The organism is Streptomyces sp. NPDC107500 (genome assembly GCF_055582785.1).
Map to the genome: position 1 here is coordinate 455,704 of NZ_JBVJPF010000007.1, position 55,240 is coordinate 510,943.

Here is a 55,240-nt window from a genome sequence, read left to right on the forward strand (position 1 = left end):
ACGGCCGACTCCACCAAGCAGGTCGCCGAGCTGAAGGAGGCTCTCGCCGAGGGCCTCACCGCCCGTCCGGTCCTGGTCGGCCCCGTCACGTACCTGCTGCTCGCCAAGCCCGCTCCCGGCGTGCCCGCGGACTTCGAGCCGCTCACGCTCCTGGACCGGCTGCTTCCCGTGTACGCCGAGGTCCTCGCCGACCTGCGTGCGGCCGGCGCCGAATGGGTCCAGCTCGACGAACCCGCCCTGGTGCAGGACCGCACCCCGGCCGAGCTGAACGCGGCGGAGCGCGCCTACCGTGATCTCGGCGCCCTGTCCGACCGTCCGAAGCTGCTGGTCGCCTCGTACTTCGACCGGCTCGGCGACGCCCTGCCGATGCTGGCCAAGGCACCGGTGGACGGGCTGGCGCTGGACTTCACCGAGGCCGCCGCCGCCAACCTCGACGCGCTCGCCGCCGTCGGTGGACTGCCCGGCAAGCGCCTGGTCGCCGGTGTGGTCAACGGCCGCAACATCTGGATCAACGATCTGCAGAAGTCCCTGACCACACTCGGCACCCTTCTCGGGCTCGCCGACCGTGTCGACGTCTCCGCCTCCTGCTCCCTGCTGCACGTCCCGCTGGACGCGTCCCTCGAGCGGGACATCGACCCGCAGATCCTGCGCTGGCTCGCGTTCGCCCGGCAGAAGACCTCCGAGATCGCCACGCTCGCCAGGGGCCTCGCCCAGGGCACCGACAGCATCACCGGCGAACTCGCCGCCAACCGTGCCGACCTCGCCTCCCGGGCCACCTCACCCATCACCCGCGACCCTGCCGTCCGCTCCCGTGCGGAGGCCGTGACCAGCGCCGACACCCGCCGTTCCCAGCCGTACGCCGAACGGGCCGCGGCGCAGCGCGCCCACCTCGGGCTGCCCCTGCTGCCGACCACCACCATCGGCTCGTTCCCGCAGACCACCGAGCTGCGCACCGCGCGCGCCGACCTGCGCGCCGGGCGCCTGGACGCGGCCGGTTACGAGGAGCGCATCCGGTCGGAGATCCAGGAGGTCATCTCCTTCCAGGAGAAGACCGGTATCGACGTCCTGGTGCACGGCGAGCCCGAGCGCAACGACATGGTCCAGTACTTCGCCGAGCAGCTGACCGGCTACCTCGCCACCCAGCACGGCTGGGTCCAGTCGTACGGCACCCGCTACGTCCGTCCGCCGGTCCTGGCCGGTGACATCTCCCGCCCGCAGCCGATGACGGTGCGCTGGACGAACTACGCCCAGTCCCTGAGCGATCGCCCGGTCAAGGGCATGCTCACCGGGCCCGTCACCATGCTCGCCTGGTCCTTCGTCCGCGACGACCAGCCGCTCGGCGACACCGCCCGCCAGGTCGCCCTCGCCCTGCGCGACGAGGTGAACGACCTCCAGGCCGCCGGCACCTCGGTCATCCAGGTGGACGAGCCCGCGCTGCGCGAGACCCTGCCCCTGAGGGCCGCCGACCACGCCGCCTATCTGGCGTGGGCGACCGAGGCGTTCCGGCTCAGCACGAGCGGGGTGCGTCCGGACACCCAGATCCACACCCACATGTGCTACGCGGAGTTCGGCGACATCGTCCAGGCCATCGACGACCTCGACGCCGACGTCATCAGTCTGGAGGCAGCCCGCAGCCACATGCAGGTCGCCCGCGAACTGGCCGCCCACGGCTACCCGCGGGAGGCCGGACCCGGCGTCTACGACATCCACTCCCCGCGTGTCCCGAGCGCCGACGAGGCCGCCGACCTCCTGCGCACGGGCCTGAAGGCCATCCCGGCCGAGCGGCTCTGGGTCAACCCCGACTGCGGACTGAAGACCCGCGGCTGGCCCGAGACGCGTGCGTCGTTGGAGAACCTGGTCGCCGCCGCCCGCACGGTCCGCGGTGAGCTGCCCGCCTCCTGACCGGAGCGGGCAGGCGCCGGGCCGGGACACCGCACGTGTCCCGGCCCGGCGCTCGCCCCGTCACGTCAGCCGGCGCGCCCGGTCGGCGTCAGGGTGAGTGTCTGCTCGCCGGGGCCGCGCCGGCCGCCCACCCGGTCGCCGGTGCCGTCGGTCCAGGAGCGGACGGGCGTGGTCTCGGCGCGCCGGTGGGGGTCGCCGGAGACGCCGATCACCAGGCCGCTGTAGCGGTTGACCAGCCGGTGCGTGCCGTTGGCCGTGCCGTCGGCGGAGGTGCCGGGGATGACGAACCACTGCTGTCCGACGGAGGGTCCGCCGTCGCCGGGGCGGGTGACGGTGGGCTTGGTGCCCCAGGCCCGGCCGGTCGTCGCGGTGGAGTCGACGCCGAGCAGCCTGCCGGTCGCGGCGTTGGCGATGCGGTAGGAGCCGTCGCCGTTGCCGGTGAAGACCCACTCCGCCAGTCCGGACGGCTTCGCACCGCGCACCGACGTGGTGGCGGAGCCGTGCGCGGTCCTCTGGGCGAGGGCCCGGCCGTCCGCCCCGGTGATCCGGTACGTCCGGTCCACGTCGACCGGTGCCGCCGGGTCGGAGGTGCCGATGCTGATGTCGACGTACTCGGCGTCCTTGCCGTCCGAGCAGCCGAAGGAGCAGTACGAGCGGAACGACCTGCCGACGATGCCGGAGCCGGTCCGGTTCACACCGTCGAGGAACCAGCGGTACCAGGACGCGTTGGTGTGGTCGCCGGTGTCGCCGATCCGGAACCACTTCTGCGTGGCGAGGTCGTCGGTGGCGTAGAACTGCTGCGGGGCGTCGCCGCTCTGGTCGACCGCCTGGGGTTCACCCACGTACAGGCCCAGGTGGGCGTTGTAGGTGATGTCCATGACGAACAGGGGCGAGGTCGGGGGCATCTCGCCCGCGGCCACCTGCTCGTCGACCTTGCCGGGAGTAGCCGGGTCGTACTCGTCCGCCACGGGCGTGTAGCCGGTCTCCCCGGAGCCGCCGACCGGCACCATGTTGCTCTCGCGGCCCCCGACGCCGGGCTCGGACCAGGCGCCGCCGTACCACTTCTGCCAGGTGCCGGGCGCCATCTTGCCGGACATCGGCGCGCGGGCCACGTGGGCGTGGAACGCCTTCCAGCTGCCGCCCTTGTCCACGATCCGCGAGCCGTAGTAGACGTAGAAGTACCCGGAGGCGGCGTCGGCGAACAGGCGGGGGTCGCCGTCGCCGTAGTGGTAGGTCTGCTGCCCGAACGCCTCGGTGTCACCGCGCTTCGTGCTGTACGGCGAGGTGATGACGTGGTCCTCGACGGACCAGGTCCGGCCCTGGTCGCGGGAGACCGCGTAGTCGATGCCGTCGTAGTGGAGGCCGTCGGCGAAGGGCTGCGGGGTGAACTCGTTGTGCACCAGGCCGTACCAGTCGCCGGTGTCCGGGTCCACCCACACACCGGCCAGGTCGCAGTAGTTCTTCTGCGCGTAGTGCGAGCCGGCGGGCGGGAAGGTGGACTCCTTGCCGGTCGGGCTGTTGTTGCACCGCCAGGTGGTGTCGTCGTTGCGGTCCCTGGGCTCGTCGGGGTCGGCCGCGTCGCTGATCGCGTCGGACCGTTCGGCGGTGTCGAAGTCCGTGCCGGTGTAGAAGCTCCAGGCACGGCTGTCGTCGGCGCCGTACAGCGCGTGGGCCTGCTGGTAGTAGAAGGTGCCGTCCTTGTCGATGTAGGTGGCGGCCGGGGTGTCGTCGGGCCGGGTCCAGGAGCCCTTGTCCCCGACGGTGACGGTGTAGGTGGTGCCGGAGCCGGACGCCGACGCGGGCGGGGACCCGAGGGACGCGCCGCCGGCGAGGGCGAGCGCGGTGGCGACGGCCGCGAGGGCGAGTCTGCTCCGGGGAGCGGTCAACCGTGACACGGGTACTCCTCAACTCGTGTTGCTACCAGTGGGGGTTGGTGAACGGAGTGCGGTGTGCGGGCCGGTGAGCGGGGGCGGGGGTGCGGTCAGTCGAACGTCTCGACGTACTCCTCGGCCGGTCCGAGGTCGGGGCGGTCCACGAGGGCGACCTGGTCGCCGAGGCGTTCCAGCTCCAGGACGGTGAGGGTGTTGGGGCCCGGGCGGAGGAGGGGGCGGGGCAGGTACAGCGTGGTCTGGGGGCCGGCCTCCCAGTAGCGTCCGAGCAGCATGTCGCCGACCCAGACGAAGCCCTTGGCGAATCCGGGCAGGGTGAGGAAGGTGTCGGCGGGTTCGGGGACGTCCAGCACGGCGGTGGCGAACCCGGCCGTGCCGCCCGGCGGGGCCACCGACGTGGCGCGGGCGATGTCGTGCGGCGACCACTCGTCCAGCGGGAGCGGGTGCATGGTCCAGCCGTGCACGAGCCGGCGCTCCACCCGTACGCCGCCGAGGATGCCCTTGCCCTGGCCGAGGAGCGGCCCGTAGTTGATCCGCCCCTGGTTCTCCACCAGCAGCTCCAGCCGGACGCGGGCGCCGGTGCCGGTCAGGGGGAAGGCGGCGGTCTCGCGGTCGAGTACGGCGACGGGCACGCCGTCGGCGAAGACCTGGGCCCGGTCGTGCAGGCCGGTCACGGTCACCTCGTGCCGGCCGGCGGGCAGCAGGGGGTGGGCCGTGTAGAGCACGAGGCCCGCGGACTGGCCGAGTTCGTCGAAGCCGAGCGGCACGGGCGCGTGCACGGGCTCGGCGGCGGCGCGCACTCCGTCGAGCAGGGCCGCTCGCCGGGTCACGGGCAGCGTCGCGGGCGGCAGCAGGGGCGGGTCCGCGGGCAGGGGCCGCGGGCGCGCCCGGACGCCGGGCACGGTGGCGAACCTCTCGCGCAGGGCGTGGAACTTGGGGGTGAGCGCGCCGTGTTCGGCCACCGGGGCGTCCGAGTCGTAGCTGGTGACCGTGGGTTGCAGGGACTTCCCGTCGTGGTTGGCGCCCGCCCACAGGCCGAAGTTGGTACCGCCGTGCGCCATGTAGAGGCTGACGGAGCCGCCCGCGTCGAGGATGTCCCCGACGTCCCGGGCGGCGCTGTCCGGGGACCGCACGTGGTGCTTCTCGCCCCAGTGGTCGAACCAGCCGTTCCAGAACTCGGCGCAGAAGAAGGGTTCACCGGGCCGGCGTGCGCGCAGGAGTGCCGCCGCCTCCGCGGGCCGGGAGCCGAAGGTGGCGGCCGCCAGTTCGCCGGGGACACTGCCGCCGTCGAGCATGAGCGGAGTGGGGCCGTCGGCGGTGTAGAGCAGTTCGGTGATGCCGCGGCCGGTCAGGGCGTCCCGCACCCAGCGGACGTAGTCGTGGTCGTCGCCGTAGCTGCCGTACTCGTTCTCGATCTGCACGGCGACGACCGGTCCGCCGTGTACGGCCTGGAGTTCGGCCAGGCGCGGGACGAGCGCGTCGAACCAGCGGCCGACCGCTTCCAGGTAGGGGCCGTGGCTGGTGCGCGGCCGCATGCCGGGGGTGCCGGTGAGCCAGGCCGGCAGCCCGCCGTTGTCCCACTCGGCGCAGATGTAGGGGCCGGGCCGCACCATCACGTCGAGGCCGGTCCGCTGGGCCAGCCGGGCGAAGCGCGCGATGTCCCGCCAGCCGTCGAAGTCGGCCTCGCCGGGGCGGCGTTCGTGGAAGTTCCACGGCACGTAGGTGTCCACGGTGTTGAGCCCGAGGGCCGCCAGCCGTTCCAGGCGGTCGGCCCACTGTTCCGGGTGGACGCGGAAGTAGTGCAGCGAGCCGGACAGGACGCGGTGCGGGCGGCCGGCGCGCAGGAACGTGCCGTCGGCGTGGGTGAGTGCGGGCATGCGCGGGAGGGTCACTCGACGGCTCCGGTGGTCGTGCCGGCCCCCGCCCCGGTTGTTATCGATCCCTGGGCGAAGGCGGGTGCTGTCCCGCTTGACTATGGCAGAGAATGTTATCGATGCCAACAGGTTGGGCGAGCACGGCCCAAGGACCGGGAAACACCAGGTGACAGCTCATGTCAGCGATATCATCGACCGGGAGGCACCGAGGAAGGACCGCATGACGAAGCAACAGGGCGACGGCGGGCGACGGCCGCCGGGGATGACCGACGTGGCCCGCGCCGCCGGGGTGTCCGCGCAGACGGTGTCACGGGTGCTCTCGGGCCATCCGCACGTACGGGAGAAGACGCGGGCCGACGTCATGGCCGCGGTGGCCAGCCTCGGCTACCGGCGCAACAACGCGGCCCGCATGCTCTCCTCCGGGCGCAGCCGCACGATCGGCGTGGTGACCCTCCGCACCACGTTCTACTCACGGGCCCTGGTCACCTCGGGCATCGAGGGCGCCGCGCAGGCCGCCGGTTACACGGTGAGCACCGCGACCACCGCCTCGCTGGACACCTCCGCCATCGAGGACGCGCTGTCCCGGCTCACCGACCAGGGCGTGGAAGGCATCATCCTGTCGGTGCCGCTGATCCACACGAGCCCGCGGCTCGAGGAGCTGACCCGTGCCACGCCCACGCTCACCATCGACGGCTCCCGCACCGACGCCACCGAGGTCGTCGCCGTGGACCAGTCGCTGGCGGCCCGGCTGGCCACCCGGCATCTGCTGGACCTCGGCCACGAGACGGTCTGGCACCTCGCGGGCCCGGAGCAGTGGCTGGAGGCCGCCAGCAGACGGGAGGGCTGGCGGACCACGCTGGAGGCGGCCGGGCGCGCGGTGCCACCGCCCCTGGAGGGCGACTGGTCGCCCGCCTCGGGGTACCGGGGCGGCCTGGTCCTGGGCCGGATCCCGGACGCGACGGCGGTGTTCGTGGCGAGCGACGAGATGGCGTTCGGCGTCGTGCGGGCCCTGCGCGAACTGGGGCGGCGCGTCCCGCAGGACATCTCCGTGGTGGGCGTCGACGACATCGAGCTGGCGGAGTACTGCGCACCGCCCCTGACCACCGTCGCCCAGCCCTTCGCGCAGATGGGCGAACTCGCCGTCGCCCACCTGCTGCGCTACATCGCCGCCCCCGAGACGGTGCCCGAACCGGCGTCGGTGGAACCGCGCCTCGTCGTCCGCGCGAGCACGGCGGCACCCGTCAGGGAGTGAGCGGCCCCTCCCCCGGGGCCTGTCCGACGATTCCCAGCGCCGTCCGCAGGGCCAGCGGGGTGGCCGCCGCCCAGGCCTGCGGGGAGCAGGAGTGGGGGTACGGGACCGGTGCGGGGGTAGCGGCGCGGTCGTAGCCGGCCAGGACCTCGGGCAGCCGGTGGCCGTGGTGGGACGCCGCCGCGATCAGGCCGTCGGCGACGGTGCGCACCTCGTCCGCGAGTCCCTGGCGGGCCAGACCCAGCGCGACGACCGCGTTGTCGTGCGGCCAGGCGCTGCCCCGGTGGTAGGAGAGCGGGTGGTACGGGCGCTGCCCGGCGGCCAGGGTGCGGATGGCCCAGCCGGAGAAGAAGTCCGGCTCCAGCAGCCGCCTGCCCACCCGGCGGGCGCGGTCCGCGTCGAGGATGCCGGACCACAGCAGGTGCCCGGCGTCCGAGGCCAGCGCGTCGACCTGGCGGCCGTCGCCGTCCAGGGCGAGGGCCGGGAAGTCGGCCCCGGGCATCCAGAAGTCCGACGTGAAGCGGGCGCGCAGCCCGGCGGCGGTCTCCCGCAGGCGGCGCGCGTAGGCTTCGTCGCCCCAGACGCCGGCGGCGAGTTCGGCGGTGCGCAGGAGCGCGTCGTAGGCGTAGCCCTGCGCCTCCGAGACCGCGATCGGTCCCTCGGCCTGGGTTCCGTCGGCGAAGCAGACGGCGCCCTCGGAGTCCTTCCAGTTCTGGTTGACCAGACCGTTCGGGTCGGGGGTGTACACGAGGTAGCCGTGCCGTTCGAGGCCGCCGTCGGTGAGCATCCAGTCGACGGCCCGCCGGGCGTGCCGCTCCAGGCGGGCGGCGAGGGTGCGGTCGCCGGTCGTCTCGTGGTGGGCGTGGAGCAGCACCAGGAAGAGCGGGGTGGCGTCGACGGCGCCGTAGTAGCGGCCGTACGGGACCTGCCGGAAGTGGGCGAGTTCGCCGTGCCGGGTCTCGTGGACGATGCGTCCGGGCTGCTCGCCGCTGAAGGGGTCGTGGCGCTCGCCCTGGACGGCGGCGAGCGCGCTCAGCACGGCGGCCGCCGTCGCCGGCCGGTACGGCAGCAGGAAGTACGAGGTCAGCAGCGAGTCGCGCCCGAACAGGGTCATGAACCACGGGATTCCCGCGGCGGGAACGCGCAGGTGCTCGCCGTCGACGCCGGTGACCGGGATGGTCAGCAGGTCTAGGTCGGCCAGTCCGCGTTCGCAGGTGCGGGTGAGGTCGTCCGGCGCGGACGCCCGGCCGTGCGGGTGCCGTCGGCCGGTGGCGGGGGTGGAAGGGGTGGGCGCGGTGTGTCCGTGCGGGTGGGCGCGGGCGGTCAGCCGCAGCTCCGCCCGGCCGTGCGCGTCGAGCGGCAGCCGCCAGGACAGGGTCCGGACGGTGGCCTGCCCTGCGGGCTCCGCGGATGCGGCCGTGTCCGGGGCGGGGTGGCAGCTGAGTTCGGTACGGGCGTGCCATGCGTCCCGCCGGTAGGTGAAGACCGGTCCGTCGGCGCGGTCGTGGGTCTCGTACTCGGCGCCGGGCTTGGCGTAGTGGCGGTCGTCGGCGCGGAGTTCGAAGAGGTCGGCGAAGTCGGCGCCGACGGTCAGCTCGACGTGGGCGGTCACGGGGTCGGGGCGGTTGCTGACCAGGGTCAGGTGCTCGGTGAACGCGCCCGCGGTGACGCTCTGCCGCCGGAAGACGGTGTAGGCGGGCGGGTGGTCCCGGGTGCCCTCGGGGGTCAGGACGCAGGCGGCCGTGTCGTCGCCGTCCGCCGTGGCGGGTACCAGGACGACGGGCGCGGTGCCGTCGACGGTGAGCCGCCAGCGGCTCAGGTGCCGGGCGTCCTGGAAGAACAGGCCGTCCGGCGCCGTGCCGCGGGTGCCGGTGATCCCGCCGTCGGTGCCGAGCCGTACGAAGGTGGCGTCGCGCACGAGTTGGACGCGGGCTTCGGCGGTGGTCATGACCGGGCCTCCGTCAGATCGTGTCCCGTCGGGTCGGACCCGGTCGGGTGGTCCGCCGCCGGGCCGGGGCTCAGCAGGTCGAGGGTGAGGGCGGCGGTCCAGGAGAAGTGCCGGGTGCCGCGGGCCTCGCCGGTGCCGGGGTCGACGTACTCGGCGAACCCCGAGCGGCCGGCCCGGGCGAGGAAGTCGGCGCGCAGCACGTCGGCGTCCTGCCGCAGGCCGTGGGTGCGCAGTCCCCGCTCGATCAGCCAGGCCGTGTTGAACCAGGCGGGGCCGCGCCAGTACCGGGTGGGGTCGAAGGCGGGGCCGGTCAGGTCGTAGCTCGGGACCAGCCGGGTGGCCGGGGCGCTGAAGTGCGGCCCGGTCAGCGTGGCGTGCAGGCTCCGGACGACGTCCGCGGGCAGGTGCGGGACGAGCAGCGGGACCAGGCCGCTGACGCTCCGCTCGTCGACGTGCGTGCCGGTGTGCAGGTCGCGGACGCGGAACAGTCCGGCCTCCGCGTCCCACAGCCGGTCCACCAGCGCCCGGGTCAGTGCGGCGGCCCGCTCCGTGTGCCGCTCCCCCGGCAGGCCCAGTTCGCGTGACATGGCGGCGAGCGCCAGTTCGCTCACGGCCAGCAGCGCGTTGAAGGACGGGTCCTCCACCGCGAACCGGTGGGGTGCCGTCCGGTCGTCGTAACCGGCCTCCCGGTACTCGGTGGCCAGCCGCACGTAGCGGCCGTAGTCGAGGTCGGTGGGCCGGTCGGCGGGGTGGCCGTGGTCGAGGTCGGCGCGCCGGAAGGTGCCGGGCGGGCTGGGCTCGATCCGCTGGAGCGCCCGGTCCCAGCAGGGGCTGTTGTCCATGCCGGGTTCCCACGGGTGCACGACGGCCGCGAGGCCGCCGCCGCCGAGGTCGCGGCGGTCCAGGAGGTAGTCGTGCCAGGCGGCGAGGCGCGGGTGGACGCGGGCGAGGAAGCCGCGGCGGCGGGACTCGTCCGGGTCGGCGCGGTGCACCAGCCAGGCCGCCAGGGCGTGCACGGGCGGCTGGACGATGCCCGAGGTCTCGGCGGCCGACGGTGCGCCCGCGGCGCGGCCGGCCCGGGAGGACTGCCAGAAGTCGGGGCTCGGGAAGTAGGCGTCGTGCGGCAGGGCCGGGTTGAAGACGATGTGCGGGACGCGGCCGTCCGCCCACTGCGCGGCCAGCAGGGACTCCAGCTCGCGCTGGGCGCGGCGCACCGACAGGTGGCGCAGCCCGATGGCGACGAAGGCGGAGTCCCAGCTCCACTGGTGCGGGTAGAGGGTGCGGGAAGGGACGGTGGAGGCGCCGGTCCAGTTGTCGAGGAGGACCCGCGCCGCACCGCGCCGCAGGGTCAGGTCTGCGGGCGCGGCGGGCGCGGGCCGGTCCAGGAGGTCGGGAGAGTTCACGCGCCGGACCTCGCGAGGAAGCCGGGGACGGAGCGCACGGCGTCCAGGGGGTCGCCGGTCAGCCGGCATTCGAGGGCGAGGTGGCCGTCGTAGCCGATGGTGTGCAGGGCGCCGAGCCAGGCGGGCCAGTCGAGGTGTCCGGCGCCGGGCTGGAAGCGGTTGGAGTCGGAGACCTGGGCGTGGCCGATGACGTCGGCGTGGGCGACGATCGCGGCGGCGGGGTCGGTCTCCTCGATGTTCATGTGGTAGCTGTCGATGCCGATCCGGACCGAGTCGAGGCCGACGGCGCGGATCAGGTCGGCGGCCTGGTCGAGCCGGTTGACCATGTGGTCCTCGTAGCGGTTGAGCGGCTCCAGGAAGAGCGTGACGCCCTCCTTGCGGGCGTGCTCGCCGAGTTCGGTGAGACCGGCGAGGAGCACCTCGCGGTCCTCCTCCTCGGTGCGCGGCGGCTCGAAGGGCGGCAGGCGGCGGGAGAACATGCCGTACGAGGCGGGCGTCTGGGCGCCCACCCCGCCGATCTCGGCGATGACGGTGAGCTGGGACTTCATCTGTGCGACGGCGTCGCGGCGGAGGTCCTCGTCGAAGGCGCCGAGGAAGTGCAGCATGTCGACGCAGACGGTCGGCATGACGACGCCGTCGGCGCGGGCCTGCTTCAGTTCACCGAGGCGGGAGGCGAAGTGGAAGTCTCCCTTGCCGCGCAGTTCGATCGCGTCGTAGCCGGCCTGCCGGGCGAACTCCCACTTGGCCTGGAGGGTGTCCCCGGGCAGCAGCTGTTCCTGGACGGCGGTCTTGAGCATGGGGGGCCTTTCGGAAAATACCGGTCGCGAAGGAGCGGGTCTCAGAATTCCAGGACGACCTGCAGCGCCTCGGCGGGCCGCTCGTCCAGCAGTACGTAGGCGTCGGCCGCGTCGGCGACGGGGACGACGTGGCTCACCAGGGCGTCGACGTCGACCTGGCCCTCGGCGACCAGGCGCAGGAAGGTCTGCTGGAGGCGTTCGACGGTCCAGCGGTTGGACAGCTGCGGCGGGACGCCGCCGATCTGGGAGCAGATCAGCTGGACCCGGTTGTGGTGGAACTCGTCGCCGAGCCGGAGGCCGATGCCGTCGCCCTGGTAGAAGCCGGAGGCGACGACGCGTCCGCCGGCGGCGACCGAGCGCAGCGCCTCGTGCAGGGCCGGGTAGGCGCCGCTGATCTCGATGGCGAGGTCGGCGCCGAGGCCGCCGGTGGCCTCGCGGACGCGTTCGGCGACGGCGTCGGTGCGGGCGTTGAGGGTGTGCTGGGCGCCGTACCGCTTCGCGGTCTCCAGGCGGCCGTCGAGGGCGTCCACGGCGGTGACGCGGGCGCCGCTGAGCCGGGCGAGCCGGGTGGTGAGCAGGCCGATGACGCCCTGCCCGAACACGGCGACGTCCTCGCCGAGGTGGATGTCAGCGGCCAGGACGGCGTTGTAGGCGATGGCGCCGACCCGGGCGAAGGCGCCGGCCAGCGGTTCGAGGCCGGCCGGGAGGGTGTGGCCGATCATGCGCTCGGCGGGCACGATGCCCTCGCTGCGGTGGCCCCAGATGCCCCACACCAGGTCGCCGGCGACGGGCAGGCCGGGGGTGCCGGCCAGCTCCGGGGAGACCTCGACGACCTCGCCGACCTCGGAGTAGCCCCATCCGGCCACCGGGTACTCGATGCCGGGCGCGCCGTCGCGGAAGAGTCGCGCCTCGGGGTCCCAGGTCCGGGTCAGATACGGGTTGGTGCCGCGGTAGGCGGTGAGTTCGGTGCCCGCCGAGATGCCCGAGTACCGGGTGCGGACCCGCAGGTGGCCGGGCGGCAGTTCGGCCCTGACGTGCTCGGCGACCTCGACCTGGCGGGGGCCGGTGAACTGGACGACCCGCTCCACGGACGGTACGGGCGACGCTGCTGACTTCGGCGACACGGATGACACGGAGGGCTCCGGAAGGGTTGCTGATGCGGTTGCTGATGCGGTTGCGTCGACAATATCCGCAACTTATGTCTTGTCAACAAGCAAAAGTGATGCTGTGATGCGTGGCGAGCAGACGTAAGCCGGAACGAGGACACTCAATGCGCATCAGGACCCTGCGGTCGAGGACGACCGCGGTCGGCGTCACGGCGGCCCTGGGAGTGGGGCTGCTCTCGGGCTGCGCGGGCAGCACCGGGCCCGGCAAGCCGGACCGTGAGATCACGGTCTGGACCCAGGAGAACCTCCCCGACCGTGTCGCGGCGACGCGGAAGGTCGTCGACGGATTCGAGAAGAAGACCGGGATCAAGGTCAAACTCGTCGGGGTCGACGAGGCCCAGATGCCGCAGCTGATCATGTCGGCGGCGGCCTCGGGCACGCTGCCCGACGTCATCGGCGCCGCCCCCATGGGCCAGGTCTGGCAGATGTACACCAACGGCCTGCTGAACACCGACATCCCGAAGCGGATCGTCGGCGAACTGGGCCGGGACACGTTCAACGCCAACGCGCTGGAGCTGACCTCCGACGGCGCCACCAGCCTCGGTGTGCCCTCCGACGCCTGGCTCCAGCTGCTGGTCTACCGCAAGGACCAGTTGGCGCGGAAGGGCCTGCCGGCGCCCGACACGTACGCGAAGACGCTGGCCGCCGCCAAGGCGCTGACCACCAAGGGCCACGACGGCATCTCGGCGGCCACCGACCCCAGCGACGTCTTCACCTCGCAGAGCTTCGAGAGCGTCGCCCTCGCCAACGACTGCCAACTGGTAGACGACCGGCACGAGGTCGCCCTCGACTCCCCGCAGTGCCAGACCGCCTTCCGCACCTACGACCAGCTGGCCCGCGCCTACGGGGCGCCCGGCACCCAGACCGTGGACTCCACCCGGGCCACCTACTTCGCCGGCCGCTCCTCGATGGTCGTCTGGTCCTCGTTCCTGCTCGACGAACTCGCGGGCCTGCGCAAGGACGCCCTGCCCAGCTGCCCCCAGTGCGCGAAGGACCCTCAGTACCTGTCGGACAACAGCGGCATCGTCACCGCGATGAAGGGCCCCGACGCCGAGGAAGCGGCCCAGTTCGGCGAGATCACGTCCTGGGTGACCACCAAGACCGCCGAGACCGCGGCGTCCCGCGAGTTCATCGAGTACATGATGGGCACCGGCTACGAGTCCTGGTTCGGCATGGCGCCCGAGGGCAAGATCCCGGTCCGCAAGGGCACGGCCGCCGACCCCCGGCGCTACCTCGAAGCGTGGCGCCACAGCGAGATCGGCGTCGACACCCGCAAACCGCTGGACGAGGTCTTCCCCGACAACCTGCTCGACCAGCTCGCCGACGGCGTCAGCAACATGCGCCGCTGGGGCATCTCCCAGGGCGAGGGAGCCCTGGTCGGGGCCACCAACGGCGAACTGCCCGTCCCGAAGGCGGTCGGCGCCATGACCAGCGGCCAGCGCACACCGTCCGAGGCGGCGCGCGACGCCGACGAAGAGGTCGCCGCCCTGAAGAAGTCCTTGCAGTAGCCGCCCGCCTGCACCTCACGAAGGTCCCTCATGACTACAGCTCCAGCCGGCGCACCGCAGCGCCGGGACTCCAGCCCCCGGTCCACCGACCGGCCCGCCCCCTCGGGCCGCCGGCCGATGACCGCCAGCCGGCGGGCCAACCGGGCGGGACTCGCGTTCGTCTCCCCCACCTTCCTCGTCGTCCTCGTGGTGGTCGTGCTGCCCATCGCCTGGACCGTGCTGCTCGCCTTCCAGAAGGCCCGGCTCGTCGACATCCAGGGCATGAGCCTGTTCGGCAACTGGACCCTGGACAACTTCGCGCAGGTCTTCGACTCGGCGGGCTTCTGGTCCAGCCTGGGCACCACCCTGCTGTACACGGCCGGCTCCACCTTCGGCTCCGTCGTCCTCGGCCTGATCGCCGCGCTCGCGCTCCGCAAGCCGTTCAAGGGACGGGGGCTGCTGCGCGCGGCGATGCTGCTGCCGTACGTCGCGCCCGTCGTCGCCGTGGCCTTCGTCTGGGAGGTCGCCCTCAGCCCGCAGTACGGCGTGGTCAACGACTGGGGCAAGCGGCTGTTCGGCTGGGACGACCCGATCGCCTTCCTCTCCACCCGGGAGTACGAAGTCCACCTGCTGGGCCTGCACTTCGACATCCCGCTGGCGCTGCTGACCGTCATCGTCTTCGAGTGCTGGCGCTACTTCCCGTTCGCGTTCCTGTTCATTTTGGCGCGGCTGCAGGCGGTGCCCGACACCCTGGAGGAGGCGGCGCTGGTCGACGGGGCCACCCCGACCCAGCGGTTCCGGCACGTGCTGCTGCCCCAGCTGATGCCGGTCATCGCACTGCTGTGCGTCCTGCGGTTCATCATGACGTTCAACAAGTTCGACGACGTGTACCTGCTCACCGGCGGCGGCGCCGGCACCGACGTGGCCGCCGTGCGCGTCTACGACTTCCTCACCGCCCGCTACGACGTGGGAGCCGCGGCCGCCCAGGCGCTCGTCCTGGCCGTCTCGCTGATGATCCTGCTGGGCTTCTACTTCAAGTTCTTCGGCAACAAGGTCCAGGAGGAAGCGTGACGCGCAAGGCGGCCCTGTCCCGGGCCCAGTTCGAGGAGCGGTTCTTCGGCGTACTGCGCTGGTTCGTCATCGCGTTCCTCGCGGTGATCACCGTGCTGCCGTTCTACTACATGGTGCTGCTGTCGCTGAAGCCCATCGACGCGCTCCTGCTCGACCCCGGATCCCTGTGGATCTCGGCGAAGGACTTCACCCTCTCCACCTACCAGGACGTGCTGCGCTCCACCTCCGACGGCGGCCAGGGCTTCCTGATGTTCCTGCGCAACTCCGCCCTGGTCTCCCTCGGCACGGTGGTGCTCACCCTGGTGGCGGCGGTGCCCGGCGCCTACGCGATCAGCCGCCTGAAGTTCTTCGGGCACCGGCAGGTCAGCGCGCTCTTCCTGGCCGTCTACCTGTTCCCGGCGACGCTGCTGGCCGTCCCGCTGTTCGTCATCTTCGCCCGGATCGGGCTCTCCTCCAGCCTGGTCGGCCTCGCCGTCGTCTATGTCGCCCAGACGGTGCCGGTGTCGATCTACATGCTGAAGAACTACCTCGTCACCATCCCGGCCTCGATCGAGGAGGCGGCGGCGCTCGACGGGTGCTCCCGGCTCCAGACCGTCCGCAAGGTGATCCTGCCGCTCGCCCTGCCCTCGCTGATGGCGACCGGCCTCTACGTCTTCATGATCGCCTGGAACGAGTTCCTGTTCGCGCTGCTGTTCCTGGCCGCCGATCCCGGCCAGTGGACCGTCTCCCTGGGACTGGCCCAGCTGTCCAACGGCATCGAGGTGCCCAAGACCGTCCTGATGGCCGGTTCCGTGGTGCTGACGATCCCCGTGGTACTTCTGTTCTTCGCCGCCGAACGCCTGCTCACCGAGGGGCTGACCAGCGGCGCCGACAAGAGCTGAGCCGTGGGGGACTCCATGATGACGTCAAGTCAGGCCAGCGCGGGTGCGCTGCTGCATCTCATCCGCAGCGGCCGCGCCAACACCCGCGCCGACCTCCAGCAGGCGACCGGGCTGTCCCGCTCCACGGTCGGACAACGCCTCGACCTGCTCAACCGCGCGGGGTGGCTGCGCCACGCCACGGGCAGTTCCACCGGCGGCCGCCCCTCCCACCGGATCGTGTTCGAACCGGGCCACGCCTCGGTGATCGCCTTCGACCTGGAGACCCGGCACGCCCGGGCCGCCGTACTCGACCTGGCGGGCACCATCCTGGCCGAGCACACCGCTCCGCTGGACGTCGCCGAAGGGCCCGAACACGTCCTGGACCGGCTGGCGGAGTGGTTCCCCGACCTCATCGCCGCGGCCGGGATCCCGGCCTCCCACGTGGCGGGCATCGGACTGTCGGTGCCGGGCCCGGTCGACTGGGAGTCCGGGCAGGTGATCGAGCCGCCGATCATGCCGGGCTGGGACCGGTACCCCATCAGGGAACGGCTCCAGAAGGCGTACGCCGCGAAGACGGGCCTGGATCCGGCGGCGCACGCGGTGCCGGTGCTCGTGGACAACGACGCCAACCTGATGGCGCTGGCCGAGTACCAGGCCAACCACCGGGACTGCGCCTCGTTCGTCCTGCTGAAGGTGTCCACCGGCATCGGCGCGGGCGTCGTCATCGGGGACAGCCTCTACCGGGGTATCGACGGCGGCGCCGGGGACATCGGGCACATCCGGCTGCACGACCGGTCCGACGCGCTGTGCATGTGCGGCTCCCACGGCTGCCTCGCGGCCGTCGCCAGTGGCCGGGCCATCGCCAAGGAGCTGTCCGCCCTCGGCCTCGACACCACGTCGGGCCGGGACGTGCGGCGGCTGCTCAACGAGGGGCATCCGGACGCGGTCCGGCTGGCCCGGGAGGCGGGCCGGCGGGTGGGCGAGGTCCTGGTGACCGTCGTGACCCTGCTCAACCCCGGAGTGCTGATGATCGCCGGTGAGCTGTCCGGGGTGCCCTTCCTGACCGGGGTGCGGGAGCTGGTCTACCAGCGGGCCATGCCCCGCGCCACGGCCAACCTCCAGGTCGTCACCTCGCGGCTCGGCGACCACGCGGGGCTCGTCGGGGCCGCCGCCATGGTCGTGGAGCACCTCTACTCCCCCGCCGGCGCCGACGCCCGTCTCGACCGCCTCGCACCGTGAGCACACCCCCGTGCCCCCGGGTGCCGTACTTCCCGAAGACAGGAACACCGTGAACGCTGTCCCCGCCCCCTGGACCGACCGGCCCGTCGAGGTCGGGCTCGTGGGCGCCGGCCCCTGGGCCCGCGCCATGCACGCCCGGGTACTGGCCGCCGGGCCGGAGACCCGGCTCGCCGCGGTCTGGGCCCGCCGCACCGAGGCGGCCCGGGAGGCCGCCGCGCCCTACGCCGCTCATGTCGCCGCCGGTTTCGAGGAGTTGCTGGACCACTGCGAGGCCGTGGCGTTCGCCGTGCCGCCCGCCGTCCAGGCCGAGCTGGCGCCCCTGGCGGCGAAGCGGGGCAAGGCGCTGCTGCTGGAGAAGCCGCTCGGCCCCGACCTGTCCGCGGCCCGCCGCGTCGCCGACGCCGTCGCCGAGGCCGGTGTCGTCTCCCAGCTGGTGCTGACCAAGCGCTACCACCCGGCCACCCGCGCCTTCCTCGAAGCCGCGCGTTCCCTCGAGGCGACCGGCGCACGCTCCTGCTACCTCCACGGCGCCTTCCTGGGCGGCGAGTTCGCCACCGGCTGGCGCCTGGAGCACGGCGCCCTGCTCGACCTCGGCCCGCACCTCCTCGACCTGCTGGACGCCTCGGTCGGCCCCATCACGTCGATCCGCGCCACCGGCGACCCGCGCCGCTGGACCGAGTTGACCTGCACGCACGAGAACGGCGCCGTCAGCCAGGCCTCCCTGTCCGGCTCGGTGGCCGTCCCCCACGCGCTCACCCGCGTCGAGCTGTTCGGGCCGGACCAGCCGCTGGTCTACGACACGGCCGGCATCGACCACGAGGAGTGCTGGCCGATCCTTCGCCACGACTTCGCCACCGCGGTCCGCACCGGCACACCGACTCCGGTGGACGCCCGGCGCGGGCTGTACTTGCAGGGCCTGCTGGACCGGGTCACGTACGACTGAGCGGGCACGCCACCCGTCCCGGTCCGCTTCAGTCGACGACCGCCGTGGCCTCCACCTCGACCAGGTGCTCGGGCACGTCCAGCGCCGCGACGCCCAGCAGGGTGGCCGGTGCGGCGGGGGTCTCGCCCAGTCGGGCGGCGGCGCGGGTGATGCCTTCGAGGAGCAGGGGCATCTTGTCGGGGGTCCAGTCGACGACGTGGACGTTCAGTTTCGCCACGTCGGCGAAGGTGGCGCCGGCCGCGGCGAGGGCGGTGCCGACGTTGACGTAGCACTGCTCGACCTGCGCGGCGAGGTCGCCCTCGCCGACGGTGGCTCCGTCGGCGTCCCAGGCGACCTGCCCGGCGACGAACACCAGCCTCGTGCCGGAGGCGACCGACACCTGCCGGTAGACGTCGATCTCCGGCAGGTCCGCGGGGTTCACCAGCGTGATGGCCATGGCTGCTCTCTCCTTGCCCGCACTCTCCAGTGGTTACTCGGGAACCGTAGGAGAGTGACCGGTGACATGGAAGAACGCACTTTTTGGTGACCGGGGCACCTGTGGGTGACCCAGCAGGTCAGCGGCGGGCGCGGCCTCGGAAGACGGCGAGTCGCAGTACCAGGAAGCGCACCACGGTGACGGCGACGGACGTGGCGGCGAGGACCGCGGTCTCCGCGGCGGGCGAGGCGGCCGGCTGCTCGTGCCGGAACCACAGCACGGCGCCGGACGTGAGCAGGTAGCCGAGCAGGAAGAGCCCGCCGGCCCCCAGATGGGCGCGGACCGGTCCGGCGTCGGCGTGCCGGAACGTCAGGCGCCGGTTGGCCTCCGTGTTGAGCACGGTGAGGACCAGCAGGGAGACCAGGTTGGCGGCGGCCGGGGGCCACCACAGGCGTAGCGCCCAGTACAACGCCGCCTGTCCGGCGGTCGAGACGACGCCGATCGCGACGAACCAGCCGACCTCGCGCGACCACACCCGCCGCCGGGCGGCGGGAACACGGGGCGGTCCGGCGGTCTCGGCGACCGGCGCCCCCTTCAGCCGAGCCACACCGACGCCTCCACCCGGCCGACCGAAACGGCAACTCCTGGTCGCGCAGCCTACTACGGCACCGGTAGGCTCTTTGCTCTGTCTTTGCCTTCCGGGAACCCTGTGGTCCCGGAGGGCGTTGATCCTCATGACCGCGAGAGATCGCGGCCGGGAACCATGACCGACGAGCAGCAACAGAAGCCGAGGTGGCACGAGTGGCGATGTGGGACAAGATCAAGGACCAGGCCAAGACCTTCCAGCAGTCCCAGGGCACTCGGGGAGCGACCGGATCGGGGCACGGGGCGCAGGGGCACCAGCAGCCCGGCGGGACGGGCTCGTCCTCCGGCGGCTCCAAGGCCCAGCTGATGGGGCTGTTCAAGTCCCAGCTCGCCTCGGTCAAGACCGAACTCAAGAGCGGTTCCTACCGGGACGCGAGCATGGCCATGTGCGCGCTGGTCGCCGCGGCCGACGGCCAGGTGGAGCCGGCGGAGCGGCAGCGCGTGGAGGAGCTGATCGTCTCCAACGAGGTGCTGCAGAACTTCCCGGCGGACCAGCTCCGCCAGCGGTTCAACCAGCACGTGGACAAGCTTCTGGCCAACTTCCAGCTGGGCAGGACCGAGGCGCTCCAGGTGATCGCCAAGGCCGCCAAGAAGCCGCAGGAGGCGCGTGCGGTCGTCCAGACCGGCATGGTCGTGGCCGGGGCCGACGGCGTCTTCGAGCCGTCCGAGCAGCAGGCGATCCGCGAGGCGTGCACCGCGCTGGGCATCTCGCCGACGGAGTTCGGCGTCTGATTCACCCTCCGGACCGGCGCCGGCGGTGCTGTCGGTACCGGCCCGGAAAGCGTTTGACGGCCGTCCGTGCCGAAGGGTCGGATGAGGCCCATGAGTTCAGGGCAGACGCACACGGACGCGCACACGGACGCGTGCGTCCTCGACGAGGGTCTGGTGCGGCGGCTGGTCGACGGGCGGTTCCCGCGCTGGGCGGGGCTGCCCGTCGAGCGCTTTCCCTCCGGTGGCACCGTCAACGCGATGTACCGGCTGGGTGACGACATGGTCGTCCGACTGCCGCTCGTCAAGGGCGGCGTGGCGGACGTGACGGCCGAACGGCACTGGCTGCCCCGGCTGTCGCCCCTGCTCCCCGCCACCGTGCCCGAGGTGCTCGGGCACGGTGAGCCCGCCGAGGGTTACCCGTGGCCGTGGTCGGTGTACCGGTGGCTGCCCGGGGAGATCCCCGAGGCAGGGGCACTGACCGATCCCGTGGCGCTGGCGGGTGATCTCGCCGGGTTCGTCTCGGCGATGCGGGCCGTCTCCCTGCCCGGCGCTCCCGGGGCGCACCGCGGCGGCCCGCTCGCCACACTGGACGCGGCGACGACGGCCGCCCTCGAGGAACTCCGCGGCCTGCCCGAGGAGGACGTCGACTGCGACGCCCTGGCCGCCGTGTGGCAGGACGCGCTGCGGGCCCCGGCCTGGGACGGACCGCCCGTCTGGCTGCACGCCGACCTGATGCCCGGCAACCTGCTGGTCGAGGGCGGCAGGCTCACCGCGGTCATCGACTTCGGGTGCGCGGGCGTGGGCGACCCGGCCTGCGACCTCTTCCCGGCGTGGAATCTGCTGCCCGCGGGGGCCCGGGAGGTCTTCCGGGAGAAGCTCGGCGTCGACGACGCGACCTGGCGGCGCGGCCGGGGGCGGACCCTCTCCCAGGCACTGATCGCGCTGCCGTACTACCGGAAGACCAACCCGGCGATGGCGGGCAACGCCCGCCACGTGATCCGCGCGGTGCTGGCGGAGCGGGGGCAGGTGCCCCCGGGCGCCGCCTAGGGGGCGATCCCCACACCGTCGATCCTGCTCCACGCCCGCTCCTGGGCGGCGGTCATGGCGGGCCACTGGAGTCCGCCGGGCCGGGGCCGCACCCGGGAGGCGTACGGCGACGGACGGAAGCCGGGATCGTAGAAGCAGCCCTCGCCGTAGGTCGCGTCGAAGGTGGCGCAGGAGGCCGCGATCGAGCGCGCTGCGGGCCTGCGACCCGTGCGGACCCAGCTGTCCAGCGCGGCGATGGAGCCGGCGTACTCGGAGTCGCTCAGCGAACTGTGCTCGGACTCCGTCGTGAAGGTCTGGACGAGGTTCCCGCCCCGGCCGGCGCCCCGGAGAGTGGCCAGGTAGGCCGCCTCGTGCTGCACGAATGCCGTCGGGTCGTCGATGGCGTGCAGGGTGAGGACGGGCAGGTCGACGCGGCCGGTGAGGTCGCTGTCCCAGGAGAGGTCGCGGCGTGCGGCGGGGTCGGCCGAGAAGCGTTCCACACCCGCGTTGAGCGCCTTGTCGTCGTGCGAACCGGAGTACCGCACACCGCGGTTGCTCCACGGGTTCCGCCCGCCGAGCCGGTTCGACACGATGTCCCGGAACGTGAACGTGGCGAACTTCAGATGCGACTCCAGGGTGCGCTCGGGGATGCGGGTGACGGCGAGGATGTCGTCGAGGTTGCGCTGCTGGAGGGCGGTCCGGTCGGCCGGGTCGGACTCGTAGCCGGTGCACTCCTGGAGACGGGCGGCGAGCCCGGCGCTCGTCATCGTGGAGCCGGGGCGCAGGCCCTGCCACAGCGGGTACTGCGGTTCGGTCGGGCGCGGGTGGTTGTGGCAGTAGTACTGGTAGACGACCCGAAGGTCCACGCGGTAGTCGTAGCCGCGCGAACCGCCGCCGAGGACGCCGTTGGTGAGCAGCACCCCGTCGTACGCGCCGTGGCGCCGGCCGTAGGTCTCCGCGGCCTTGGCGGCGACGTTGCCGCCCCAGGACTGGCCGTGGAGGTAGGTCCGTTCCGGCCGGCCGAACTCCTCGGTGAACAGGCGGCGTACGTTCTCGGTGTCCGCGGCGGCCATCCGGGCGCCGTAGCCGCCGCGCCGGTATGCGGACCCGGCCCACGCGTAACCCTCGTCGACCATCACGGTCCAGCGCTCCAGGTCCTCGGTGCTGCGGGCCGGGTCGGAGGCTTCGCCGAGGTCGGGGCCGCCGTGCGCGTGCACGACGAGGGAGCCGTTCCAGTCCTTCGGCACGGCCATCGTGTAGTACGCCCCGTTGGCGCCCCGGCCGGTGTAGCACGTGGCCTTTCCGGCCAGGGCGGGCGGGCAGTCGGCGGCCACGGGTCGTTCGGCCGCCTGCGCGGGGGCGGCCGACACGTTGCCGAGGGTGCCGAGGAGGACGGCGGCGAGGGCGGCCGCCACCACCGCCGGACGGCCTCGGCGGTGCGCGGTCCGGGTGACGGGCGGGGGAGCGTCGGGTCTGGTCAAGGTGCGGCTCCTGTACGTGCTGCGTGCCGGCGCGAAGTTGCGCTGCGAGCCGGGATGCTAGGAATCCGCCGCGGCCGGGGCCACCCCTTGGATCATTGCGTTCATAGTGTTCGCCCCACGCCCCCGGATCGGCGTCCTTCAGGACTCCCTGCGCGGCCCCTTGACGCCCCATTGGTCTCTACCTATCGTCACCGCGCAGCCGAACGTTCAGAACAACACTCAGCGTTCACATAGACGAACGGATGGACCCCCCACATGTCCTCTGCTCCCACACCTCGCCGCCGCAGATCCCGAGTCGTCCTCCTCGCGACGCTCACCGCCGCGCTCGCCGGCACCCTCCTGGCGGGACCCGGCCCGGCCGCTCCTCGCGCGCAGGCCGCACCGGCCGCGTTCACCCACCCCGGAGTCACCGTCTCCGAGGGCCAGCTCGACTTCGCCCGCGCCAAGGTGCAGGCCGGGGCCCAGCCCTGGAAGGGCGCCTTCGACCAGATGATGAGGAGCAGGTACGCCGACCTGAACCGCGTACCCAAGCCCCGCGCGGTGGTCGAGTGCGGTTCCTACTCGAACCCCAACATCGGCTGCACCGACGAGCGCGAGGACGCGATCGCGGCCTACACCAACGCGCTGGCCTGGTACCTGACCCGCGACGAGCGGTACGCGCGCAAGGCGATCGAGCTGATGGACGCCTGGTCCGCGGTGATCCGGGACCACACCAACAGCAACGCCCCGCTCCAGACCGGCTGGGCCGGCTCGTCGTGGCCCAAGGCCGCGGAGATCATCAAGTACACGTACTCCGGCTCGTGGGCCAACTCCGGCCGCTTCGCCACCATGCTCCGCAACGTCTACCTGCCCGAGATCATCAACGGCTCCAACTCCAACGGCAACTGGGAGCTGACGATGATGGAGGCCGCCGTCGGCATCTCCGTCTTCCTGGAGGACAAGGCCTCCTACGACAAGGCCATGGCCAAGTTCCGCACCCGCACGGCCGCGTACGTGTACCTGGACTCGGACGGGGCCCTGCCGAAGACCGTCCCGAGCCAGAACCTCAACACCCGGGACAAGATCGTCAACTACTGGCAGGGCCAGTCCACCTTCGTCAACGGCCTCACCCAGGAGACCTGCCGGGACTTCACCCACACCGGGTACGGCGTCTCGTCCATCGCGCACGTCGCCGAGACCAGCCGGATCCAGGGGCAGGACCTGTACGGCACCGACGTGGGCGAGCGGCTGCGGCACGCGCTCGGCTTCCAGGCGAAGTACGAGCAGGGCGCGGCGGTCCCGGACTGGCTGTGCGGGGGCTCCGTGCACCTGGGCCTCGGCCCGGTCACCGAGGTCGGCTACAACGCCCTGCACAACCGCCTCGGCCACGCCATGGACAACACCCAGGCCCTGACCGAGCGCACCCGTCCGTCCGGTTCGAACAACCTCTTCGTCGCCTGGGAGACCCTCACCCACGGCGACAACCCGGCGTGACGCGGCGCCGGGTGACCGCGGCTCAGCTGTCGTAGTCCACGGTCAGCTTCTCGGAGACCGGGTACGTCTGGCAGGTCAGCACGTACCCGGCCTCGACCTCGGCGTCCTCCAGGGCGTAGTTGCGGCGCATGTCCGCCTCGCCGTCGGTGACCAGGGCGCGGCAGGTGCCGCAGACCCCGCCCTTGCAGGCGAACGGCAGGTCGGGCCGGGTCTGCTGGGCTCCGTCGAGGACGGTCCGCCCGCGGGACAGGGAGGAGGTGGTGGAGCGGCCGTCCAGGGTGATGGTGACCTCGCTGACGGGTCCCTGCGGGCCGGTCTCCTCGTGGCGGACCTCCCGCACGGGCTCGTCGTCGGCGAAGAACAGCTCCCGGTGGACGCGGTCCGCCGGGACGCCGAGGCCGGCCAGGACCTGCTGGGCGTCGGCGACCATGCCCTGCGGGCCGCACAGCCACCAGTGGTCCGCGGCCTCCACGTCCACCAGCGATCCGACGAGCGCCGAGAGCCGTCCGGCGTCCAGCCGGCCGGAGAGCACCTCGGCCTCGCGGGGTTCGCGGGAGAGCACGTGGGCCAGGTGGAAGCGGGTCGGGTGGAGGTCCTTCAGGTCGGCCAGGTCGTCGGCGAACATGACCGTGTCCGTGCGGCGGTTGCCGTAGAACAGGGTGACGGACGACCGGTCGTCGGCGGCCAGCACCGACTCGGCGATGGACACCATGGGCGTGATGCCCGACCCGGCCGCGATCAGGACGTGATGGCCGGGGACGGTCAGGTCGGGGGTGAACAGCCCGGTGGGCGCCATGACCTCGACGGTGTCGCCGGGCCGCACCTCCTCGACCAACCACGAGGAGAACACCCCGCCGGGCACCACCCGGACCCCGATGCGCGGCACCGAACCGGCCGGTGCGCAGATCGAGTACGAGCGGCGCTCGTCCCGGCCGTCCACCTCGCGCCGCAGGGTGAGCGACTGGCCGGGCGCGAAGGCGAACTCCCCGGCCAGCTCGTCCGGGACCGCGAAGCTCACGGCCACCGCGTCCGCGCACAGCCGCTCGACGGCGGCCACGCGCAGGCGGTGGAAGGCGGGCCGGCGGCGGGTACGCACCGGCGCTGCCGGGACGGGGGCGGTCGGGGCCATCAGATCTCCTTGACGTACTCGAACGGCTCGCGGCAGGCCCGGCAGCGCCACAGGGCCTTGCAGGACGTGGCGGCGAAGCGGGAGGTCTCCTCGGTGTCCGCCGAGCCGCAGCGGGGACACGGCACCGCCGCCCGGGTGGGTGACAGCACGAGAGGAACCGGTCCGCCACGGGGTGCCGGACCGGGCGGGGCGATGCCGTGCTCGGCGAGCTTGCGGCGGCCGGACTCGGTGATCCAGTCACTGGTCCAGGGCGGGTCGAGGACCGTGCGGATCTCCACGCGCCGGTATCCGGCGTCCCGCAGCCGGGCGGCGACGTCCGCGCGCATCTCGGCCATGGCCGGGCAGCCCGAGTAGGTGGGCGTCAGGCTCGCCACCACGGTGCCGTCCGCGCCGACCTCGACGCCGCGCAGGACCCCGAGGTCGGCGAGGGTAAGCATGGGCAGCTCGGGGTCCGGCACCCGCTCGGCGACGCGGCGGGCGCGGGCGGTGTCCGGGAGCACGGTCACCATGTCGCCTCCGGGTGGGCGCGGGCGACGCCCTGCAACTCGGTGAGCAGCGGCGCCAGATGCTCGGTGTGCTCGCCGGCGCGGCCGGAGCCGGGCAGCGGGCGGTACACCGGCAGGGGCAGGCCGGCCGCCTCGGTGACCTGGCGCAGCACGTCGGCGACCTCGTCCCGCACGTCGTACGCCGTGTGCAGCTCACCGAGGTACGGGGCGACCGCGTCCAGCGCCGCGCGCATCCTGCGGTGCGACTCCTCGGTGCCGTCGCCCAGGCGGACGGCCCACTCGGCGGCGTACTGCCGGTGGTAGGCCAGTTCCTTGACGCCCTTGGCCGCGACCGCCGCGAGAACCGGGTCGGGGTGGTCCACCAGCCGCTGGAAGTGGGCCAGCCGCCAGCTGGAGAGCACCAGCAGCCGCACCACGGCGAACGCGAAGTCGCCGCGCGGGAGTTCGGCCAGGGTCACGTTTCGGAAGTCGCCGGCGTCGCGGAAGTAGGCGAAGGCGTCCTCGTCGCGGCCGGTGCCGTCGGCCTGCCCGGCGCGCGCGTACAGCAGGCGGGCCTGGCCGAGGAGGTCGAGGCCGATGTTGGCCAGCGCCACCTCCTCCTCCAGCTCCGGGGCGCGGGTGACCCATTCGGCGAGCCGCTGGGCGCTGATCAGGGCGTCGTCGGCCAGCGCCACGCAGTCCGCGGCCAGTCCGGCGGCGTCGACGCGCTCGGGCACGGTGGTGTCGACGCCGTGCAGCGGGTCCTCGAAGCCGGTGCCGTAGGCCCAGCGGGTGTCGTCCTCGTGCCCCTCGGCCAGGGTGAGGTAGACGTGGTCGTCGCTCATGCCCTGCTCCTAGATGTGGGGGACGTCGTCGGGGATGTCGTAGAAGGTCGGGTGGCGGTAGACCTTGTCCGCGCTGGGGGCGAAGAAGGGGTCCTTCTCGTCGCGGGTGGAGGCGGCGATGTGCTCGGAGCGGACCACCCAGATGCTCACGCCCTCGTTGCGCCGGGTGTAGAGGTCGCGGGCGTGGGTGAGGGCCATGGCGTCGTCGGCGGCGTGCAGCGAGCCGACGTGCACGTGGTTGAGGCCGCGCTTGCCGCGCACGAAGACCTCGTACAGGGGCCAGCCCTGCTTCTCGGGCTTCTCGCTCTTCTCGGCGGTCATGCCACCGCTCCCTTCGCCGCGCGGGCGGCCTGCTTGGCGGCGTGGGCGGTGGCCGCCTCGCGCACCCAGGCGCCCTCTTCGTGGGCGGTCCGCCGCCGCTCGCTCCGCTGTGCGTTGCACGGGCCGTCGCCCTTGATGACCCGCATCAGCTCGTCCCAGTCCGGGGTGCCGAAGTCGTGGTGCCCCGCCCCCTCGTTCCACCGCAGCTCCGGGTCGGGCAGGGTGACGCCGAGCTTCTCGGCCTGCGGGACGGTCATGTCCACGAAGCGGCGGCGCAGCTCGTCGTTGCTGTGCCGCTTGATCTTCCAGGCCATCGACTGCGCCGAGTTGGGCGAGGCGTCGTCGGGCGGGCCGAACATCATCAGCGACGGCCACCACCAGCGGTCCACCGCGTCCTGGACCATCTCGCGCTGGGCCGCGGTGCCGCGCATCATCGTCATCAGCAGCTCGTAGCCCTGCCGCTGGTGGAACGACTCCTCCTTGCAGATGCGCACCATCGCGCGCGCGTACGGGCCGTACGAGCTGCGGCACAGCGGTACCTGGTTGCAGATGGCCGCGCCGTCCACGAACCAGCCGATCACGCCGACGTCGGCGAAGCTGAGGGTCGGGTAGTTGAAGATCGACGAGTACTTCTGCCGGCCCTCGATCAGGCGCTCGGTGAGGTCGTCGCGGTCGGCGCCGAGGGTCTCGGCCGCCGAGTACAGGTAGAGGCCGTGGCCGGCCTCGTCCTGGACCTTGGCGAAGAGGATCGCCTTGCGGCGCAGCGACGGCGCCCGGGTGATCCACTCGCCCTCCGGCTGCATGCCGATGATCTCCGAGTGGGCGTGCTGGGCGATCTGCCGGATCAGCGTCTTCCGGTAGCCCTCGGGCATCCAGTCGCGCGGCTCGATGCGCTGGTCGTGCGCGATCGTCGCGTCGAAGTGCTCCTGGAGACCGTCCGGGGGCGGCGCCTCGGCGGCGTGTGTCGTGGTCATCGTCACCAGCTTCCCAACCGACCATTCGTTCGGTACCAGTGTGACGGGTTTCCGGGCGCCGGGCAAGACCCGCGACGCCGCCGCTCACACTCTTGACAGGGCGCCCACGCGGCTGGATTACTGGGCCGTGCCGCGCTAACCGAATGGTCGGTCGGGACAGAAGGTGGTGGGAAGGATGTCGCAGGCCACTGGGCCGACACCCACGGAGACGATGTTCTCCGCGGACGAGGCCTCCCGGGGGCTGGGCATCGAGCTGGTCGAGCACGGCGAGGGGACCGCCGTACTCCGGATGACCGTGACCCCGGCGATGGTGAACGGACACCGGATCGCCCACGGCGGCTATCTGTTTCTGCTCGCCGACACCGCCTTCGCCTGCGCCTGCAACAGCCACGGTCCGGTGACCGTCGCGGCCGGCGCCGACATCGTCTTCGTCGCCCCCGCCCGCGAGGGAGACGTCCTCGTGGCCCGCGCCGAGGAGCGGGCCCGGTTCGGCCGCAGCGGCGTGTACGACGTGAGCGTGCGGCGCGGCGACGAGGTGATCGCGGAGTTCCGCGGACGCAGCCGCAGCATGCGGGACACCACCGGGAGCCGGACGCCGGGCACGACGACGAAGGAGCCGCGATGAGCAGCGAGCCGACGACCGGGGCCACCCCGGCACCCCGCCCGGGTGAGCCACTCCCCCACGACCTGCTGGACGACGCCGAGCGCCTGTCCCGGGAGCAGCTCGCGGAGCTACAGCTGGACCGGCTGCGCGCGACCCTGCGGCACGCCTACGAGAACGTGGAGCTGTACCGCAAGAAGTTCGACGCCGCCGGGGTCGCCCCGGACGACTGCCGCAGCCTGGCGGACCTCTCGCGCTTCCCCTTCACCACCAAGGCGGACCTGCGGGACACCTACCCCTTCGGGATGTTCGCCGTCCCGATGGAGGACGTGCGGCGGGTGCACGCGTCCAGCGGCACCACCGGCCGCGCCACCGTGGTCGGGTACACGGACAACGACCTGTCCGTGTGGGCGGACGTCGTCGCCCGTTCGATCCGGGCCGCGGGCGGGCGCCCCGGCCACAAGGTGCACATCTCCTACGGCTACGGCCTGTTCACCGGCGGTCTCGGCGCGCACTACGGCGCCGAACGCGCGGGGTGCACGGTGATCCCGGCCTCCGGAGGCATGACCGCGCGCCAGGTGCAGATCATCCAGGACTTCCGGCCCGAGATCATCATGGTCACCCCCTCCTACATGCTCACGCTGCTCGACGAGTTCGAGCGGCAGGGCGTCGACCCGCGCTCCACCTCGCTGAGGGTCGGCATCTTCGGCGCCGAGCCGTGGACCGAGGAGATGCGCCGCGAGATCGAGGAGCGGATGGACATCCACGCCGTGGACATATACGGCCTGTCCGAGGTGATCGGCCCGGGTGTGGCGCAGGAGTGCGTCGAGACCAAGGACGGGCTGCACGTGTGGGAGGACCACTTCTATCCGGAGGTGGTGGACCCGCTCACGGACGCCGTCCTGCCCGAGGGCGAGGAGGGCGAGATCGTCTTCACCTCCCTCACCAAGGAGGCGCTGCCGGTCGTCCGCTACCGCACGCGCGACCTGTCGCGGCTGCTGCCGGGCACCGCCCGCCCCGCCTTCCGCCGGATGCAGAAGGTCACCGGCCGCTGCGACGACATGATCATCCTGCGCGGGGTGAACGTCTTCCCCACCCAGATCGAGGAGATCGTGCTGCGCACGCCGGGCGTCGCCCCGCACTTCCAGATCCAGCTCTCCGAGCGCGGCCGGATGGACCACATGACCGTGCGGGTCGAGGCCCGCCCCGACGCCGGTCCCGGGCAGCGCGAGGCCGCCGCCCGGGCGATCGTCCAGGGCGTCAAGGACGGCGTGGGCGTCACGGTCGAGGTGGAGCTCGTCGCGCCGGAGACCCTGGAGCGCTCCCTCGGCAAGATCCGCCGGGTCCGGGATCTGCGCGGCGCGTGAAACGTGAGGACGAACACGTCCGTTCGTCCCTCGTGCTGGTGTGCCGCGGGATGCGGATGGGCAGTCACTGCGTGATCGGGGGAGGTCTGGTCCGTCCTGGGGGGAAATCCCGTGCGCGTGTGTGTGATCGGTGCAGGTCTGTCGGGATTGGCGGTGGCGCACTCCCTCAAGGAGCGGGACATCGGCTTCGTCTGCCTGGAGAGAGCGCCCGACGTCGGCGGGATCTGGCGGCAGCCGGAGGCCGGAGAGCGGGGGCCGGGCTACCTGTCGCTGCACCTGAACACCGCGAAGCAGCTGACCGGTTACGCCGGTTTCCCCATGCCGTCCTCGTATCCGCTCTACCCCCGGCACAGCCAGGTCGCCGCGTACTTGCGCTCCTTCGCCGAGTGGGCGGGCCTGCTCGACCACATCGAGCTGCGGACCGAGGTGGTCGCCGTATGGCAGGCCCCGGACGGCGCGTGGACGGTGGTCAGCCGCGACGCGGACGGCACCGAGTCGGCCCGCCGCTTCGAGCAGGTGATCGTCGCCTCCGGACACCACACCGACCCGGCGCTGCCCGATCCTCTCCCGCCCGGCGCCGACTCCTTCGAGGGAACGATTCTGCACTCCCTCGACTACCGTGACGGCGCCGACTTCGACGGACGCCGGGTCGTCGTCGTCGGCCTCGGGGCGTCCGCCGTGGACATCGCGGCCGACCTCTCGCGGCACGCCGAGGAGACCGTGCTGTCGGTGCGGCGGGGGCTGCACATCGTGCCCAAGCAGCTCTTCGGGATGTCGGTCGACGAGATCGCCGAGGCGCCCTGGTGGACCGAGATGTCCTTCGCCGAGCAGCGCGGTTGGGTGGAGCGGTCGCTGCTCGTCGCGCGCGGCAGACTGGCGGACTACGGCCTGCCCGAGCCCGACCACCCGGTCTTCTCCTCCGCCGTGACCCTCTCGGACGAGATCCTCAGCCGGATCCGGCACGGCGCCGTGACCCCGAAGCCCGCGATCGCCTCCTTCGACGGCGACCGGGTCGTCTTCACCGACGGCACCTCCACGGCCGCGGACGCCGTCGTGTACTGCACCGGCTTCCGCATGACCTTCCCCTTCCTGCCGGCCGGCTGCCCGGTGGCGGCGGACGGTTCGGTCGAGCTGTACCGACGGGTCGTACCGGCCGGCCGGCCGGGTCTCTACTTCGTCGGGCTGGTCCGGCCCGTGGGCGCGATCACCCGGCTGGTGGAGGCGCAGGCGGAGTGGGTGGCGCGGATCATCGACGGCGAGGCCGAACTGCCCGCGGCGGAGGCGATGCGCGAGGAGATCGGCACCTACCTCACCTCCGTGGCCCAGCGCTACGGCCGGACCGAGGGCGCCTCGATCCAGGTCGACGTGGGCCCGTACCTGGCGGAGTTCCGGGAGTCGCTGCCCGTGTGACCGTCCCGCACGGCGGCGTGCCCAGGGGCTCCCGGTGAGGTCGGCCGGGAGCCCCTGTGGTGTGCCGGACGGCCGGCTCAGTGCACCGCGACCGGACGCCGGACCGGCGCCGCGGCGGGCGGCCGGACCGCGTACGCCTCCGAGGAGAGGTACGCCGTCACCCGCGGCGGCCGGCCCCGCTGGAGCGCCAGCGCCAGGTAGGCGATGAGCCCGGCCCCGTCCTCCGGCCGCCGGTCGGTGACGGCGGCCAGCGCCCGGACCAGCATCGAGGCGTCCATGCCGTGCCGTTGCAGCAGCCGCGACGCCCGGGCCAGGGCCTCCCCGTCGTGCGGGGCGTAGTCCCTGACCGGGATGTGCAGGGTGAATCCGCTGGGCCGGGGGTCCGCCGGACCGGTGAAGGAGTGGCAGGACAGGCCGGGCAGCCCGTCGAGCCCCGTCGCCCCGGCCCCGGCGCCCGCGACCGTGCGGAAGAAGGACTCGACGACGGCCGGAACCGGCTCCGGGATCATGCGGGACAGCCTCCCGGCACGGGCACAGGTCAGGCTGTCGTGGCGCACGTAGACCTTCACCCGGGGTTCCTCCCAGTCCCCCAGGTCCAGGGCGAGGAACGGATGACCGCTGCCCGGGGGCAGGTTGGCGTAGGCCCGCTTGAGCCCCAGCCGGCGCAGCGCCTCGCGCACCGTCGCGGCGGAACGTTCCTCCCCGTTGGCGGCGGGATTCAGGTAGACCTTGACCTTGGGCACACCGCCGGGTGTCAGCTCCAGCGCGCACCACAGGGCCAGGGGTCCCTGCGGAGCGGACGGCAGGAAGAGGTCCGTCACCTCGTCGAGGGGGCCGGTCCCGAACCGCCACCGGCGCGCCATCGCCCGGACCGTCTCCAGTCCGGCCCGGCCGTTGTGAACCAGGCTGTCTGCGCCGCAGCCCGGTTCGACGAGCACCCGCAGGACGGGGGCCGCGTCCGGCCGGAAGGAGAGGGAGAACTCGACGGGGGTGTGGTCGTCGGAGAGAAAGGTGCGGTAGGGCGGCGGCAGGTGGAGCGGCCGTCCGGCCACCGGTCCCAAGGAGTCCGTGAGAACCCGGGCGTAGGTGTCGACGTCCGCTCCGGCGAGACCGGCGACCGCGCCGAGTCTTCGCAGCTGGCCGCCCGTGAAGGCGCCGAGTGTCGGGACGCCCCGCGGGTCCGTAGCCTGCGGCGCGGCGGTCACCGGCCCGTCCCCGGCCGGGGCCCCACAGAGCGATACCCGCCTGGAGAGGCGGGTATCGGGGGTTTCGGCGGCGGGAAAGCGGCGTTCGTGGATATGTGGTCCACGACACCTCCTTTTACTCGTAAGCAACTTGAATGCCGCGTTGCTCACTACCCGTGCCGTTCAACCTTCATGCGAAAGGGGCGGGTTGGGAGGGTGTTGTGCAGATCACCGTGTGAGCCAGTTGAGGAACTGGCTCCACATGCCACTGCGTTCGGCCGGCCGGGCCTGGACGGCGGCCTCGGGCTCCGCCGCACCCGGGGTCGGCCGCGGTTCGGCGCCGCGTCCGGTGCGGGCCGGGGTGAAGCGGGCCGGCAGGGTGGCCAAGGCCCGGTTGAAGGGGCCCGGACGCCAGGTCAGGCTGTCCTCCGGGACGGCGAGTTCGACGTCGGGCAGCTCGTTGAAGAGGTGCTCGATGGCGGTGACCGTGATGTGCCGGGCCGGTTCCTTGGACGGGCAGGCGTGCGGTCCGGCGCTCCACGCGAGGTGCGCGCGGTTGCTGCCGGCCTGGCGGGAGGCCCTGAGGGCGGGGCCGGTGTTGGCCGCGGCGAAGCTGACCAGCACGAGATCGCCCGCCTGGAGGTGCTGTCCGGCGAGTTCCGTGTCGTGGGCCGGGTAGTGCGGCGCGTAGTTCGACATGGGCGGGTTCTCCCACAGCGTGTCGTCCAGCGCCTCGTCGATCAGGCCGCCCTCGCGCGCGTACCGCTCGTGGGTGAGCAGGCGGTGCAGCGTGTTGCCGATGAGGTTGCGCAGGGGCTCGGCGCCGGCACCGAGGAGCAGGGCGAGCTGGTGGACCATCTCCTCGTCGCTGAGCGCCGCCTCGTGCCGCATCAGCCAGGAGGTGACGTCGTCGCCGGGCTTGCTCCGCTTGAGCGCGACGAGTTCCCCCACCGCCTGGAAGAGCACCTCGACGGCCTTCTCGGCGTTGACGCCGTCGAACATGCCGGAGATGCCGAACAGCACCCGGTCGCCGATGTCGGCGGGGCAGCCGAAGAGTTCGTTGAACACGAACAGCGGCAGCTGCTTGGCGTAGTCGCCGAGAAGGTCGGCGGAGCCGCGGGCGGCGAACTGGGAGATGAGGTAGCCGGAGATCTGCTCCGTGCTCCGGCTCAGCCGCCGGGTGTCCACCCGGGCCATGCTGTCGGTGACGGCCTGGCGGAGCCTGAGGTGGTCGGCGCCGTCGGCGAACATGCAGTTGGGCCGGTAGGCGAGCAGGGGCGCGACCGGGCTGTCCGGGCCGACCTTGCCCTCGTTGAAGGCCCGCCAGCGCCGGGCGTCCTTGCGGAAGGACCCGGAGTCCTGGAGCAGCTGGAGGGCGGCGGCGTAGTCCGTGACCAGGGTGGCCTCGACGCCCGGGGCCAGTTCGACGGGCGCCGCGGCCCCGTAGTGGCGCAGGTACTCGTAGTACGCCTGCGGGTCGGCGGCGAACTCCGGTCCGTGCAGGGGCACTCTGGCGCCGGAGCCGTGGGCCGGGCACCCGGGCGGCGGCACCGGGGCCGTGTCGTGAGCGTTCATGTCTGCTCCCAGCTCCTAGCGGGTGCGGTCCAGCAAGTAGCGGACGAGGGTGGTCAGTGCGGCCGCCGAGGACTTCTCGTCGCGGGCGTCGCAGGTGACGACGGGGGTGTCGTCGAGCAGGTCGAGCGCCTCGCGCAGCGCGTGTTCGTCGCGCAGCGGGGTGCCGTCGAAGTGGTTGACGGCGATGGCGTAGTCGAGCCCGTAGTGCTCGATGAGGTCGATCACGGGGAAGGAGTCCGCCAGCCGCTCGGGGTCGACCAGCACCAGGGCGCCGAGCGCGCCGCGTGCCATGTCCTCCCACATCTGGACGAAGCGCTGCTGGCCGGGGGTGCCGAAGAGGTAGAGGACGACGCGGTCGCTGATGGTGAGGCGGCCGAAGTCCATGGCGACCGTGGTGGTGGTCTTGCCCTGGACGCCGCCCAGGTCGTCGACCGACTCGGCGGCCTGCGTCATCGTCTCCTCGGTGGACAGCGGCTCGATCTCCGAGATGGAGCCGATGAGGGTGGTCTTGCCCACCGCGAAGTGTCCGACGACGAGGATCTTGACCGCGGTCTGGGTCGCCCCTCCGCGTACGTAGTCCCGCTCATCCAAACTTGGCGCGGAGCCCATTGAGCACCTCCTCCAGGATCTCCTTGTCCGCGAGCCGGGCGCGGGCCACCGGCGGGCGGGTCATCAGGTGGCCGCCCTCCATCAGGGAGGCCAGCAGGATCCGCACCACGCCGAGCGGGAAGTGGGTGTGTCCGGCGATCTCGGCGACCGAGAGGTAGCCGGCCGAGCAGAGGTCCAGCAGGCTCTGCTCCTCGGGGGACAGCCGGGCCGGGCGCCGGGTGTCCTCGGCCGAGGCGGTGACGAGGGTGATGAGGGAGAGGTGGTCCTCGTCGGGCAGGCCGCGGCCCTTGGTGATGACGTACGGCCGTACTAACTCCGGCGCCTCGGGCTCCCAGCCGTCGTGGCCGGTCATGAGCGGGCGCCGAGGTTCTCGCGCGGCGGCGTCGTCAGCCGCTTGCCGAGCTGGGCGACGAGCTGCTGCATCCGGAAGGTGATGTCGGCCATGTCCACCTCGGGGGAGGCGGAGACACCGAGGTAGGCGCCTTCGCCGGCGGAGATCAGGAACACCCAGCCGCCGTCGAACTCGACCAGGGTCTGGCGCCAGGACTGGCTGGGGTCCTCACAGAAGAAGGCGAGGGTGCGGCTGAGCGACTGCACCCCGCTCATCGCGGCGGCGACCCGGTCGGCGTCGTCCTTGTCGAAGTCCTGCGTCCGGGCCATCAGCAGACCGTCGGCGGATATCAGGACGGCGTGCAGGGCTCCCGGAATCTCCAGGGCGCTGTCGAGCATCCATGACAGATCGTCGTTCACGAGACCTCATGTCCTTCGCTGCTGGCACCAGGCGTTCTGCGCGTGCGGTCGGTGCCCTCGGGGTCGGTGACCCGGCCGGACCGCGTTCCCCGCTGGAAGGCACCCATGACCTGTGCCTGCTCGGAGTCGGAGCGGCCCGCCGGGCGGGGGGTGGGCTCGTTGCCGGGCACGATGGCCATCGGCCGCTTGCGGCGCCGCCGGGGCAGACCGTCGTCGGTCCGGGACGAGACGGGCGCGGCCTCGGGGCCGCCGTCCCGGACCGGCCGGGCGGTGGGGTGGGCGGCGGGGGCGGGAGTCTTCTTCTCCGGCATGCCGGTGAGCAGTTCGTGCGGCAGCAGGACCACCGCCCTTACACCTCCGTAGGGGGACGAGGAGTCCACCGACACCTCGAAGCCGAATCGTTCGCACAGCAGGCCGATGACCGCGAAGCCGAACTGCGGCGGATTGCCGAGCCCGGCCACGCCCGAGGCGCGCTCGGTGGCGAGCAGCCGGTCGGCGCGGGCGCGCTCCTCGTCGCTCATGCCCACACCGGCGTCGTCGACGACCACGCAGATGCCCTTGGGCACGGTCCGGAGGTTGATCTCGACGACGGTGTCGGGGCTGGAGTAGCTGGTGGCGTTGTCGAGCAGTTCGGCCAGGGCGAGGGCGACGGGCTCCACGGCCCGGCTGGTGATGCCGAAGTCGACCTGGGAGAGGATGTCCACCCTGCGGAAGTGCCGGATGCGGCCCTGCGCGCTGCGCACCACGTCGTACACCGAGGCGGTGTCGCGCCGCCCGCCGAGCCAGCCGTCGCAGAGCACGGCGATGGACTGGGCGCGCCGGCCGAACTGCGAGTTGGTGTGGTCGATCTCCAGCAGGTCCTGGAGGAGGGCGGAGTCGCCGTACTTGGTCTGAAGCCGGGAGAGGACCAGCTGCTGTTCCGCGGCGAGGCCCTGAAGGGTCCGCATGGCGGACTTCAGGACGGTCTTGGTCTCGTCCTCGGCCCGTTCCTGGGCCGCCTGCACGGATTTTCCGTAATCGTTCTCCAGCTGGGTGTAATGGTCCTTGAGCCCCTGCACCTGCTGCCGCAACGCCCGGGCCGCCCTGCGCTGGCGGGTGATGAGCACGGCGGCGGCCACGAGGGCGACGAGGGCCACCCAGAGCAAGGGGTTCCCTGTGTATTCCGTCATAAGACTCTCTTCAGGCGACTGACGGCCGGCTTGCTGAATTCCCGTCTAGGCGGACGGCCGGTGGACCGCCCGCACCGGGGTAGCTGCCCGGGCTGTCCCTGAAGTCGGGGATGCCGTCTTTCACCCATCCGCCCGCTCCGCAAACGCGGTGATCGTATCACCGCATGATCAGGTGAATTAACGTCAAGAAGTGTCCATTCAGGCCCGGTTGAAGACCGCCGGACGCACCACCTCCGCCGGTGGGTACAGTCGGCCCCGTGAAAGATGCACCTGACACCTTCCGGCCGGTCCTCGGCGCGGCCCCGGACGGCCCGGGGTGACGCCCGAGGCCATGGCCGCGGTGTTCGCGGCCGGCGTCGGGGCGGGCGCCATCAACAGCGTGGTCGGCTCCGGCACCCTGATCACCTTTCCGGTGCTGCTGGCCACGGGCCTGTCGCCGGTCACCGCCACCGTCTCCAACGCCCTCGGCCTCATCCCCGGGTCCATCAGCGGCGCCATCGGCTACCGCGAGGAACTGCGCGGCCAGCGGCGGCGGGTCCTCAAGCTGGGCGTCGGCGCCCTGATGGGCGGTCTCGCGGGCGCCACACTGCTGCTCGCGCTCCCGGAGGACGCCTTCGAGACGATCGTGCCGGTCCTGGTGGGCCTCGCCCTGGTGCTGGTGGCGCTTCAGCCCCAGATCGGCAAGTGGGTGCAGCGCCGCCGTGCGCGCACCGGCGCCTCCCCGCGCCGGGACGGCGGTCCGCTGCTGTTCACCGGCCTGACCCTGGCCAGCGTCTACGGCGGCTACTTCACGGCCGCCCAGGGGATCATCTACCTGTCCCTGATGGGCACGCTCCTCGACGAGCCGCTGCAACGCCTCAACGCCGTCAAGAACGTCCTCGCCGCCGTCGTCAACAGCGTCGCCGCGCTCTTCTTCCTCTTCGCCGCGGACTTCGACTGGACCGCCGTCGGCCTGCTGGCGGTCGGCTCGGCCCTCGGCGGGTACGGCGGGGCCAAGGTGGGCCGCCACTTCAAGCCCGTCGTCCTGCGGACGCTGGTGGTGACGGTCGGCACCGTCGCCCTCGTGCAACTGCTGCTGCGCTGACCCGCGGGATCCGGGCCTTGCCGCCGACGCTCCGGCCCGGGGACGCCGGCCCGCCGGGCCGCCCAAGGCCACGGGCCGCACCGACGTCGTGACCGTCTCCGTCCGCACTGCCGCGCACGTGGGCGGCGCGCACCGCCGGCCGGGCCGTCCCGCGGCATAACGCCGCGTTATGGGAAGTCGGGAGTGCCGGTGCCACGGCGGGGACCGGGATGCTGGGCGCCCCCACAGACCGAACACGCGCCCCGACGCGTGTCCGTCGGAATCGAGGAGCCTTGCGAACCTCCAGACTCGTCCCCACCCTGACGGCCGCTCTCACGGCCACGCTGCTGTCCGCACTCGCGCTCGCTCCGCAGGCCTCGGCGGCGGAGCCCCGCCCAGGTGACGGCGGCCCCCAGCCGATCATCGGCGGCGGCTACGCGCAGAACGCCCCCTGGGCGGCCCGGCTGTTCTCCAACGGCGCCCAGACGTGCAGCTCGACCATCATCTCGCCCACCTGGATCCTCACGGCCAAGCACTGCGTCACGGGCGGCGGCCTGTCCTTCCGCATCGGCAGCCTCGACCAGGGCTCGGGCGGCACGGTGGCGAACGGGGCGCAGACCACCACCCATCCCTCGGCGGACCTCGCGCTGGTCCGGCTCGACCGCTCCGTCTCCGCCTCCTACGCGCCGCTCGGACAGCCGGGCACGGTGCGCGTGGGTCAGACCGTGCAGGTCTACGGCTGGGGCGCCACCTCACGGTGCGGCTCGGAGATCAACTGCCAGTCCCAGTACCTCAAGGTCGCCAACCTGAGCGTCACCAGCGGGTGTTACGACGCCTACAACGGCCGGGCGATATGCGCCCGTCCCGGCGACGGCATCACCGCGGGCGGCGACTCGGGCGGCCCGATGATGGCCGGCGGCGTCCAGGTCGGCGTCGCCTCGACCAGCGACCGGCAGTCCACCACGGCGTACACGAACGTGACCGCCTACCGGTCGTGGATCCAGTCGGTGGCGGGCGTCTGACCCTTCCCCTCCCGCCCGGGGAACCCGACCGGTTCCGTCCTGCCCCCGTCACGGCGGGGGCAGGACGCCGTGTTCGTCGCGGATGCCGGTACGGACGGTGACGGGGGCGGCGTCACCGCCCTTCGGGTTCCCAGCCGGCATGCGTGCCGCGAAGGAGTCCGCCGTCCGGTTGCCACCTCCGTCCGTCGGGTCCCGTCCAGGAACCGGACGGTCCAGCAGGCACATGGTGAGTACATCTACTGTGCCGGGGGTATGGCACACGTCCCGCGCGAAGGAGGCACGGCATGACCGGGCGGACGACCGGCTCGCAGGAGAACGAGCGGGAGGCGGCGGTGCTCCGGCTCCGGGACGTGCACGTCCGGCGCCTCACCACCGACCAGCTGATCCTCGACGGCATCGACTGGACCGTCCGGCCGGGCGAGCACTGGGCCCTGCTGGGTGCCAACGGCGCCGGGAAGACCACCCTGCTGCGCCTGCTCGGCGCACTGATGCACCCCACCGCCGGGACGGTCGAGGTCCTCGGCAGCCGGCTCGGCCGGGTCGACGTGCGCGAGCTGCGGGCGCGCATCGGCCATGTCAACGCCGCCCAGCGGGTGCCGCAGGACCTCACCGCCCACGCGGTCGTGCTCACCGGCCACAGCGGCACCGTGCAGCCCCTGTGGCGGACGTACGACGACGAGGTCCGGGACCGGGCCCGCGGCCTCCTGACCGAGCTGGGCGTCAAGGAGCTGGCGGACCGGCCGTACGGGGTCTGCTCGGGCGGTCAGCGGGCGCGGATCCTCATCGCCCGCGCGCTGATGGCCGATCCGGCGCTGCTGCTCCTCGACGAGCCGTTCAACGCCCTCGACCTGCCCTCCCGCGAGGACCTCGTCGAGGCCATGCACCAACTGGCCGAGGGGCGTCCGCACCTGGCCACCGTGACGGTCACCCACCATCTGGAGGAGCTGTCCCCGGCCGTCAGCCACGCCCTGCTGCTGCGCGAGGGCAGGATCCTCGCCGATGGTCCCGTCGAGGGTGTCCTGACCGACTCGCGGCTGACCGCGTGCTTCGGGCGCGACATCACGGTGGCCAGGCGCGAGGGCCGCTGGTCCGCGTATTCGGGCCGCCGCGTTTCCGGAACATGACACGCCCACGAAGGCGTCGTTGCAGTCCCGGCGGAGCCGACCGGTGGCCCTTGACCGGGTTTCAACCCCCTGGCTAGCGTCCACGGCATGCGGAAATCCCGGCAGTTCACGAAGCGACGGGCCATCGATCTGATGCGCGTCGCCACCGCGGTGTGTAGCTGAACCACACCGCCCGCTGCCCTCTTCCTCCGCTCCCCGTGAAGGCCGTGATGACCTCTCGCACACCCCTGCCCGGATTCCGGCGCTTTCCCGCCCTGGCCGCACTGGCCCTTTCCCTTACCGTCACCGGCTGTGTGGCCCCGGCGCAGACCGCGACCAGCGAGGACGTCTCGGACGAGAGGATCCCGGCCGCCGTCGCCCGGGACACCACGCTCACCGTCGGAGCCCCCGACCTCAAGGTCGCCCTGGAGCTGTCCGGGCAGATCGACGAACTGCCCTTCAAGGTGAAGTGGGCCAACATCAGCGGCGGCCCCCAGTGCTCGGAGGCCTTCCGGGCCGACGCACTCGACGTCTGCTCGGCCGCCGACATCCCGTCGATCAACGCCCACTGGACGGGTCTCGACACGAAGCTCGTGGCGGTCAGGTTCCGCGCGGACCCGTACAAGAACCCCATCTACGAGCTGGGCACCGCCCCGGGCTCCGGCATCAAGACCCTCGCCGACCTGCGGGGCAAGAAGATCGCCTACAGCCCGGGGCAGGCCCAGGGAGCACTCGTCCTGCGCATTCTCAAGAAGGCCGGTCTCACCCAGCGGGACGTCGAACTCGTCGAACTCGCGAGCACCGGCGACGTCTATCCCACCGCGCTCGGCAACCACCAGGTGGACGCCGCACCCATCGCGGACGTCAACATCAAGCGGTACCTGGCCAACTACGGCAAGGAGGGCGGCGCGACGGTCAGGCACGGGCTCCGGGACGACCCGGCACACCTGTGGGCGCTGACGGAATCCGTCGCCGACGCGCAGAAGTCGGCCGCCCTCCGGGAACTCGTGAAGTTCTGGGCCCGGGCGCAGATATGGATCGACAGGCATCCCGAGGAATGGGTGGCGGGCTACTACGTCGAGGACCAGGGACTCAGCAAGGAGGACGGCGAATACCTGGTCCGGCGCATCGGCCACCCCGATCTTCCGGCGGACTGGACCGACGCCATCCACCGGCAGCAGCAGACCATCGACCTGCTGGCGAAGGAGCAGGACCGCGAGCCGTTCGACGCGGGGCTCCTCTTCGACCGCCGCTACGAGCCGGTGGCCGCCGAGGCCGTTGCCGGTGAAGGGACGTCGTCATGAGCACCACGATCTTCGACAAGCGGGCGCTCCCGGCCACCGAGGCCCCGCCGGACCAGGTGCCTGCGCGCGGGCCACGACGGCACCGGCCGGGCCCCGGCAAACCCGTGCGGTACGGCTGGGCGATCGGCCCGGTCCTGCTGCTCGCGCTCTGGGCGGCGGGTTCGGGACTGGGCGTCTTCGACGTCCGCAGCCTCCCCGCGCCCTGGACCATCGCCGGCACCGCGGGCGACCTCATCGGCAACGGCAAGCTCCAGTCCCACCTCGCCACCTCCGCCCAACGTGCCCTGCTGGGGCTGCTGTTCGGGGTCGTGGCCGGGCTGGTCCTCGCCCTCGTCTCCGGGCTCAGCCGCCTCGGCGAGGCCGTGATCGACGGCCCGGTGCAGATCAAGAGGTCGATCCCCTCGCTGGCGTTGATCCCGCTGCTGATCCTCTGGTTCGGCATCGGCGAGACGATGAAGGTGATCACGATCGCGCTCGGTGTCCTCGTGCCGGTCTACATCCACACGCACAACGGACTGCGCGCCATCGACAACCGCTACGCCGAACTGGCGGAGACCGTGCGCCTGGGCAGGCTCGGCTTCGTCCGGCACGTCGTGCTGCCCGGCGCCCTGCCCGGCTTCCTGCTCGGCATGCGCTTCGCGGTGACCGGCGCCTGGCTGGCACTCGTCGTGGTGGAGCAGGTCAACGCCACCAGCGGCATCGGCTACATGATGGAACTGGCCCGGACGTACGGGCAGACCGACGTCATCATCGTCGGTCTCGTGGTGTACGGCCTGCTCGGTCTGGTCTCCGACGCCCTCGTACGTCTGGTGGAGAGGAGGGCCCTGTCATGGCGGCGGACGCTGGCGGGCTGAACACGGCGGACCGCGTGACGGTCCGCATCGAGAACCTGGTGCGTTCCTTCGGCGAGCGCAGGGTGCTGGACGGGCTCGACCTGTCCATCGCGCCCGGGGAGTTCGTGGCACTGCTGGGCCGCAGCGGGTCCGGCAAGAGCACGCTGCTGCGCGCCCTGGCCGGCCTCGACCACGAGGTGGCGGGCAGCGGTCGACTGACCGCACCCGACCATGTGTCCGTCGTCTTCCAGGACGCGCGGCTGCTGCCCTGGAAGCGGCTGCTCGACAACGTCGTGCTGGGCCTGACCGGGCCCTTCGCCGAGGACCGGGGCCGGGCCGCCCTCGCCGAGGTCGGCCTCGCCGGACGCGAACGGGCCTGGCCGGTGGAGCTGTCGGGCGGCGAACAGCAGCGTGTCTCGCTGGCGAGGTCCCTGGTACGCGAACCCCGGCTGCTGCTGGCGGACGAGCCGTTCGGCGCGCTGGACGCGCTGACCCGGATCAGGATGCACGCCCTGCTGCGGCGGCTGTGCGAGCGGCACCGGCCGGCCGTGCTCCTGGTGACGCACGACGTCGACGAGGCCATCGCGCTCGCGGACCGGGTGGTGGTGCTGGACCGGGGCCGGATCGCGGCCGACCTTCCCGTGCGGCTCCCGGCACCGCGGGACCACGCGGGCGCCGAGTACACCGCCCTGCGCGGCCGGCTGCTGGCCCGGCTGGGCGTGCGGAACTCCGAGAGCGCCGGGCCGATCGAGGAGGAGACCGCGGCATGAGCGCCCGCAGCCTGCACCTGAACCTGTTCGTCTATCCGGGCGGCCATCACGAGGCCGCCTGGCGGTACCACGGCACCGACCCCGGCCGCATCCTCGACATCGGCTTCTACCAGGAGCTGGCCCGCCGGGCCGAGGCGGCCGCGTTCGACGCCGTGTTCTTCGCCGACGGTCCGTCGCTGGCCGACAACGTCCGATACGCGAGCCGCTTCCGGCTCGAACCGTTCACCTGGCTGTCGGCGATCGCCGCGGCCACCGAACGGATCGGCCTGATCGCGACGGCCTCGACCACGTACACCGAGCCGTACAACCTGGCGCGCCTGTTCGCCTCGCTGGACCACCTCAGCAGGGGCCGGGCCGGCTGGAACATCGTCACCACCGGCGCCCCCCAGGCCGCGGAGAACTTCGGCCTCGACGGACATCCGGTGCACGCCGAAAGGTACGACCGCGCACGGGAGTTCGTCGACGTGGTGACGAAACTCTGGGACAGCTGGGAGGACGAGGCGCTGGTCGTCGACCAGAAGACCGGTGTGTTCGCCGACACCGACCGCATCCACGAGATCGGCCACTCGGGCCGCCGTCTCAAGGTGCGCGGCCCGCTGAATCTCCCCCGCTCCCCGCAGGGCCGCCCGGTGTACGTCCAGGCCGGGTCCTCCGAGGACGGCCGCTCCTTCGCCGCGGCCTGCGCGGAGGCGGTGTTCACCGCGCACCAGACGCTGCGGAGCGGGCAGGAGTTCTACGCCGACCTCAAGGCGCGGGCCGCGGCCCTCGGCCGTGACCCCGGCCGGCTGCTCGTCCTGCCCGGCATCAGCCCCTTCATCGGTGCGACCGAGGCCGAGGCACGGGCACTGCACGCGGAGTTCGACGAACTCACCCAGCCCGAGTACTCGCTCCAGCTGCTCCGGCGTCTGCTGGGTCTCGACCTCACCGCGGACCAGCTGGACGGGCCGGTCCCCCGCCGGCTCATCGAGACCCGGGGCGAACGCGGCAACGGCAGCCGCTTCCAGCTCGTCCTGGACATCATCGACCGCGAACAGCCCACGGTGCGCGGGCTCATGCACCGCCTCGCGGGCGCGCGCGGCCACCGCGTGGTGGCCGGGACCCCCGAGCAGGTGGCCGACCAGATCCAGGAGTGGTTCGAGCAGGGAGCCGCCGACGGCTTCAACGTCATGCCGCCGTGGCTGTCGGGCGGCTTCGACCTCTTCGCCGACCAGGTGGTCCCGATCCTGCGGGCGCGCGGCCTGTTCCGCACCGCGTACGACGCGGCGACGCTGCGCGGGCACTACGGACTGCCGCGGCCCGCCGCGTCGGTCCCGCACTGAGGCACGAGGGCCGGAGGCCGGACCCGGACGGGTCCGCGTGACGCACGTCCGGGGCCGGCCCTCCGCTCCCCCGCCGGGGACTGCCCGTCCCCCGTCGGGGGAAAACGCCTGGCGGCCACGATCCGGCGCAAGTGCACGCCCACGGATTACCCCGGTCAACACGGCGTACCGTACGGCGGGCGGCCCGTCGCTACGCAGCGTCCCGGGGCGGCGTCATCGCCCAGCGGATGCCCGCGGTCACGGCCGACCCGAGCGGGCGCACGCACACGCCCTCGGCCGGGGGTACGCGCGGCAGGCTCAGGGCGCGTGAGGCCCAGACCGGCAGCAGGGACACCGCGTTCGCGGCGAGCAACCCGTAGGGCAGCCGCGCGAGCAGCGGGATGGGCGGCCTGAGCAGCAGGAAGCGGGCGGTGCTGCGCGCCTCGGCGGTCGCACGCAGTTCGCCGCGGTAGGCGGCGATCCGTTCGGTGAGTCCGGCGCGGTCGACGGGTGGATCCGGCACGCCGAGCGCGGTGGCGATGCGCGCCATGTCGGCCACGTAGCCGTCGCACCCGTCGTCGTCCAGGGGGTGGGCGCCGTACCGCTGGTGGGCGCGCAGGAAGCTGTCGGCCTCCGCCACATGCACCCAGCACAGCAGGTGCGGGTCGGCGGCGCCGTACTCCTCCCCCTCGGCCGTGACGCCCCGCACCCTCTCGTGGACGGCCCGTACCCGCTCGCAGGCCTCCTGTGCGCTGTCCGCCGTGCCGTAGGTGGTGACCGCCAGGAAGGTGCTGGTGCGCTGGAGCCGGCCCCAGGGGTCGCCGCGGAAGCCGGAGTGCGCGGCGACCGCGGCCATGGCGAGGGGGTGGAGCGACTGGAGCAGCAGGGCGGACAGGCCGCCGATGAACATGGAGGCGTCCCCGTGCACCCGCCGGATCGGCCGCTCCGGGCCGAACCAGCGCGGGCCCGGTGTGTCGTGGATGCGGGCACGGTTGCCCGGACCCTCCGGGCCCGCCACGCGGGAGAAGATCATCTCTCCCAGCCGTGCGCGCGGGTCGGGGAGGCGGTCACCTGGGAGACGTGGCATGTCTGCCGAGCCCTCCTTCGCCCTCCTGCGGCCGGGCGGCTCACACCCCTACGTCTGCCCAGGACCGCCGGGCGGGAACATCAGGCGCAGCCCCAGGCGTTCATTCCCTGGATCCGGGCCAGGCGCTCGGCGACGGCGATCTGCTCGGCGCGGCTGGCGAGGTCCGCGCGCGGGGCGTACTTGAGACCCCCGGCCGCGATCCAGCTCGACGTCCTGAACTGCAGACCGCCGTAGTAGCCGTTGCCGGTGTTGGCCTTCCAGTTGCCGCCCGACTCGCAGGCGGCGATGGCGTCCCAGTCGGTGCGCAGGGGGACGGAGGGCGAGGCGGCCGCTTCGGTGGTGGCGCCCAGTGCGGTCGTGGCGAGCAGCGCCGCCGCGGCGATCCGGACCCCACGGCGGTGTGCGCCGCACACGTCACTCCGATGAGCATTTCGTCTACAGATCATACTGGGACTGTTACCGCACGTGATGACATGACGACGCACCGTCCGCCACCTCCTTACGCCGGTCGGAGCAGGCGAACCACCCTCCGGCCGGCGTCCGCCTCACTTCGCCGTCGGTACGGACGGCGGGCTCTCCACCGCCGCCTCGGTGGCCAGGTAGTCCGGCACGGCCTCGGGGTCGACGAGACGGTTGAGCCGGCTCGGGACGTCGAAGCCGATCAGCAGGATGACCACCAGGGTCAGCGAGAAGGTGAGCACCGCGAGCGACTGCCCCAGCGACATGCTCGACGCCAGCCGGGCACCGAGCACGGGGGCGACGGCGCCGCCCAGCGCGCCGACGTTGTAGGTGAAGCCGAGGGACGCCGCGCGGGTCTCGGTCGGGAAGTGCCCGGCGATGTACTTCGGCAGCAGCCCGGAGATGCCCTGCATGCAGGCGAGCATGAGGAACAGCAGGATGCCCAGACCGAGTTGGCTGTCGCGGATGGCGAAGACGGGGAAGACGAAGGCGATGCCGACGGCCAGTGTGCAGGCGTACGCCCTGCGGGTGCCGAACCGGTCCCCGATGAAGCCGGTGACGATGCAGCCGGCCATCGTGCCGAACCCGGCGTAATAGAGCGCGTCGCTGACCTGCGCGGGGGTGAAGCCGAGTTCGCTCTTGAGGTAGGTGGGCAGCAGGGCCTGGACCGGCCAGCTGTAGAGGAAGGCGCAGAAGACGGTGACGCAGAGCGCGACGAAGAGCAGCCAGCGCTTGCGCCCGCCCAGTTGCACGGCGAAGGCGAGGAGACAGGCCGTGGCCACGACGGAGAGGACGGGCACCGCTCCCGCGCCGAGCGGGGTGAAGACCGCGAACAGCGCGCCCGTGGCGACGACGGCGAGCACCGTGTTGACCGTCGCCCGGCGCCGGCCCGCGAACAGCGGCCGGAAGGGGTTGGGCCGCTCGCCGGTGGCGCCCACCCGGGCCTCCCAGTCGTCGGCCTCGGGCAGCGCCCGCCGCACCCACAGCGCGACGACGACCGGGAAGAGGCCGATGTAGAACAGCCAGCGCCAGCCGTGCCCCGGCACCACGTGCTCGTAGACCTCGGCCGCCAGGACGCCGCCCAGGGAGAACCCGGAGATGAGGAAGCCGGAGGCGCGGTTGCGCAGCCGGGCGGGCCAGCTCTCCAGCACGTAGGTGGCGCTGGCGCTGTACTCACCGGCCATGCCCATGCCGATCAGCAGACGGGCGGTGAACAGGCTGGTGTAGTCCCAGGCGAAGCCGCAGGCGAAGGTGCCGACCGAGTACAGCAGGATGCTGGCCACCATGGCGCTCTTGCGGCCGAAGCGGTCGCCGAGCGCGCCGAGCACGGCGCCGCCGAGCCAGCGGGTGATGAAGGCCCCGGAGACCAGGCTCGCGGACTCGACGGTGGACAGCCCGAAGTCGTCGGCGATCTCGGTCAGCACGAGGGTGATGAGCACGAAGTCGAAGCCGTCGAGGAGGTAGCCGATCCAGGCGGCGAAGAAGGACTTCCACTTCTCCCGCGTGATCTCGCGGTACCAGGGCGGGGCGGTCGGGGTGGGGCGCGCAGATGACATGACGGATCCAATGCGGGTGGAAAGTCGCGCGTGGGGGGACGGACAGCGGTACGGGAGCGGGGGTGGGACCGGGGCCGGGCCGGCGGCCCCGGTCCGGGGATCACAGGAGTCCGGCCTCGGTGAGCCGGGTGCGGACGCGGGCCACGGCCGCCTCGTCGAGCGGCACCTGCGGTGCCGCGGTGGCCGCGCAGTCGATGAGGCCCAGCAGCCGGGCGGCGGCCTTGAAGGCGCCGAGCGCGCTGGAGCTGGGACCCATCAGAGCGGGGTCGCCCGCGTCGGTGAGGGAGAACAGGGCCGCGAGCCGGTCCTGCTCCGCCCTGGCGGCGGTCCAGTCACCCGCCCGGGCGGCCGCGTAGAGGCGTACGTAGCCGTGCGCGTCGACGTTGCCGAGGCCGGGCACGACGCCGTCCGCACCGGCGAGGAGCGCGCCGTCCACGGTGAGTTCGGAGCCGGTGAGCACCGAGAAGTCCGGGGTGCGCGGGCGCAGTTCGACCAGCAGCCGGCGCAGGGAGCCCTCGTCGCCGCTGGAGTCCTTCAGCCCGGCGAGCGTGCCGTCGGCGGCCAGGCCGAGGACCACGTCGCGGGGCAGCTTGGTGTGCACGGCGACCGGGATGTCGTAGGCGAACAGCGGCAGGTCCGCGCCCTCGCGGATCCGCCGGAAGTGGCCGGCGATCTCCACCGGGTGGGTGCGGGTGTAGAAGGGTGCCGTGGCCACGAGCGCGTCGGCGCCGGCCCGGACCGCGTCGGCCGCCCGGTCCAGCACCCGGGCCGTGGTGGTCTCGATGACCCCGGCGAGCACGGGGACGCGGCCGGCGGCGGCGTCCACGGCCGCTTCGAGCGCGGTCAGCCGCTGGGCGTCCGTGAGGTACGCGGTCTCGCCGCTGGACCCCAGCAGGAACAGACCGTGCACACCGGCTGTGATCAGGTGCTCGGTCAGTCGGCGCACCGACCCGGTGTCGACCTCCCCTGCCGGGGTGAGCGGGGTGATGACCGGGGGGATGACGCCGTGCAGCGGCGTGGGGATGGGCATGCGGTGACTCCAGGTCGTGCCGTGTTTCCGTCCCGGGGCAGGGCGCGGCAAGGCGCCCGGGTTCCCGGAACCCGAGGACGTAGGACGTCCTACGTCCTGTTAGAGTGACACATGACGGACCAGGGGATGTCAAGGGTCGAGAGGGGACGCCACATGGGCTCGGTCGCCGCCGACGCCGAGGAGCGGATCAAGGAGCTGATCGTCGAGGAGGGCCTGGGCCCCGGCGACCCGCTGCCCACCGAGACGGAGCTGATGGAGCGGTTCGGCGTCAGCCGCAACTCGCTGCGCGAGGCGCTCAAGTCACTCCAGGCCATGCACATCGTCGAGATCCGGCGCGGCTTCGGCACCTACGTCGGCACCATGTCGCTGGAGCCGATGACCGAGGCCATGGCGTTCCGCACCGTGGTCGGGCACCGACGGGGCCAGGGCAGCATGCTCGAACTGCTGCAGTTGCGCGAGGCCCTGGAGGCGGGGCTCATGCACCGGCTGGCGGGACGGCTGCCCGACGCCGACCTGGCCGAGCTGGACGCGCTGGTGGAGACGATGCACACCGAGGTGCGGGAGACCGGCGAGATCGCGGCCCGCACCGACCGCGCCTTCCACCGGGTGCTGCACCGCTCCCTGGACAACGGACTGCTCAGCGAACTCCTCGACGCCTTCTGGAGCGCCTTCCACCGGGTGCGCACCCAGGCCCAGGGTCTGGGCGCGGCGGCCGACGGCGAGGAACTGGCCCGGATGCACGCCAGGATCGTCGACGCCGTGCGCGGGGGCGACGCGGAGGCCGCGGAGCGGGCGGTGCACCGGCACTTCGACGACATCCGCAGCCGGCTGTCGCGGCGGTGAGCCACGCCCTCGTTCGACGGACTCCTCGTTCGTGTGAAGAAGGGCGAGGACGTCGTCCGGTCGGGTGACGGCCGTCCGGGAGCGCCCGGGCGCGCGCTTACGGTTTCGCGATGACCTCGATCTCCACCGCCCCGCGTCCCCTGCGAACCGCCGACCTCGGCACGCTCGTCATCATGTCCTGGAGCCGTGAGACACCCGACGGCGACGTCCCCTTCCTCCTCGCCTGCTCCCTCGGCGACGGCGAGGGCGGCCCGGAGGCGACCCCGGCCGCCGTCGAGGGGCTGCTGAGCCGCTCCGGGATCGCCGTGGGCGACGGCGTGCTCGACGCCACCGGCCTGCCCGGCCTGCCGGTCGGCCTGCTCGTCGTGCCCGGTGCGGCGGCGCTCACCATGCCGGGCGTCAACGCCCAGTTCGTGCCCACGCCGCAATGGCGCGAGGCGGTGGACAAGCGCGGGTACGCCTGCCTCGTCTTCGCCACCCGCCCGTGGTCCGGCGGCGAGCCCGGCGAGGCCGAGGCGGTCGCCGCCTTCGCCAACCACGAGGACACCCTGCGGACGGCGGCGCAGCTCGTCCTGCCCGTGCGCAGCCTGCGGACCTGACACCGGCCGGCTCTCCCGGCCCGCCGCGCCGCGGATCGCCTCACGTCCACAATTCGTCGCCGTCGCACACCCGCGCACCCATGTTCCGCTCCATCATGCGCAGGGCGGCGTCCGCGAGATCGGCGTGGATGTGGGCGACCGCGTCGCGCGGGACGATGACCTGGAGATGGCGGATGTGGGCGTCGAGCGCCGAATAGAGCACACACTGCTCGGTCACCTGCCCGCACAGCACGAGCCGGTCGATCCCCTGCTGGTGGAGGAGATAGGTCAGCGGGGTCTCGAAGAAGATCGAGTGGCGTGCCTTGACCACGAAGAGGGACGACTCGTCGGGCCGCAGCGGCTCGACGAGTCCCGCGTGCGGTCCCGAGAGGGCCTTGTCGAGGATCTCGCCGTGGTGCGAGCGCCACTCCCCGAAGTTGTCGTTGACGTAGATCACGGGGACATGGTGGCGTCGCGCCCGCTCCAGCAGGCCGGTCAGCTGCGGCAGCACCGACTCCGCGGCCGGGATCAGCGCTTCGGCGTCCTGATGGTCGTAAGTGTTGATCATGTCGATGACGATCAGTGCGGTCTTGCCCATGCCGCTCAGGTTGCCATCCTGACACGCCGTCGGATGGCTCATCGAGGCCGCGCGTGAATATGTCCGGCATATCTTTCCGAATATGAAGAAATGCCATGTCGTGTACCTGGTGTGCACCGCAGCGATGATCGGTACGGGGCTCGGAGCGGCTCCGGCGTCCTCCGCTCCCATGACCCACGTGGTCAAGCCCGGAGAGTCGATCCAGAAGGCGGTGGACGCCGCCGAATCGGGGGACACGGTCCTCGTCACTCCCGGCACCTACCACGAGAGCGTCAAGGTGAGCACCCCCGGGCTCACCCTGCGCGGCATGGGCCGCGAGACGATCCTCGAGCCCGGCACCAAGAAGGCGGCCGCCAACACCTGCGCCGAGAGCGGCAACGGGATCTGTGTGACCGGCGCGAAGGGCAAGAACGTCAAGGGTGTCACCGTCGCCGACCTGACGGTGACCGGCTTCACCCGCGCCGGTCTGTACGCGACGGCCACCGACGGCCTGACGGTGCGGAACGTGACGGCCGTCAAGAACGGCGTCTGGGGCATCGCCCAGGAGCAGTCGGTCCACGGCATCTTCCGCGGCAACGCCGCCCTCGACAACGGCGACGCGGGCATTTTCCTCGCCAACACCATCACGGCCGAGAAGGGCGCGGCCGACACCGAGGGAACGGTCGTCGCGCGCAACCTCCTCGAGGGCAACCGGATCGGCGTCACGGTCCGGCGGCTGCGGAACCTCGCCGTCGCGGCCAACACCGTCACCGGCAACTGCGCCGGCGTGTTCGTCGTCGGCGACGAGAACAAGCCCAAGGCCGGCGACCTGGTCGTGCGCGACAACCACGTCGTGGGCAACAACAAGTCCTGCCCGAAGACCGAGCGCCTCGACGCCCTCCAGGGCTCCGGCATCGTCCTGACCGGCACCGAGAAGGTGCTGGTCGCGGACAACACGGTGCGGGAGAACTCGGGCAAGTCCCCGCTGTCGGGCGGCATCGTCCTGTTCAAGAGCTTCGTGGGTGTCACCAGCGAGAAGAACGAGGTCAAGGGCAACTCGCTGCGCGACAACTCCCCCGCCGACCTGGTCAACACCGAGACGGCGGCCACCGGGAAGAACAACACCTTCGAGGGCAACACCTGCGGCGCCTCCAAGCCCGCGGGACTGTGCTGACCGGCCGGACACAGCCACCCGTGTACCGAAGAAGGAAGGGAAGCGGCACATGACGACCGCACAGACCGCCCCACCCCCGCCCATGCGGCTGAGGGAGCTCGTGTTCGGCGCGGCGTGTGCCGCCGCCCTCCGCACGGCCGCCCGGCTCGGAGTCGCCGACGCCCTCGGGGACACCCCCATGACCGTGGACGACCTCGCGGGCGCGGTGAAGGCCGAGCCCAAGCCGCTGCGCCGGCTGCTGCGGGCCCTGACCTGCTACGGCGTCTTCGCCGAGCAGAAGAACGGGACGTTCGCGCACACCGACATGTCCCGGCTGCTGCGCGAGGACGACCCGCACAGCCTGCGCTACATCACCCTGTGGTGCACCGAACCGTGGACCTGGGACGCGTGGCCCCTGCTCGACGAGGCGGTGCGCAGCGGCCGCAACGTCGTCGAGGGCCTGTACGGCAAGGAGTTCTTCACCTACCTCAATGAGGACGCTCCCCAGTCGGCCGAGGTCTTCAACCGCGCCATGACGACCTCCAGCCGGCAGTCGGCTCAGGACGTGGCGGCCCTCCTCGACCTGTCGGGCAGTTCCTCGGTCGCCGACATCGGCGGCGGCCAGGGGCACGTGGTGGCGAGCCTGCTGGAGAAGTACCCGTCGATGCACGGCACCCTGCTCGACCTGCCCAGGGTCGTGGAGAACGCCGACCCGCGGCTGCGCGAGGGCGGCTCGCTCGCGGACCGGGTGCGGATCGTGCCCGGGGACTGCCGCGAGGACATCCCCGTCCGGGCCGACGTGTACGTCATCAAGAACATCCTGGAGTGGGACGACGACAGCACCGCCCGCGCCCTGCGCGGCGTCATGCGGGCGGGCGGGCCCGGGGCCCGGGTCGTGGTCATCGAGAACCTCGTCGACGACACCCCGTCGATGCGGTTCAGCACCGCGATGGACCTGCTGCTGCTCCTCAACGTCGGCGGGGCGAAGCACACCACCGACAGCATGGTCGGCCGGCTGACCGAGGCCGGCCTCGTCATCGACGACATCCGCCCGGTCAACCCCTACCTGCACGCCTTCGACTGCACCGTCCCCGAGTGATCCGACGCCCGGACGGACACGCGACGGCCGCCGGACCGCGACATGCGGTCCGGCGGCCGTCGCGTGTCCGCGGCGTCCGGCGCCGGCTCAGGCGTCGGGCGCGCGCCGGTCGGTGACCGGTTCCATCCGGGCGCCCTCCAGGGCCCGGACGAGTGCGTCGCCGGGCCGGTCCCGACCGTCCAGCAGGGTGGTCAGCTCGGTGACCGCGGCGGCGTCGGCGAGGCCGAGGGTGCCCGCGGGGTCGGCGTCGCTGAGGTCGCCGCGCACATCGACCAGCCGCACCACGATCTCGTCGCGCTGGAAGATGGTGCTGCTCAGCACCGGGCTGCGCGGGTCGTCGGCCGCCGCCTCGTCGCGCTCGGCGAGGAGTTGCGCCAGCCGCATGCCCTGCCCCGGCCGGGCCGGGTAGGACAGCGCCTGACGCTGGGCCGCCGGGTCCCGCTCCGCCGCCGTCACGTGGTGCACGGCGGGCAGCGCCGCCCGCGTGTAGAACACCCGCGCGGACTCCGGATCGCCGAGATCCCGGTCCTGCTCCAGATAGGGGTTGAGGGCCTCCTCGACGGCCCGCACCTCGGGCTGCGCGGCCACGTGCCGCAGGGCCGCGAGCAGGTCGCCGCGCACCTCGATGGCCCGCACCACCCGGTTGCCGTGCAGGAACAGGGACGTACGGCACAGGCGCGTGGTGTCGTCGACGCGCGGCTCGGGCGAGGCGTAGTCGGCGAGAATCCTGGCGACCGTCTCCTCGCTGCCGGGCTTCACCGTGAAGGTGAGGGCGTGCCGGATCACGCCGTCACCGATCCGGGGGGCCGACTGGAGCCCGCCCCGTCCGGGTTCGGCGTCCGCCTCCGGCCGGCCGGTCTCGCGGACCACGTGGAAACGGAGCGACCGGGTGTGCCGGACGCATTTGTGCAGCGGCTTGACCATCCGCACGTGTTCCTCACTGCTCACCCAGTTCAGGAACGGCGGGGCGCTCTCCCACTCGCTGGTGATGAGCCACTGCGAGGGGTTCTCGATGGACTGGCACAACTGCTCGCCGATGTGCCCGGGAACGGACTCGACGTGGCTGCGCAGGTTCTCGTACGTCTCCAGGAACTGCTGCTGGGCCCCGTCGTAGACCTCCACGAGCAGGACCACCCGGAGGCGGGAGCCGTCGAACACGGACTGGGAGACCTGGTGCGACACCTGACGTGCCGACGGGTCGGATACAGGAGTGGTCGTGATGGTCATCCTGCGCACTCTCCTTCGCGGAGGCGGAACTGGGCGTCGCCAGTGGTGCTGCGACGCCGGCGTGTCCGACGATCTTCTGCCCGGCCCCGGCGTGGCGCGACTCGTGTGCACTGCGCGGGTGACCCGCGCGGGCTCAGATGAGGTGCGCGAAGACGACCAGGTTGTCCGTGTAGTCCTTGGCCTGGCGGTCGTAGTCGCCCGCGCAGGTGATGAGCCGTACCTCGGCCCGGTCGGTGTCCCCGTACACGCGTTGGCTGGGGAACTCGTCCTTCGCGAAGGTCTCCAGGCCGTCGACCTCGAAGGACGCCTTGCGTCCGTCGGCCCGCCGGACGTGGAAGACGTCTCCCTCGTCCAGTTGGCCCAGGCGGGCGAAGACCGCCGCGGACGTCTTGGTGTCCACGTGCCCGGCGATGATCGAGGTGCCCCGCTCCCCGGGGGAGACGCCCTTGGCGTACCAGCCGACGAGGTTGGTGTCGGCGGCCGGCGGGGGCTGGAGCTGTCCGCCCGCGCCGATGGCGAGGCCGGTGAAGGGGGCGTCGACGGAGATCTCCGGGATCAGCAGCCGCACCGGCTTCGAGCGGGGCAGCACCGGTCCGGCCGGGCGGGTGCGGGACTGGCCGGTCGCGGACGGGCCGGCCTTGGGCGAGGCCGACGTCGCGGGCTGTGCGGGCTGTGCGGGCAGCGGAGGGCGGGACGAGTCGGTCGACGTGTCGTTGCCGCCGATCAGGCTGACCGCCAGGATCAGCAGGGCCACGCCGCACAGCACCATCAGGCCGGGGCGGGATCCCTGCCCGGTCGACGGCTTCTCGTCGTCGGCGGGGGTCGAAGGGGGGACTGTCATCGAGGACCACCTCGGTAGGGCACGGCGGCAGGGCGGACACGGAGGGGGACAGCGAGCCGGGCCGCCACGGGGTTCCTGGTGGCGGCCCGGCCGCTATCGCGCCCGGCACGGCTCAGGCCATTCCGTTGACCGACTTCTTGCGTCGGACGGCGTACAGGCCGGCGCCGGCCACGCCCAGGACGGCGAGGCCGCCCGCGGTGGTGGTCGGCGTGTCGAGGCCACCGCCGCCGGTGTGCATGCCGCCGTGCGGCTTCTCGTGGCCGCCGCCCCAGGACTTCTCGCCCTCGTCCTGCTTGTACTCGGAGCCCTCGTCCTTCTTGGACTCGCCGCCGTCCCAGCCGCCGTCGTCCTTCTTGGACTCGCCGCCGTCCCATTCGTTGACCGCGGTCAGCGCGCCGCCGCCGGTGTGCATGCCGCCGTGCGGCTTCTCGTGCTTGCCGCCCTCCCAGGACTTCTCGCCCTCGTCCTGCTTGTACTCGGAGCCCTCGTCCTTCTTGGACTCGCCGCCCTCCCAGTCACCCTCGTTCACCGCGGTCAGCGCTCCGCCGCCCGTGTGCATACCGCCGTGCGGCTTCTCGTGCTTGCTTCCGTTGTCGTGCTCCTTGCTGTAGGAAGAGTCCTCGTGGTCCCAGTCGCCCGCGGAGGCCGCGTAGGCGCCGGGGGCACCGAGGACGATGACGGCCGACGCGGCCGCCGTGGTCAGGAGCGTGCGAGCAGAACGCATCTGTGGTTCCTTCCGTCACGGCCGGGCAGCTGGTGCTTCGTCAGCTGAGGTGACCCGGCCCCGACGTGAATTACCGTCAGTCAGCCGTCCGACTCGCACCACTCAAGGCGCTCAGCCGGGTGAACGCCGGCCTCTCGCGAGGACCCGCCGGAGCATGCAAAGCGCCCTGGAAGAACGGCAGTTGATGCGCTTTCCGGTCCCGTTGACACGGCGTCACCCGCGAGGGCTACTCCGCCGCGCCGACACGCCCACCGGGCGGCGGCTCAGGAGGGGTGCCCGAGGGCGGTGCCGTTCAGGTCGTCGGTGAGCATCAGCGCGGCCCGCATGCGCTTGCCGACGGGTTCCCGGTGCACCTCGAAGCTGTGGCACACGGCCATGACGATCTCGAGCCCGTGCCGGCCGATGCGCCCGGGATCGGTGGCCTCGGCGACGGGCAGCACGGGCTCGCTGTCCCACACGGTGACCTCGACCAGGTCGTCGGCCAGCTCCAGGTCGACCAGCGAGGGGCCGGGCGCGTACTTGCAGGCGTTCGTCAGCAGCTCGCTCACCACGAGCTGGAGCAGGTCCGCGGCGCGGTCGGACACCGCGCGGTCCTGCACGGCCCGCACCCGGGCGAGAAATCTCCGGGCCAGCTCGCGCCCCCGGGCGATGTCGCCGGGAATGCCCTCGTACTCC

The 55,240-nt window shown here is 72.5% G+C and carries 54 protein-coding genes (2 of these 54 running past the window's edge); 25 read left to right on the forward strand and 29 right to left on the reverse strand.

Annotated features, from left to right (window positions below; translation table 11 throughout):
• On the forward strand, positions 1-1,902 hold the 3' portion of the coding sequence (gene metE / locus ACZ67M_RS28530; RefSeq protein WP_392014627.1) for a 5-methyltetrahydropteroyltriglutamate--homocysteine S-methyltransferase. The gene continues 417 nt to the left of window position 1, outside the view; only the last 1,902 of its 2,319 coding nucleotides appear in the window; its start codon lies beyond the left edge, outside the window; the stop codon is at positions 1,900-1,902.
• A 65-nt stretch (positions 1,903-1,967) separates the two neighbouring features.
• Here the strand turns inward: metE and ACZ67M_RS28535 are convergent, their stop codons facing one another.
• A complete protein-coding gene (locus ACZ67M_RS28535; protein WP_469853585.1) occupies positions 1,968-3,788 on the reverse strand; it encodes an RICIN domain-containing protein in 1,821 nt (606 codons plus the stop codon).
• A 95-nt stretch (positions 3,789-3,883) separates the two neighbouring features.
• Complete coding sequence (locus tag ACZ67M_RS28540) at positions 3,884-5,668, reverse strand: glycoside hydrolase family 35 protein (protein ID WP_469853450.1); 1,785 nt, start codon at positions 5,666-5,668, stop codon at positions 3,884-3,886.
• A 217-nt stretch (positions 5,669-5,885) separates the two neighbouring features.
• Between ACZ67M_RS28540 and ACZ67M_RS28545 the strand changes: the two genes are divergently transcribed.
• Entirely contained in the window at positions 5,886-6,917 is a 1,032-nt protein-coding gene (locus ACZ67M_RS28545; protein ID WP_392104480.1) for a LacI family DNA-binding transcriptional regulator, read from the forward strand.
• On the opposite strand, the gene ACZ67M_RS28550 is transcribed toward ACZ67M_RS28545, so the two are convergent.
• Genes ACZ67M_RS28550 through ACZ67M_RS28565 form a run of 4 tightly spaced genes read right to left on the reverse strand, consistent with a single transcriptional unit; the run spans position 6,907 to position 12,150 of the window.
• A complete protein-coding gene (locus ACZ67M_RS28550) occupies positions 6,907-8,862 on the reverse strand; it encodes an amylo-alpha-1,6-glucosidase (RefSeq protein WP_469853452.1) in 1,956 nt (651 codons plus the stop codon). The genes ACZ67M_RS28545 and ACZ67M_RS28550 overlap by 11 nt on opposite strands.
• Positions 8,859-10,265, reverse strand: coding sequence for an MGH1-like glycoside hydrolase domain-containing protein (locus tag ACZ67M_RS28555; RefSeq protein WP_361362773.1), 1,407 nt, complete (start codon positions 10,263-10,265; stop codon positions 8,859-8,861). Before ACZ67M_RS28555 ends, ACZ67M_RS28550 begins: the two co-directional genes overlap by 4 nt.
• The gene (locus tag ACZ67M_RS28560) at positions 10,262-11,062 is read right to left on the reverse strand and encodes a sugar phosphate isomerase/epimerase family protein (RefSeq protein ID WP_361362770.1); all 801 of its coding nucleotides are present in this window, start codon (positions 11,060-11,062) and stop codon (positions 10,262-10,264) included. Before ACZ67M_RS28560 ends, ACZ67M_RS28555 begins: the two co-directional genes overlap by 4 nt.
• A 41-nt stretch (positions 11,063-11,103) precedes the next feature.
• Positions 11,104-12,150 carry a zinc-dependent alcohol dehydrogenase gene (locus ACZ67M_RS28565; RefSeq protein WP_469853587.1) on the reverse strand — a complete coding sequence of 349 codons (1,047 nt, stop codon included), beginning with the start codon at positions 12,148-12,150 and terminating at the stop codon, positions 11,104-11,106.
• 182 nt (positions 12,151-12,332) lie between these two features.
• On the opposite strand from ACZ67M_RS28565, the gene ACZ67M_RS28570 reads away from it, so the two are divergent.
• Genes ACZ67M_RS28570 through ACZ67M_RS28590 form a run of 5 tightly spaced genes read left to right on the forward strand, consistent with a single transcriptional unit; the run spans position 12,333 to position 17,828 of the window.
• A complete protein-coding gene (locus ACZ67M_RS28570) occupies positions 12,333-13,736 on the forward strand; it encodes an ABC transporter substrate-binding protein (RefSeq protein WP_469853455.1) in 1,404 nt (467 codons plus the stop codon).
• 30 nt (positions 13,737-13,766) lie between these two features.
• Positions 13,767-14,786, forward strand: coding sequence for a carbohydrate ABC transporter permease (locus ACZ67M_RS28575; RefSeq protein ID WP_469853457.1), 1,020 nt, complete (start codon positions 13,767-13,769; stop codon positions 14,784-14,786).
• Complete coding sequence (locus ACZ67M_RS28580) at positions 14,783-15,667, forward strand: carbohydrate ABC transporter permease (protein ID WP_361362762.1); 885 nt, start codon at positions 14,783-14,785, stop codon at positions 15,665-15,667. The genes ACZ67M_RS28575 and ACZ67M_RS28580 overlap by 4 nt, the downstream gene beginning before the upstream one ends.
• An 18-nt stretch (positions 15,668-15,685) precedes the next feature.
• Entirely contained in the window at positions 15,686-16,885 is a 1,200-nt protein-coding gene (locus ACZ67M_RS28585; RefSeq protein ID WP_361362971.1) for an ROK family transcriptional regulator, read from the forward strand.
• Between the two features lie 49 nt (positions 16,886-16,934).
• The gene (locus ACZ67M_RS28590; protein WP_385799693.1) at positions 16,935-17,828 is read left to right on the forward strand and encodes a Gfo/Idh/MocA family protein; all 894 of its coding nucleotides are present in this window, start codon (positions 16,935-16,937) and stop codon (positions 17,826-17,828) included.
• Between the two features lie 28 nt (positions 17,829-17,856).
• On the opposite strand, the gene ACZ67M_RS28595 is transcribed toward ACZ67M_RS28590, so the two are convergent.
• Together ACZ67M_RS28595 and ACZ67M_RS28600 are read right to left on the reverse strand one after the other, a co-directional pair.
• Positions 17,857-18,264 (reverse strand): RidA family protein, encoded by a 408-nt coding sequence (locus tag ACZ67M_RS28595; protein WP_385799695.1) that lies wholly within the window; start codon positions 18,262-18,264, stop codon positions 17,857-17,859.
• A 118-nt stretch (positions 18,265-18,382) separates the two neighbouring features.
• Positions 18,383-18,850, reverse strand: a complete 468-nt coding sequence (locus ACZ67M_RS28600) for a GtrA family protein (RefSeq protein ID WP_392104469.1) — start codon at positions 18,848-18,850, stop codon at positions 18,383-18,385.
• 194 nt (positions 18,851-19,044) lie between these two features.
• Here ACZ67M_RS28600 and ACZ67M_RS28605 point away from each other — a divergent pair, with 194 nt between their 5' ends.
• Both ACZ67M_RS28605 and ACZ67M_RS28610 read left to right on the forward strand, forming a co-directional pair.
• Positions 19,045-19,620, forward strand: a complete 576-nt coding sequence (locus ACZ67M_RS28605; protein ID WP_469853589.1) for a tellurite resistance TerB family protein — start codon at positions 19,045-19,047, stop codon at positions 19,618-19,620.
• Positions 19,621-19,710: 90 nt separating this feature from the next.
• Positions 19,711-20,646, forward strand: a complete 936-nt coding sequence (locus tag ACZ67M_RS28610) for an aminoglycoside phosphotransferase family protein (RefSeq protein ID WP_469853461.1) — start codon at positions 19,711-19,713, stop codon at positions 20,644-20,646.
• Here ACZ67M_RS28610 and ACZ67M_RS28615 read toward each other — a convergent pair.
• A complete protein-coding gene (locus ACZ67M_RS28615; protein ID WP_469853463.1) occupies positions 20,643-22,106 on the reverse strand; it encodes an alpha/beta hydrolase in 1,464 nt (487 codons plus the stop codon). The two genes, ACZ67M_RS28610 and ACZ67M_RS28615, sit on opposite strands and share 4 nt — an antisense overlap.
• 255 nt (positions 22,107-22,361) lie before the next feature.
• On the opposite strand from ACZ67M_RS28615, the gene ACZ67M_RS28620 reads away from it, so the two are divergent.
• A complete protein-coding gene (locus ACZ67M_RS28620) occupies positions 22,362-23,579 on the forward strand; it encodes an alginate lyase family protein (RefSeq protein WP_385799701.1) in 1,218 nt (405 codons plus the stop codon).
• A gap of 22 nt (positions 23,580-23,601) precedes the next feature.
• Here ACZ67M_RS28620 and paaE read toward each other — a convergent pair whose 3' ends face one another.
• From paaE to paaA, 5 genes are read right to left on the reverse strand one after another with little or no spacing between them, the layout of a single operon-like run.
• Positions 23,602-24,708, reverse strand: a complete 1,107-nt coding sequence (paaE, locus tag ACZ67M_RS28625) for a 1,2-phenylacetyl-CoA epoxidase subunit PaaE (protein ID WP_469853466.1) — start codon at positions 24,706-24,708, stop codon at positions 23,602-23,604.
• Complete coding sequence (gene paaD, locus ACZ67M_RS28630; RefSeq protein WP_469853468.1) at positions 24,708-25,217, reverse strand: 1,2-phenylacetyl-CoA epoxidase subunit PaaD; 510 nt, start codon at positions 25,215-25,217, stop codon at positions 24,708-24,710. Before paaD ends, paaE begins: the two co-directional genes overlap by 1 nt.
• The gene (paaC, locus tag ACZ67M_RS28635) at positions 25,211-26,038 is read right to left on the reverse strand and encodes a 1,2-phenylacetyl-CoA epoxidase subunit PaaC (RefSeq protein ID WP_469853470.1); all 828 of its coding nucleotides are present in this window, start codon (positions 26,036-26,038) and stop codon (positions 25,211-25,213) included. Before paaC ends, paaD begins: the two co-directional genes overlap by 7 nt.
• 9 nt (positions 26,039-26,047) lie before the next feature.
• Positions 26,048-26,359 carry a 1,2-phenylacetyl-CoA epoxidase subunit PaaB gene (paaB, locus tag ACZ67M_RS28640; RefSeq protein WP_161328218.1) on the reverse strand — a complete coding sequence of 104 codons (312 nt, stop codon included), beginning with the start codon at positions 26,357-26,359 and terminating at the stop codon, positions 26,048-26,050.
• On the reverse strand, positions 26,356-27,333 hold the full coding sequence (gene paaA, locus ACZ67M_RS28645; RefSeq protein ID WP_469853473.1) for a 1,2-phenylacetyl-CoA epoxidase subunit PaaA: 978 nt from the start codon (positions 27,331-27,333) through the stop codon (positions 26,356-26,358). The genes paaB and paaA overlap by 4 nt, the downstream gene beginning before the upstream one ends.
• 175 nt (positions 27,334-27,508) lie before the next feature.
• Here paaA and paaI point away from each other — a divergent pair, with 175 nt between their 5' ends.
• From paaI to ACZ67M_RS28660, 3 genes are all read left to right on the forward strand, one after another.
• On the forward strand, positions 27,509-27,958 hold the full coding sequence (paaI, locus tag ACZ67M_RS28650) for a hydroxyphenylacetyl-CoA thioesterase PaaI (protein ID WP_361362733.1): 450 nt from the start codon (positions 27,509-27,511) through the stop codon (positions 27,956-27,958).
• On the forward strand, positions 27,955-29,301 hold the full coding sequence (gene paaK, locus ACZ67M_RS28655) for a phenylacetate--CoA ligase PaaK (RefSeq protein WP_469853475.1): 1,347 nt from the start codon (positions 27,955-27,957) through the stop codon (positions 29,299-29,301). Before paaI ends, paaK begins: the two co-directional genes overlap by 4 nt.
• Before the next feature lie 111 nt (positions 29,302-29,412).
• Complete coding sequence (locus ACZ67M_RS28660; protein WP_361362727.1) at positions 29,413-30,711, forward strand: flavin-containing monooxygenase; 1,299 nt, start codon at positions 29,413-29,415, stop codon at positions 30,709-30,711.
• Positions 30,712-30,788: 77 nt separating this feature from the next.
• On the opposite strand, the gene ACZ67M_RS28665 is transcribed toward ACZ67M_RS28660, so the two are convergent.
• The 6 genes from ACZ67M_RS28665 to ACZ67M_RS28690 all read right to left on the reverse strand — a co-directional run bounded on the left by ACZ67M_RS28665 (position 30,789) and on the right by ACZ67M_RS28690 (position 35,998).
• Positions 30,789-31,916, reverse strand: coding sequence for a tryptophan dimethylallyltransferase family protein (locus tag ACZ67M_RS28665; protein WP_469853477.1), 1,128 nt, complete (start codon positions 31,914-31,916; stop codon positions 30,789-30,791).
• Between the two features lie 207 nt (positions 31,917-32,123).
• Positions 32,124-33,470 carry a cytochrome P450 gene (locus tag ACZ67M_RS28670; protein ID WP_385799713.1) on the reverse strand — a complete coding sequence of 449 codons (1,347 nt, stop codon included), beginning with the start codon at positions 33,468-33,470 and terminating at the stop codon, positions 32,124-32,126.
• Between the two features lie 15 nt (positions 33,471-33,485).
• Positions 33,486-34,079, reverse strand: a complete 594-nt coding sequence (locus ACZ67M_RS28675; RefSeq protein WP_122617770.1) for a GTP-binding protein — start codon at positions 34,077-34,079, stop codon at positions 33,486-33,488.
• Positions 34,054-34,431: a DUF742 domain-containing protein gene (locus ACZ67M_RS28680; RefSeq protein WP_122617769.1), complete on the reverse strand. Its 378-nt coding sequence runs from the start codon at positions 34,429-34,431 to the stop codon at positions 34,054-34,056. The genes ACZ67M_RS28675 and ACZ67M_RS28680 overlap by 26 nt, the downstream gene beginning before the upstream one ends.
• Entirely contained in the window at positions 34,428-34,829 is a 402-nt protein-coding gene (locus ACZ67M_RS28685) for a roadblock/LC7 domain-containing protein (RefSeq protein WP_109032225.1), read from the reverse strand. The genes ACZ67M_RS28680 and ACZ67M_RS28685 overlap by 4 nt, the downstream gene beginning before the upstream one ends.
• Positions 34,826-35,998 carry a sensor histidine kinase gene (locus tag ACZ67M_RS28690; protein ID WP_361362718.1) on the reverse strand — a complete coding sequence of 391 codons (1,173 nt, stop codon included), beginning with the start codon at positions 35,996-35,998 and terminating at the stop codon, positions 34,826-34,828. The genes ACZ67M_RS28685 and ACZ67M_RS28690 overlap by 4 nt, the downstream gene beginning before the upstream one ends.
• Positions 35,999-36,329: 331 nt before the next feature.
• Here ACZ67M_RS28690 and ACZ67M_RS28695 point away from each other — a divergent pair, with 331 nt between their 5' ends.
• The 8 genes from ACZ67M_RS28695 to ACZ67M_RS28730 all read left to right on the forward strand — a co-directional run bounded on the left by ACZ67M_RS28695 (position 36,330) and on the right by ACZ67M_RS28730 (position 43,412).
• Entirely contained in the window at positions 36,330-37,082 is a 753-nt protein-coding gene (locus ACZ67M_RS28695) for a sulfite exporter TauE/SafE family protein (RefSeq protein ID WP_361362967.1), read from the forward strand.
• 272 nt (positions 37,083-37,354) lie between these two features.
• Positions 37,355-38,083 carry a S1 family peptidase gene (locus ACZ67M_RS28700; protein ID WP_125489694.1) on the forward strand — a complete coding sequence of 243 codons (729 nt, stop codon included), beginning with the start codon at positions 37,355-37,357 and terminating at the stop codon, positions 38,081-38,083.
• Positions 38,084-38,367: 284 nt separating this feature from the next.
• Positions 38,368-39,207, forward strand: coding sequence for an ABC transporter ATP-binding protein (locus tag ACZ67M_RS28705; RefSeq protein ID WP_392014671.1), 840 nt, complete (start codon positions 38,368-38,370; stop codon positions 39,205-39,207).
• Positions 39,208-39,294: 87 nt separating this feature from the next.
• Positions 39,295-39,369 (forward strand): putative leader peptide, encoded by a 75-nt coding sequence (locus ACZ67M_RS28710; RefSeq protein WP_352157278.1) that lies wholly within the window; start codon positions 39,295-39,297, stop codon positions 39,367-39,369.
• A 47-nt stretch (positions 39,370-39,416) separates the two neighbouring features.
• The gene (locus ACZ67M_RS28715) at positions 39,417-40,490 is read left to right on the forward strand and encodes an ABC transporter substrate-binding protein (protein ID WP_385799724.1); all 1,074 of its coding nucleotides are present in this window, start codon (positions 39,417-39,419) and stop codon (positions 40,488-40,490) included.
• Complete coding sequence (locus tag ACZ67M_RS28720) at positions 40,487-41,344, forward strand: ABC transporter permease (RefSeq protein ID WP_469853480.1); 858 nt, start codon at positions 40,487-40,489, stop codon at positions 41,342-41,344. Before ACZ67M_RS28715 ends, ACZ67M_RS28720 begins: the two co-directional genes overlap by 4 nt.
• Entirely contained in the window at positions 41,320-42,093 is a 774-nt protein-coding gene (locus tag ACZ67M_RS28725; protein WP_467322574.1) for an ABC transporter ATP-binding protein, read from the forward strand. Before ACZ67M_RS28720 ends, ACZ67M_RS28725 begins: the two co-directional genes overlap by 25 nt.
• Positions 42,090-43,412, forward strand: a complete 1,323-nt coding sequence (locus ACZ67M_RS28730; RefSeq protein WP_469853482.1) for an LLM class flavin-dependent oxidoreductase — start codon at positions 42,090-42,092, stop codon at positions 43,410-43,412. Before ACZ67M_RS28725 ends, ACZ67M_RS28730 begins: the two co-directional genes overlap by 4 nt.
• Positions 43,413-43,602: 190 nt before the next feature.
• Here the strand turns inward: ACZ67M_RS28730 and ACZ67M_RS28735 are convergent, their stop codons facing one another.
• The 4 genes from ACZ67M_RS28735 to ACZ67M_RS28750 form a co-directional block, all read right to left on the reverse strand.
• Complete coding sequence (locus ACZ67M_RS28735; protein WP_469853484.1) at positions 43,603-44,478, reverse strand: oxygenase MpaB family protein; 876 nt, start codon at positions 44,476-44,478, stop codon at positions 43,603-43,605.
• Between the two features lie 80 nt (positions 44,479-44,558).
• Positions 44,559-44,924 carry a transglycosylase family protein gene (locus ACZ67M_RS28740; RefSeq protein ID WP_392014685.1) on the reverse strand — a complete coding sequence of 122 codons (366 nt, stop codon included), beginning with the start codon at positions 44,922-44,924 and terminating at the stop codon, positions 44,559-44,561.
• 99 nt (positions 44,925-45,023) lie between these two features.
• Positions 45,024-46,493 carry a sialate:H+ symport family MFS transporter gene (locus tag ACZ67M_RS28745; protein ID WP_392236267.1) on the reverse strand — a complete coding sequence of 490 codons (1,470 nt, stop codon included), beginning with the start codon at positions 46,491-46,493 and terminating at the stop codon, positions 45,024-45,026.
• A gap of 100 nt (positions 46,494-46,593) precedes the next feature.
• Positions 46,594-47,523 carry a dihydrodipicolinate synthase family protein gene (locus tag ACZ67M_RS28750; RefSeq protein ID WP_469853486.1) on the reverse strand — a complete coding sequence of 310 codons (930 nt, stop codon included), beginning with the start codon at positions 47,521-47,523 and terminating at the stop codon, positions 46,594-46,596.
• A gap of 153 nt (positions 47,524-47,676) precedes the next feature.
• Between ACZ67M_RS28750 and ACZ67M_RS28755 the strand changes: the two genes are divergently transcribed.
• A complete protein-coding gene (locus tag ACZ67M_RS28755) occupies positions 47,677-48,366 on the forward strand; it encodes a FadR/GntR family transcriptional regulator (protein ID WP_392104441.1) in 690 nt (229 codons plus the stop codon).
• 110 nt (positions 48,367-48,476) lie between these two features.
• The gene (locus ACZ67M_RS28760) at positions 48,477-48,965 is read left to right on the forward strand and encodes a DUF5949 family protein (RefSeq protein WP_469853488.1); all 489 of its coding nucleotides are present in this window, start codon (positions 48,477-48,479) and stop codon (positions 48,963-48,965) included.
• Positions 48,966-49,005: 40 nt separating this feature from the next.
• Here the strand turns inward: ACZ67M_RS28760 and ACZ67M_RS28765 are convergent, their stop codons facing one another.
• Positions 49,006-49,542, reverse strand: coding sequence for a cysteine hydrolase family protein (locus ACZ67M_RS28765; protein WP_469853490.1), 537 nt, complete (start codon positions 49,540-49,542; stop codon positions 49,006-49,008).
• An 82-nt stretch (positions 49,543-49,624) separates the two neighbouring features.
• Between ACZ67M_RS28765 and ACZ67M_RS28770 the strand changes: the two genes are divergently transcribed.
• Together ACZ67M_RS28770 and ACZ67M_RS28775 are read left to right on the forward strand one after the other, a co-directional pair.
• On the forward strand, positions 49,625-50,695 hold the full coding sequence (locus ACZ67M_RS28770; RefSeq protein ID WP_385799742.1) for a right-handed parallel beta-helix repeat-containing protein: 1,071 nt from the start codon (positions 49,625-49,627) through the stop codon (positions 50,693-50,695).
• 49 nt (positions 50,696-50,744) lie between these two features.
• Positions 50,745-51,773, forward strand: coding sequence for a methyltransferase (locus tag ACZ67M_RS28775; protein ID WP_361362678.1), 1,029 nt, complete (start codon positions 50,745-50,747; stop codon positions 51,771-51,773).
• Between the two features lie 87 nt (positions 51,774-51,860).
• Here ACZ67M_RS28775 and ACZ67M_RS28780 read toward each other — a convergent pair whose 3' ends face one another.
• The 4 genes from ACZ67M_RS28780 to ACZ67M_RS28795 form a co-directional block, all read right to left on the reverse strand.
• Positions 51,861-53,000: a SchA/CurD-like domain-containing protein gene (locus tag ACZ67M_RS28780; protein WP_469853492.1), complete on the reverse strand. Its 1,140-nt coding sequence runs from the start codon at positions 52,998-53,000 to the stop codon at positions 51,861-51,863.
• Positions 53,001-53,133: 133 nt separating this feature from the next.
• Positions 53,134-53,841, reverse strand: a complete 708-nt coding sequence (locus ACZ67M_RS28785) for a class F sortase (RefSeq protein ID WP_385799746.1) — start codon at positions 53,839-53,841, stop codon at positions 53,134-53,136.
• A gap of 112 nt (positions 53,842-53,953) precedes the next feature.
• Positions 53,954-54,565, reverse strand: coding sequence for a hypothetical protein (locus ACZ67M_RS28790; RefSeq protein WP_361362669.1), 612 nt, complete (start codon positions 54,563-54,565; stop codon positions 53,954-53,956).
• 263 nt (positions 54,566-54,828) lie between these two features.
• A protein-coding gene (locus tag ACZ67M_RS28795; RefSeq protein ID WP_361362667.1) for an ATP-binding protein crosses the window boundary here: on the reverse strand, positions 54,829-55,240 show its 3' portion. Its footprint extends 56 nt past the window's final position; only the last 412 of its 468 coding nucleotides appear in the window; the start codon falls outside the window, past its right edge; its stop codon occupies positions 54,829-54,831.

Coding starts and splice junctions, on each gene's coding strand:
- ACZ67M_RS28540 (WP_469853450.1), bottom strand. CDS start 5,668: ATGCCCGCACTCACCCACGCCGACGGCACGTTCCTGCGCGCCGGCCGC.
- ACZ67M_RS28545 (WP_392104480.1), top strand. CDS start 5,886: ATGACGAAGCAACAGGGCGACGGCGGGCGACGGCCGCCGGGGATGACC.
- ACZ67M_RS28550 (WP_469853452.1), bottom strand. CDS start 8,862: ATGACCACCGCCGAAGCCCGCGTCCAACTCGTGCGCGACGCCACCTTC.
- ACZ67M_RS28560 (WP_361362770.1), bottom strand. CDS start 11,062: ATGCTCAAGACCGCCGTCCAGGAACAGCTGCTGCCCGGGGACACCCTC.
- ACZ67M_RS28570 (WP_469853455.1), top strand. CDS start 12,333: ATGCGCATCAGGACCCTGCGGTCGAGGACGACCGCGGTCGGCGTCACG.
- ACZ67M_RS28575 (WP_469853457.1), top strand. CDS start 13,767: ATGACTACAGCTCCAGCCGGCGCACCGCAGCGCCGGGACTCCAGCCCC.
- ACZ67M_RS28585 (WP_361362971.1), top strand. CDS start 15,686: ATGACGTCAAGTCAGGCCAGCGCGGGTGCGCTGCTGCATCTCATCCGC.
- ACZ67M_RS28595 (WP_385799695.1), bottom strand. CDS start 18,264: ATGGCCATCACGCTGGTGAACCCCGCGGACCTGCCGGAGATCGACGTC.
- ACZ67M_RS28610 (WP_469853461.1), top strand. CDS start 19,711: ATGAGTTCAGGGCAGACGCACACGGACGCGCACACGGACGCGTGCGTC.
- ACZ67M_RS28620 (WP_385799701.1), top strand. CDS start 22,362: ATGTCCTCTGCTCCCACACCTCGCCGCCGCAGATCCCGAGTCGTCCTC.
- paaE (WP_469853466.1), bottom strand. CDS start 24,708: ATGGCCCCGACCGCCCCCGTCCCGGCAGCGCCGGTGCGTACCCGCCGC.
- paaD (WP_469853468.1), bottom strand. CDS start 25,217: ATGGTGACCGTGCTCCCGGACACCGCCCGCGCCCGCCGCGTCGCCGAG.
- paaC (WP_469853470.1), bottom strand. CDS start 26,038: ATGAGCGACGACCACGTCTACCTCACCCTGGCCGAGGGGCACGAGGAC.
- paaB (WP_161328218.1), bottom strand. CDS start 26,359: ATGACCGCCGAGAAGAGCGAGAAGCCCGAGAAGCAGGGCTGGCCCCTG.
- paaA (WP_469853473.1), bottom strand. CDS start 27,333: ATGACCACGACACACGCCGCCGAGGCGCCGCCCCCGGACGGTCTCCAG.
- paaI (WP_361362733.1), top strand. CDS start 27,509: ATGTCGCAGGCCACTGGGCCGACACCCACGGAGACGATGTTCTCCGCG.
- paaK (WP_469853475.1), top strand. CDS start 27,955: ATGAGCAGCGAGCCGACGACCGGGGCCACCCCGGCACCCCGCCCGGGT.
- ACZ67M_RS28670 (WP_385799713.1), bottom strand. CDS start 33,470: ATGAACGCTCACGACACGGCCCCGGTGCCGCCGCCCGGGTGCCCGGCC.
- ACZ67M_RS28675 (WP_122617770.1), bottom strand. CDS start 34,079: ATGGGCTCCGCGCCAAGTTTGGATGAGCGGGACTACGTACGCGGAGGG.
- ACZ67M_RS28680 (WP_122617769.1), bottom strand. CDS start 34,431: ATGACCGGCCACGACGGCTGGGAGCCCGAGGCGCCGGAGTTAGTACGG.
- ACZ67M_RS28690 (WP_361362718.1), bottom strand. CDS start 35,998: ATGACGGAATACACAGGGAACCCCTTGCTCTGGGTGGCCCTCGTCGCC.
- ACZ67M_RS28695 (WP_361362967.1), top strand. CDS start 36,330: ATGGCCGCGGTGTTCGCGGCCGGCGTCGGGGCGGGCGCCATCAACAGC.
- ACZ67M_RS28705 (WP_392014671.1), top strand. CDS start 38,368: ATGACCGGGCGGACGACCGGCTCGCAGGAGAACGAGCGGGAGGCGGCG.
- ACZ67M_RS28715 (WP_385799724.1), top strand. CDS start 39,417: ATGACCTCTCGCACACCCCTGCCCGGATTCCGGCGCTTTCCCGCCCTG.
- ACZ67M_RS28720 (WP_469853480.1), top strand. CDS start 40,487: ATGAGCACCACGATCTTCGACAAGCGGGCGCTCCCGGCCACCGAGGCC.
- ACZ67M_RS28725 (WP_467322574.1), top strand. CDS start 41,320: ATGGCGGCGGACGCTGGCGGGCTGAACACGGCGGACCGCGTGACGGTC.
- ACZ67M_RS28730 (WP_469853482.1), top strand. CDS start 42,090: ATGAGCGCCCGCAGCCTGCACCTGAACCTGTTCGTCTATCCGGGCGGC.
- ACZ67M_RS28735 (WP_469853484.1), bottom strand. CDS start 44,478: ATGCCACGTCTCCCAGGTGACCGCCTCCCCGACCCGCGCGCACGGCTG.
- ACZ67M_RS28740 (WP_392014685.1), bottom strand. CDS start 44,924: ATGATCTGTAGACGAAATGCTCATCGGAGTGACGTGTGCGGCGCACAC.
- ACZ67M_RS28745 (WP_392236267.1), bottom strand. CDS start 46,493: ATGTCATCTGCGCGCCCCACCCCGACCGCCCCGCCCTGGTACCGCGAG.
- ACZ67M_RS28750 (WP_469853486.1), bottom strand. CDS start 47,523: ATGCCCATCCCCACGCCGCTGCACGGCGTCATCCCCCCGGTCATCACC.
- ACZ67M_RS28755 (WP_392104441.1), top strand. CDS start 47,677: ATGGGCTCGGTCGCCGCCGACGCCGAGGAGCGGATCAAGGAGCTGATC.
- ACZ67M_RS28760 (WP_469853488.1), top strand. CDS start 48,477: ATGACCTCGATCTCCACCGCCCCGCGTCCCCTGCGAACCGCCGACCTC.
- ACZ67M_RS28765 (WP_469853490.1), bottom strand. CDS start 49,542: ATGGGCAAGACCGCACTGATCGTCATCGACATGATCAACACTTACGAC.
- ACZ67M_RS28770 (WP_385799742.1), top strand. CDS start 49,625: ATGAAGAAATGCCATGTCGTGTACCTGGTGTGCACCGCAGCGATGATC.
- ACZ67M_RS28775 (WP_361362678.1), top strand. CDS start 50,745: ATGACGACCGCACAGACCGCCCCACCCCCGCCCATGCGGCTGAGGGAG.
- ACZ67M_RS28780 (WP_469853492.1), bottom strand. CDS start 53,000: ATGACCATCACGACCACTCCTGTATCCGACCCGTCGGCACGTCAGGTG.
- ACZ67M_RS28785 (WP_385799746.1), bottom strand. CDS start 53,841: ATGACAGTCCCCCCTTCGACCCCCGCCGACGACGAGAAGCCGTCGACC.
- ACZ67M_RS28790 (WP_361362669.1), bottom strand. CDS start 54,565: ATGCGTTCTGCTCGCACGCTCCTGACCACGGCGGCCGCGTCGGCCGTC.